Origin of the sequence: Bacillus sp. RC251, from assembly GCF_044908765.1 — a bacterium.
GTDB lineage: Bacteria > Bacillota > Bacilli > Bacillales > Bacillaceae_G > Bacillus_A > Bacillus_A wiedmannii.
On sequence record NZ_JBIYDP010000009.1, the window covers coordinates 115,343 to 167,224 of the forward strand.

Annotated in this window: 42 protein-coding genes and 7 pseudogenes; 15 read left to right on the forward strand and 34 right to left on the reverse strand. The window is 32.6% G+C overall.

Going from position 1 to position 51,882, the window contains the following annotated elements:
- Positions 1-18: 18 nt before the first annotated feature.
- Complete coding sequence (locus ABH961_RS22470) at positions 19-1,122, forward strand: hypothetical protein (protein WP_098090878.1); 1,104 nt, start codon at positions 19-21, stop codon at positions 1,120-1,122.
- Between the two features lie 108 nt (positions 1,123-1,230).
- Here the strand turns inward: ABH961_RS22470 and ABH961_RS22475 are convergent, their stop codons facing one another.
- Positions 1,231-2,871, reverse strand: coding sequence for a S8 family peptidase (locus tag ABH961_RS22475; protein ID WP_404520055.1), 1,641 nt, complete (start codon positions 2,869-2,871; stop codon positions 1,231-1,233).
- 360 nt (positions 2,872-3,231) lie between these two features.
- Between ABH961_RS22475 and ABH961_RS22480 the strand changes: the two genes are divergently transcribed.
- Positions 3,232-3,699, forward strand: coding sequence for an RsfA family transcriptional regulator (locus ABH961_RS22480; protein ID WP_404520057.1), 468 nt, complete (start codon positions 3,232-3,234; stop codon positions 3,697-3,699).
- Between the two features lie 292 nt (positions 3,700-3,991).
- Here the strand turns inward: ABH961_RS22480 and ABH961_RS22485 are convergent, their stop codons facing one another.
- From ABH961_RS22485 to ABH961_RS22500, 4 genes and pseudogenes are all read right to left on the reverse strand, one after another.
- Complete coding sequence (locus tag ABH961_RS22485) at positions 3,992-4,675, reverse strand: ABC transporter ATP-binding protein (protein WP_404520059.1); 684 nt, start codon at positions 4,673-4,675, stop codon at positions 3,992-3,994.
- An 11-nt stretch (positions 4,676-4,686) separates the two neighbouring features.
- On the reverse strand, positions 4,687-6,108 hold the full coding sequence (locus ABH961_RS22490) for an ABC transporter permease (RefSeq protein ID WP_404520060.1): 1,422 nt from the start codon (positions 6,106-6,108) through the stop codon (positions 4,687-4,689).
- Between the two features lie 498 nt (positions 6,109-6,606).
- Positions 6,607-7,799, reverse strand: a pseudogene (locus ABH961_RS22495) (S1C family serine protease).
- Positions 7,800-8,395: 596 nt separating this feature from the next.
- Positions 8,396-8,572, reverse strand: a complete 177-nt coding sequence (locus ABH961_RS22500; protein WP_176523396.1) for a hypothetical protein — start codon at positions 8,570-8,572, stop codon at positions 8,396-8,398.
- 163 nt (positions 8,573-8,735) lie between these two features.
- Here ABH961_RS22500 and ABH961_RS22505 point away from each other — a divergent pair, with 163 nt between their 5' ends.
- Together ABH961_RS22505 and ABH961_RS22510 are read left to right on the forward strand one after the other, a co-directional pair.
- Positions 8,736-9,401: a response regulator transcription factor gene (locus ABH961_RS22505; protein WP_098069272.1), complete on the forward strand. Its 666-nt coding sequence runs from the start codon at positions 8,736-8,738 to the stop codon at positions 9,399-9,401.
- A 13-nt stretch (positions 9,402-9,414) separates the two neighbouring features.
- Positions 9,415-10,863, forward strand: a complete 1,449-nt coding sequence (locus ABH961_RS22510; protein ID WP_404520062.1) for a HAMP domain-containing sensor histidine kinase — start codon at positions 9,415-9,417, stop codon at positions 10,861-10,863.
- A gap of 295 nt (positions 10,864-11,158) precedes the next feature.
- Here the strand turns inward: ABH961_RS22510 and ABH961_RS22515 are convergent, their stop codons facing one another.
- A complete protein-coding gene (locus ABH961_RS22515; protein WP_098090885.1) occupies positions 11,159-11,806 on the reverse strand; it encodes a lysozyme family protein in 648 nt (215 codons plus the stop codon).
- Between the two features lie 229 nt (positions 11,807-12,035).
- Between ABH961_RS22515 and ABH961_RS22520 the strand changes: the two are divergent.
- Positions 12,036-12,158: pseudogene (locus tag ABH961_RS22520) on the forward strand (vancomycin resistance histidine kinase VanS); the annotation flags it as partial.
- Positions 12,159-12,242: 84 nt separating this feature from the next.
- On the opposite strand, the pseudogene ABH961_RS22525 reads toward ABH961_RS22520, so the two are convergent.
- Positions 12,243-12,347: pseudogene (locus tag ABH961_RS22525) on the reverse strand (DUF1093 domain-containing protein); the annotation flags it as partial.
- Between ABH961_RS22525 and ABH961_RS22530 the strand changes: the two are divergent.
- Positions 12,338-12,518: pseudogene (locus ABH961_RS22530) on the forward strand (hypothetical protein); the annotation flags it as partial. The pseudogenes ABH961_RS22525 and ABH961_RS22530 overlap by 10 nt on opposite strands.
- 32 nt (positions 12,519-12,550) lie before the next feature.
- Here the strand turns inward: ABH961_RS22530 and ABH961_RS22535 are convergent.
- A complete protein-coding gene (locus ABH961_RS22535; RefSeq protein ID WP_404520064.1) occupies positions 12,551-14,365 on the reverse strand; it encodes an acyltransferase family protein in 1,815 nt (604 codons plus the stop codon).
- A gap of 463 nt (positions 14,366-14,828) precedes the next feature.
- Here ABH961_RS22535 and ABH961_RS22540 point away from each other — a divergent pair.
- Positions 14,829-15,050 (forward strand): annotated as a pseudogene (locus ABH961_RS22540) (zinc ribbon domain-containing protein); the annotation flags it as partial.
- Between the two features lie 336 nt (positions 15,051-15,386).
- On the opposite strand, the gene ABH961_RS22545 reads toward ABH961_RS22540, so the two are convergent.
- The 3 genes from ABH961_RS22545 to ABH961_RS22555 are packed head-to-tail and all read right to left on the reverse strand — an operon-like array spanning position 15,387 to position 17,487.
- Positions 15,387-15,962: a replication-relaxation family protein gene (locus ABH961_RS22545; RefSeq protein ID WP_098069290.1), complete on the reverse strand. Its 576-nt coding sequence runs from the start codon at positions 15,960-15,962 to the stop codon at positions 15,387-15,389.
- 22 nt (positions 15,963-15,984) lie between these two features.
- The gene (locus tag ABH961_RS22550; protein WP_098122711.1) at positions 15,985-17,151 is read right to left on the reverse strand and encodes an FtsK/SpoIIIE domain-containing protein; all 1,167 of its coding nucleotides are present in this window, start codon (positions 17,149-17,151) and stop codon (positions 15,985-15,987) included.
- Between the two features lie 15 nt (positions 17,152-17,166).
- Positions 17,167-17,487: a hypothetical protein gene (locus ABH961_RS22555; protein ID WP_098090890.1), complete on the reverse strand. Its 321-nt coding sequence runs from the start codon at positions 17,485-17,487 to the stop codon at positions 17,167-17,169.
- Between the two features lie 291 nt (positions 17,488-17,778).
- Between ABH961_RS22555 and ABH961_RS22560 the strand changes: the two genes are divergently transcribed.
- The 3 genes from ABH961_RS22560 to ABH961_RS22570 all read left to right on the forward strand — a co-directional run bounded on the left by ABH961_RS22560 (position 17,779) and on the right by ABH961_RS22570 (position 19,723).
- Positions 17,779-18,009, forward strand: a complete 231-nt coding sequence (locus ABH961_RS22560; RefSeq protein ID WP_000498616.1) for a helix-turn-helix domain-containing protein — start codon at positions 17,779-17,781, stop codon at positions 18,007-18,009.
- 110 nt (positions 18,010-18,119) lie between these two features.
- Positions 18,120-19,385: a Y-family DNA polymerase gene (locus ABH961_RS22565; RefSeq protein WP_404520065.1), complete on the forward strand. Its 1,266-nt coding sequence runs from the start codon at positions 18,120-18,122 to the stop codon at positions 19,383-19,385.
- On the forward strand, positions 19,382-19,723 hold the full coding sequence (locus ABH961_RS22570; RefSeq protein ID WP_098090893.1) for a YolD-like family protein: 342 nt from the start codon (positions 19,382-19,384) through the stop codon (positions 19,721-19,723). The genes ABH961_RS22565 and ABH961_RS22570 overlap by 4 nt, the downstream gene beginning before the upstream one ends.
- A gap of 728 nt (positions 19,724-20,451) precedes the next feature.
- Here the strand turns inward: ABH961_RS22570 and ABH961_RS22575 are convergent.
- The gene (locus ABH961_RS22575; protein ID WP_098122713.1) at positions 20,452-21,249 is read right to left on the reverse strand and encodes a cell wall hydrolase; all 798 of its coding nucleotides are present in this window, start codon (positions 21,247-21,249) and stop codon (positions 20,452-20,454) included.
- A 444-nt stretch (positions 21,250-21,693) separates the two neighbouring features.
- Here ABH961_RS22575 and ABH961_RS22580 point away from each other — a divergent pair, with 444 nt between their 5' ends.
- On the forward strand, positions 21,694-21,822 hold the full coding sequence (locus ABH961_RS22580) for a hypothetical protein (protein ID WP_255299632.1): 129 nt from the start codon (positions 21,694-21,696) through the stop codon (positions 21,820-21,822).
- 159 nt (positions 21,823-21,981) lie between these two features.
- On the opposite strand, the gene ABH961_RS22585 is transcribed toward ABH961_RS22580, so the two are convergent.
- The 5 genes and pseudogenes from ABH961_RS22585 to ABH961_RS22605 form a co-directional block, all read right to left on the reverse strand.
- A complete protein-coding gene (locus ABH961_RS22585) occupies positions 21,982-22,866 on the reverse strand; it encodes an Rpn family recombination-promoting nuclease/putative transposase (protein WP_000104999.1) in 885 nt (294 codons plus the stop codon).
- A gap of 509 nt (positions 22,867-23,375) precedes the next feature.
- Positions 23,376-23,957 (reverse strand): SMI1/KNR4 family protein, encoded by a 582-nt coding sequence (locus ABH961_RS22590; RefSeq protein WP_098122714.1) that lies wholly within the window; start codon positions 23,955-23,957, stop codon positions 23,376-23,378.
- Positions 23,958-24,049: 92 nt separating this feature from the next.
- A complete protein-coding gene (locus ABH961_RS22595) occupies positions 24,050-24,478 on the reverse strand; it encodes a hypothetical protein (RefSeq protein WP_098122715.1) in 429 nt (142 codons plus the stop codon).
- 19 nt (positions 24,479-24,497) lie between these two features.
- Positions 24,498-24,794: a hypothetical protein gene (locus ABH961_RS22600; RefSeq protein ID WP_098122716.1), complete on the reverse strand. Its 297-nt coding sequence runs from the start codon at positions 24,792-24,794 to the stop codon at positions 24,498-24,500.
- 64 nt (positions 24,795-24,858) lie between these two features.
- A pseudogene (locus ABH961_RS22605) lies at positions 24,859-25,191 on the reverse strand (transposase).
- A gap of 406 nt (positions 25,192-25,597) precedes the next feature.
- Here ABH961_RS22605 and ABH961_RS22610 point away from each other — a divergent pair.
- Complete coding sequence (locus ABH961_RS22610) at positions 25,598-25,972, forward strand: hypothetical protein (RefSeq protein WP_098122717.1); 375 nt, start codon at positions 25,598-25,600, stop codon at positions 25,970-25,972.
- Positions 25,973-26,246: 274 nt separating this feature from the next.
- Here the strand turns inward: ABH961_RS22610 and ABH961_RS22615 are convergent, their stop codons facing one another.
- A complete protein-coding gene (locus tag ABH961_RS22615) occupies positions 26,247-26,933 on the reverse strand; it encodes a hypothetical protein (RefSeq protein ID WP_404520068.1) in 687 nt (228 codons plus the stop codon).
- A 758-nt stretch (positions 26,934-27,691) separates the two neighbouring features.
- Here ABH961_RS22615 and ABH961_RS22620 point away from each other — a divergent pair.
- Positions 27,692-27,997: a hypothetical protein gene (locus ABH961_RS22620; protein ID WP_098122719.1), complete on the forward strand. Its 306-nt coding sequence runs from the start codon at positions 27,692-27,694 to the stop codon at positions 27,995-27,997.
- A 48-nt stretch (positions 27,998-28,045) separates the two neighbouring features.
- On the opposite strand, the gene ABH961_RS22625 is transcribed toward ABH961_RS22620, so the two are convergent.
- The 5 genes and pseudogenes from ABH961_RS22625 to ABH961_RS22645 form a co-directional block, all read right to left on the reverse strand.
- Positions 28,046-28,486 (reverse strand): hypothetical protein, encoded by a 441-nt coding sequence (locus ABH961_RS22625; protein WP_098122720.1) that lies wholly within the window; start codon positions 28,484-28,486, stop codon positions 28,046-28,048.
- A gap of 431 nt (positions 28,487-28,917) precedes the next feature.
- The gene (locus ABH961_RS22630) at positions 28,918-29,901 is read right to left on the reverse strand and encodes a hypothetical protein (RefSeq protein WP_098831049.1); all 984 of its coding nucleotides are present in this window, start codon (positions 29,899-29,901) and stop codon (positions 28,918-28,920) included.
- Positions 29,902-30,119: 218 nt separating this feature from the next.
- A pseudogene (locus tag ABH961_RS22635) lies at positions 30,120-30,762 on the reverse strand (DUF2306 domain-containing protein).
- A 243-nt stretch (positions 30,763-31,005) separates the two neighbouring features.
- The gene (locus ABH961_RS22640; protein ID WP_087967582.1) at positions 31,006-31,977 is read right to left on the reverse strand and encodes a hypothetical protein; all 972 of its coding nucleotides are present in this window, start codon (positions 31,975-31,977) and stop codon (positions 31,006-31,008) included.
- Entirely contained in the window at positions 31,977-32,846 is an 870-nt protein-coding gene (locus tag ABH961_RS22645) for an RNA-binding protein (protein ID WP_404520070.1), read from the reverse strand. Before ABH961_RS22645 ends, ABH961_RS22640 begins: the two co-directional genes overlap by 1 nt.
- 259 nt (positions 32,847-33,105) lie before the next feature.
- On the opposite strand from ABH961_RS22645, the gene ABH961_RS22650 reads away from it, so the two are divergent.
- Together ABH961_RS22650 and ABH961_RS22655 are read left to right on the forward strand one after the other, a co-directional pair.
- Positions 33,106-34,161 carry a hypothetical protein gene (locus ABH961_RS22650; RefSeq protein WP_404520072.1) on the forward strand — a complete coding sequence of 352 codons (1,056 nt, stop codon included), beginning with the start codon at positions 33,106-33,108 and terminating at the stop codon, positions 34,159-34,161.
- A gap of 351 nt (positions 34,162-34,512) precedes the next feature.
- Positions 34,513-34,896, forward strand: coding sequence for a GtrA family protein (locus ABH961_RS22655; RefSeq protein WP_086397304.1), 384 nt, complete (start codon positions 34,513-34,515; stop codon positions 34,894-34,896).
- A 495-nt stretch (positions 34,897-35,391) separates the two neighbouring features.
- On the opposite strand, the gene ABH961_RS22660 is transcribed toward ABH961_RS22655, so the two are convergent.
- The 11 genes from ABH961_RS22660 to ABH961_RS22710 all read right to left on the reverse strand — a co-directional run bounded on the left by ABH961_RS22660 (position 35,392) and on the right by ABH961_RS22710 (position 50,405).
- Positions 35,392-36,030 (reverse strand): ABC transporter ATP-binding protein, encoded by a 639-nt coding sequence (locus ABH961_RS22660; protein WP_098058694.1) that lies wholly within the window; start codon positions 36,028-36,030, stop codon positions 35,392-35,394.
- 9 nt (positions 36,031-36,039) lie between these two features.
- Complete coding sequence (locus ABH961_RS22665; RefSeq protein ID WP_404520074.1) at positions 36,040-38,244, reverse strand: bacteriocin-associated integral membrane family protein; 2,205 nt, start codon at positions 38,242-38,244, stop codon at positions 36,040-36,042.
- A gap of 350 nt (positions 38,245-38,594) precedes the next feature.
- Entirely contained in the window at positions 38,595-39,191 is a 597-nt protein-coding gene (locus ABH961_RS22670) for a hypothetical protein (protein WP_404520076.1), read from the reverse strand.
- Between the two features lie 10 nt (positions 39,192-39,201).
- Positions 39,202-40,413: a bifunctional lytic transglycosylase/C40 family peptidase gene (locus tag ABH961_RS22675; RefSeq protein WP_404520078.1), complete on the reverse strand. Its 1,212-nt coding sequence runs from the start codon at positions 40,411-40,413 to the stop codon at positions 39,202-39,204.
- Positions 40,414-40,440: 27 nt separating this feature from the next.
- Positions 40,441-42,735 (reverse strand): CD3337/EF1877 family mobilome membrane protein, encoded by a 2,295-nt coding sequence (locus ABH961_RS22680; protein ID WP_404520079.1) that lies wholly within the window; start codon positions 42,733-42,735, stop codon positions 40,441-40,443.
- A 30-nt stretch (positions 42,736-42,765) separates the two neighbouring features.
- Complete coding sequence (locus tag ABH961_RS22685) at positions 42,766-43,248, reverse strand: hypothetical protein (protein WP_404520080.1); 483 nt, start codon at positions 43,246-43,248, stop codon at positions 42,766-42,768.
- Position 43,249: 1 nt separating this feature from the next.
- The gene (locus ABH961_RS22690; protein WP_404520081.1) at positions 43,250-45,790 is read right to left on the reverse strand and encodes an ATP-binding protein; all 2,541 of its coding nucleotides are present in this window, start codon (positions 45,788-45,790) and stop codon (positions 43,250-43,252) included.
- 59 nt (positions 45,791-45,849) lie between these two features.
- The gene (locus tag ABH961_RS22695; RefSeq protein WP_000192353.1) at positions 45,850-46,254 is read right to left on the reverse strand and encodes a TcpE family conjugal transfer membrane protein; all 405 of its coding nucleotides are present in this window, start codon (positions 46,252-46,254) and stop codon (positions 45,850-45,852) included.
- Positions 46,255-46,293: 39 nt separating this feature from the next.
- Positions 46,294-46,584 carry a hypothetical protein gene (locus tag ABH961_RS22700; RefSeq protein WP_000421394.1) on the reverse strand — a complete coding sequence of 97 codons (291 nt, stop codon included), beginning with the start codon at positions 46,582-46,584 and terminating at the stop codon, positions 46,294-46,296.
- A gap of 2 nt (positions 46,585-46,586) precedes the next feature.
- Positions 46,587-47,693 (reverse strand): conjugal transfer protein, encoded by a 1,107-nt coding sequence (locus ABH961_RS22705; protein WP_404520083.1) that lies wholly within the window; start codon positions 47,691-47,693, stop codon positions 46,587-46,589.
- A 1,002-nt stretch (positions 47,694-48,695) separates the two neighbouring features.
- A complete protein-coding gene (locus ABH961_RS22710) occupies positions 48,696-50,405 on the reverse strand; it encodes a hypothetical protein (RefSeq protein WP_404520085.1) in 1,710 nt (569 codons plus the stop codon).
- Between the last annotated feature and the right edge of the window lie 1,477 nt (positions 50,406-51,882).

The window sequence follows — 51,882 nt, forward strand, 5'->3', positions numbered from 1 at the left end:
TAGGGGATGATGCTACTTATGAAAAAGGGAGCAGCAATAATATTAATAATGTTTTTATTAACAGCATGCGATTCTAAAAATGTTGTGACTAAAGAACAAGTCGAAGGAATTGATGTAAAAGAGTACCTACCACAAACAGTAGGAACTACAATTACAACCAGCAGTTATAAACCTGAAAATGGTAAAGAGGGTATCAAACAAGTTGATAAGGTGACTAAGATTGAAACGAGTGGGGAACGGAAAAAGTTTTACATAGACCGATGTACTTATTTTGTTGATACATCCATCGATCCTGTATGTATTAATTTCGGAGATGAAGCTACAAATAAAGTGTTAATGTCATCACCCGGAGAGATGGAAATTAACACCGATTATATACAATGGCAACTAAAATCTAAAGAATTTTCATATTGGATTTCAGGTACAAAAAAGAAAGTTTCAACACCAGCTGGAGATTTTGAAGATTGTATAGAAGTCACACAAAAAAATAACGAATCAGGTATTAAATTTCTATTTTATTATGCAAAAGGGATAGGAAAAATCCAAACATATATGTTAGATGGTTCGAAAAAGACGCTGTTTTCCGAGCTTACAAAAATAGAAGCACCTAAAAATGGTAATACCTCCCACACATCAGCACCAAATAACAATGTAAATAATAAAGAAGACAATGAAACCGCAAATACCCAATCCGAGAGCACAACAAAACAACCTTCTTCTCAAGATGAACCATATTCTAATGGGAAATACGGATTTGAAATTGACTTACCGGAACAATGGAAACAGCATATTAGTGTCCGAAAAGGGCAATCTGAACAAAACAAGGAAGAGTCAATAACTCTTGTATACGATCTTGGTAAAGGATTGAGTTCACCTATTGTTACGATTCTAAAAGAAAAGAATGAAGGCGATATAACTGAAACGATTAACAAAAATAAAGAGTTAGGGATGTATTTCTTGGACCAATCACCAGAGTATCTTTACTTTTTCATAACACCAATGGATCCGTCCGCAGAATTAACGCAACCGGAAAACGCAAAACAATTGAGTGATTTGCAAAAAGTAATTACTGAAGAAGTACCAAATGTTATGCAATCTTTTAAACTAAAAAAGACAAAGTGATAATGTATTATCGCTTTGTCTTTTTTGAATCTTAAATAGTTGGGTAATAACAAATTGAACAATAAGTTGGTGATTACATATTATTTTATCAAAAAGGTATCTCTACAATTATTCTGGGAAAATGAAGCTAGAGTTCCCTTCACTATTAGCGGAATCCTCTTTCGGGAATGTAATAGTAGATCCTTCATTTCCTTTATTTATTTCTTGTTCCTCAGGAAATACAATGGAAGAATCGTTATTTAAGTTTGGTGAAAAACCAAGTTTAGATAAAATGGCTTTTAAGTCAGGTAACACACCAATTTTATCAGAAGTTGGATCATTAGATTTCGTTCCAGTACTAGAATCACTTAAAATATCCCTTAGCTGGATTGGTGTATATACTTTCCCCTGATTATTTTTTGCGATTCCTTGAATTGATGCAGCAGCACCCGCAATAATAGGTGATGCACTAGACGTTCCGCTAAAGCTAGATGTATATAGCTTTGTCATAAATTCACTTGGTTTTGCATCTGTTGTGTCCACTGCATTTCCCCATCCATAAACATCTACTCTACTACCGTAATTAGAGAAATATGAACGTTTATGAGGAACCCTTGCAGAAGCTGCCCCAACCATAATTGCTCCTGAATCTTTAAAATCAGGACTATTACGATTTAAAACTTGTTTACCATTACGGTCTCTAAATTGATCCAAATCATTTCCGCCGTTTGCACCTGCTTCAATAATAATAATTCCCTTATTTGCTCCTATACGAATTGCATCAAATATATCCGGTTTTACTTCTACAGGAAGATAGTTCTTATCTCCATATCCATCGTAAGTTGCTTGGGCTTCTAATAAAAGGATATCTCCAGCTTGCATATTGTTAACTGCACTTAATATAGCATCTGCTGTATTATATCTACCGTTATCTCTAATCTGAGATACAACTTTCACCTTAGCTTTTGGTGCAATCCCAATTCCACCTATGTTATTATCTTCTGCAGAAACAATTCCTAAGACCGAAGTACCATGATCATGATGTTCACTCTTATTCTGACCGGATATCAATTCGATATTCTGATTCACTAAATCTTCATGACTAAATAACCAGCCATACTCCATATCTACAAAAGTTGTTCCTTTTCCATCTCCACCTTTTATACCCCAGGCATAAGGTGCATTGATTCCTAATGGTGCTGGTTCAAGGTAACCTTGCCTTGTAAGTCTAGGCTCATCATATGGATTAACAGATAAATTTGGTAAACGCTCTTCTGGTGGAGCTTCTTCTTCCTGTAAATATGCCATTTCAACAAGAGATGATTTCTCAAATTTTACAAGTAATGCTTGTACATCAATATTACCTTGGGTTTCTACAATATAATAGTTTAGCAAATTAGAAGAAATATGATCAGAGTCTTTTATTTCTTCACCTAAATTTTTAATTTCTGTAGGGTTTAAAGAACTAAAAAGTCGATTTATAGTTATATTTGGGTATTCGGCTAAAATTTCAATTAATTCAGGGTCTTGTTTTTCTTCTTTAATAAATTTTTCTATCCCATCCTGATATGGTAAATTTGCTTCATTTTTAAATTTCAAAATTAATTGTTTAGTAACTTGCTTATGTATAGTAGAATTCAATTGCTTATTTGAATAATTGTAAGTAGCTGCGTAGGCAACTTCTGATTTTTCACTTGCAAGTATACCACCTACCCCATTAAATGCTGTTAACGCAATTGAAGAAACTAGAATTCCCTTAAAAATTTTCAAAACGTGCACCTCTTTTAATTTATATATAATTATAATAAAATTTAAATTACCTAACTTCTTTTCTTATACAAACTTCTTATATGTAGGCTTATATTTTCAACTCCATTCATTTTTAATAATTGCTAATACATCACTAATACAACTAATTCATGTCATCAAATCTATTAATTCAGTTGTTAAGATGTAACCATTATAGTTACAGTCGTAGTAAATAGTCAACCTTATTTTTTATGCAATTTCGCATTTTTAAAAATACATACTTCTATTAATTTACTCCTAATTATCTAAAGAGAAGTTGAGCTTCTATCATTTTAAGTAATTGCATATATGTAATAAAAAACATATATGGGGGATTGAAAAGTGGTAATTTCAAGACAAGATTCCTGGACTAACGATAACGATTTACTTCTTGCAACAATAGTACTTCAATATATTCAGAACGGTGGAACACAGTTAGCTGCATTTAAAGAAGTAGCTAAACAATTGGCCAGAACTCCTGCTGTTTGCGGATTTCGTTGGAACTCTTACTTGCGAAAACAATACGAAGAAGAAATACAACAAGCAAAACAAAATCGAAAAGCGGAAAATAACATTTCTCCCTCCCACCCCCAAAAAGCAACAAACTCTTTATCTATTACATTAGATGACATTATTACGTTTCTAAAAAATTATAAAGAAATAAATGAATTAACAACTTTACAGAATCAAATTGCATATTTAGAAGCAGAGAATTCCTCCCTTTCACAACGTGTAACTATGTATGAAGAAGAGTATCATATGTTACTTAATCATATCGATAAAACAAGAAATTTAATTATAGCCGATTAAAAAAGAAGCCAATTAACTTTTTTATTTCTATAAACATTTGCTTTTCCTCCTCAAAAAATCGCAACTATATTTTATCTCTACATTTAATCCTTAAAACAAAAAGAACTTGTAGGAATCTCTACAAGTTCTTTTTAGTTTCAGATGAATATACGGGACAAACAAACTTTCTTACAGATTCATCACAGAAACTACAGGGGTAATGCTTTGACAAATATATTATATAACAAATATTAACATCCATAGATTTGATTTTTGAAAATTTTGTTAATTAATAATGAAAGTAGCTTTTTTCTTAGCTATTAATTTCGTTTACTACTAACTTCTTTTTACTTAAATAAACTGCTCGATCCGATTTTTTTGCAACTTCTTGTGAATGTGTAACTACAATTACACATTTATCCTCTTGATGAGCGAGCTCCTGAAACAACTCAATAATTTCATTTGCTGTTTCTCCATCAAGGTTTCCTGTTGGTTCATCAGCAATAAGTAAATCGACATTGCAAGATAGTGCTCGAGCAATTGCTACACGTTGTTGTTGTCCACCACTTAGTTGCAAGACATTTCGTTTCGCTTCTACTTCTGTGAGTCCTACCTTCTCTAATAATTCTAATGCTCTTGCTTTTTTATTATGTACCTTCACACCTGTAATTTCCATTGCCGTTAGTACATTCTGAAGAGCAGTCATATAGGTAATCAAATTATACGATTGGAAAATTACGGATACATTTTGATTACGGTATCGATCCAAACCAATTTTTCGAATATCCTTGCCATTATATAGTACATAACCGTTTTTAGGTATGTCCAGCCCACAACCTAAGCTAAGAGTTGTGGTTTTGCCAGATCCAGAGGGCCCTAAAATCGTGTAAAAATGCCCTTTTTGAAAAGAAAAATTAACATTATCTAGTATCGTTACTTTTTTCCCGTTACTTTCATAATAATAATCTAAGTTTTTAAATTGTAAAATCGTCTCCATATCGAGCCTCCTTATTCATCTTTTAAAAGAATTTGTTTTGGATTTAAGCGTAGAATAGATAATGCTGGAAGAAGCGTTGCTAATATAGCAATAGTCAGTCCAATCCCCCCCATTTTCCCTAAATCCTCTCCTGTTACACTTACATCAATTTTATCAATTGGATCTTCATTTTGGTTTTGTGGAGTACCACCAGCTCCAACCATCATTACACTACCATTTTGTGAATTGTCTTTTTCTTCGCTTGCTGTAGCAATTTCACTCGAAAGTAAGTTATCCCCTACGAATTGAGAAACTTTAGCTCCTGTTGTTAAGGATAATCCAAATGCTAAAATAGCAATACATACTACTTCTACTACGAACTGCGCCATCAGTTTCCATTTTTTCTCTCCAATAGATAATAAAATCCCCATTTCCTTACGACGTGCTTTAATCGATAACATAATGATTAACCCTAAGATAATCGCACCTGCAATAGATACCATATAGATAATCACTTGAGACGTAGAAGAGATATTTTCGATAGGACCAATCATTTGTTTGTACAATGAATCATGTGCATCTAATTTATAAAAATTAAAATCAATATCAGATTTTTTTGCTTCTTTTTTAAATACATCAATGTATTCTGGATCGTTCAAGAAGTACACGACCTGAATGCTACTAATACCTTCACCTGTTTCTAATTTTTTTAAAGTAGAGTGAGGCATATATAGTTTATTAGCTGGATTCATCATAGGAGGGGGATTTTGACCCATTGGTTGCTCATTCGTTTCGTAAATACCGATAATTTCAATTTCAAGAGTTTCCTTCTTATCCCCTGATTGAACTTTAACTTTATCTCCTACTTTCAAATTGTTTTGTTCCGCTAATCGTTTTTCCATTAAAGCTACATTCTGATCTTGCATCTGTTCTGTAATTGGTTTTCCATCAACGATTTTATTTTTTCCATTTTTAAAGCTTTCTTGTAATAAAGCCTTGCGAACTCCTTCTATCATAAGAGAAGAATTCATATCTATTTCTGTACCTGAACCTGATCCTCCCACCATTGCCACGCTACCTTTTCCTTTTCCTTCTCCTTCTGAAACTCCTACTAATTTAAATCCATCTGCAATTCCGAAATTATGGGTTATATAATTATAGTCTTTTACATGCTTTGACTTCGCTAATTGATCTGTTTCTTTTGTATTGAGATGCGGCGGATTAGGCGCTTCTCCAGTTTCCCTTGCTTGTTTTCCTAATTTATCAAAATCAAGACTTAAAGTAACATCAGCACCCAGTTTTTTTCTTGCTGAATCAGCAGCTTTTTTTGATGCATTTTGGATTGCGAATCCTGCCAGCACTAAGTTTGTAACAATCAGAAAGACTGCCATCAAAATTAATGATGTTCCTATTCTTTTTTTCATACTGAGAATTGCACGTTTTATAAAATTCATTTTTCCTAACCTCCTTGATAGTTGTTATTCTAAATACACTATCTGGAGTTTATATGAAGATATTCAGTAGATTATCTAAAGATATTAGGGCTTATCTGGAGTGCATATGTAGTGATTCGTTAATATAGTCAAGAAAAACTGGAACACAAATTAAAATACGTAATCGATTTTGAACATTGGTAAGGAGTCAGTCCATTTAATGTGGAAGGAGGAAAAACGGAATAATAATAATAATAATAATAATAATAGATATAAAATATCAGTCACCAACTGATTAACTTGAGGAAGGAATACAAACACGGGATACCCCCTTTATTTATGACCCATACAGTACAGGATGGGATACTATAGCTGGAAAATTAGCCTCCTGCATGGAATAACAATGTGGGCATTCTTTTTGCTTCATCACATTTACCACCTCTGATATATCTAGTACCCACACAAAAAGTACATATAAAAAACCACCGAAAGGTGGCTATATTTTTAAGCAGCACTTGTTTAATCCGTTAATTTCACGTTTTTTGTTAGTTTTTCACCATTTCGATAAACTGTTACTTTAATTGTATCCCCCAATTTTTTCTTTTCATATAAATATTTACGGAATTGAACGACATTTTCTATTTTTTGTCCATCTAATGCAATCACAACATCATATTGTTGCAATCCACCTTTTTCTGCTGGTGATTGATTTGAGATATTCCCCAATACTGCACCATTTGATATCTCTTTTGGTAATTTTAATTGATTACGTGCAGAATCTGTCATTTCCTCCACATCTAATAACTGTACACCCATCATTGGACGTTTAACTGTTCCGTCTTTCTCAAGAGACTCTAGGGTCGTTTTGGCTATATGAATCGGAATTGCAAATCCAATTCCTTCAACAGCCTGTTGTGCAATTTTACTCGAATTAATTCCAATGACTTCACCCTGTTCATTAAATAAAGCTCCTCCACTATTCCCAGGATTAATAGCTGCATCTGTTTGAATTACCTGTGCTTGCCAATCCACTTGTTGATTTCCAAGTGTACTAACAGGTATTTCTCGTTCCTTGCTACTAATAATCCCCTTTGTTACACTGCCTTCTAGCCCCAATGGATTCCCAATGGCTATTACAGTTTCTCCTGTCCGAATTTTTTCTGAGTCTCCTAGTGTTGCCACTCTTTTTACATCTGCCCCTTCAATTTCTAATACCGCTAAATCCAATAATGGATCTGTCCCTACTACTTTAGCAGGAACCTTTTTACCATTATTCAATTTCACTTCTACATTATTCGCGCCGTCTATCACATGATTATTTGTAACAATAAAAGCCTTATTGCCATTTTTTTATATATGACCCCTGATCCCGAACCAGCTTCTTCTGATTGCTCTTGCGTATTAAATGAATCTGTATTTTGTTTATAGTTAATGACACCTACGACAACTTCTTTTGCAGATTCAATCATATTTTGAAGATTGCTCACAGCTTCTGGCTTGTAAGTGGTCGGCGTAACCTGATTTACTTCATTATGTTGAGGAGATCGGCCTGTATTTCCTTTGATTTCATTTATATAAGGGGTGGTCAATCCAATGGTCAGTGCACCAATCATTGCACCAATTAATCCTGTGAAAAAATACCCTGTTTTTTTATAGGCTTTATTCCTATAGTTTTCTGTTTGATTTGTATCATAATGTCCCATTGTGAACATCCCTTTCTCCTTTAATTTTAATTAAATTTTCTTACCTTTATATTTGAATTACGATGTATTAATGCGATATTTAGGAATCACCATTTCAAAAAGAAAAAATTTCACCTTTAGGCTTGGTTTAGACATAAATCAACTGTTTTTTCGTAAGGGTAACATTACATTTGGATTTACATGAATATATTTATAACGATATTCAAATTCGTTTCAAGCTTTTTTCTAAAAAAAAAAAACTATTTGTCTCTCATCAAATAAGGAATTCAATGTGCATAGTAGCATGCATGTTTATAAAGGTATTTTGCAAAAAAGTGAAAACAAGTGACACTAAACATCCACTGGCTTATTTATTCTTTTGTTAAAAACTTAGGGCCTAGCATTCCTGTGAGGATGGATGATAATAATTTTATTTGTAAAAAAGAAGGGAGGGATAAAATTTGATAGATTGTGTAAGCCGTCAACATCATGTATCATTCCTTTCTATTTGGTACATGTATCATACAAACTTAATCTGTATTCTATATGGAGCTAATCTAGAGTTATAGTAAAGATTTTCAGTACCTAGTTATTGAATCCAAAAAAAAGAATCGATTTGATTCTCTCTATTTTTGTTCACTAGACTTATATAGTTTTCTTTTATTTACACTTGTGTATTTATTTAAGTACGATGCTGATTTCAATTTTTGTTTTTTCTCTTTTATGCGTCTATTATTCGAATAAGGGGCCATCCACAGTTGTACATCTAATAAAGAAAGAATGATGTCTGCTTCCAGTGACATCTTAATTACCTCCCTCTGTCTTGTTATGTATATAACCTATCTCATGCATCTGGAGCTGATTTGAAATACATGTAGTTTTCTTGTGAAGTTTTTATATTATTTCTAATACGTCTCCACATCAACTCCAGATTGGAAGGTTATAATGACTACAAGAGGTGATATTATGAAGAACTATCACATTCTGGTGGTAGAAGATGATCAAGAAATACAAGAATTAATCAAACAATTTTTAATGACACAACAGTATAAAGTTATAGTTGCATCAGATGGATTAGAGGGCATGAAACAATTTAATAAGCAATCCTTCGATTTAATTCTTCTAGATGTGATGATGCCAAACCTGAATGGATTTGAAGTTGCCAAAATGATTCGAAGTCATTCAAATATACCAATTATTATGCTAACTGCGCTAGAAGAGGAACAAGATCAAATGAAAGGATTTGATCTTGGAATCGATGATTATATTACGAAACCTTTTTCTTTTCATGTTTTGATGAGACGAGTCGAAGCAGTACTGAGAAGAAGTAATAATCAAGGTACGGATAATCATTTTGTATTTAGAGAACTACATGTTGATGGCGATGCATATAAAGTATATGTAAATAAAGTTGAAGTTCCCTTAACGACAAAAGAATTTGAAATTTTGCAACTACTACTTCAAAATGAAAAAAAGGTACTCACAAGAGAAAATATCGTAGAAAAAATTTGGGGATATGAGTATGCCGGAGACACACGAATGATTGATACGCATATGAAAAACATACGAAAAAAATTAGATATACCCTATATTAAAACAGTAAAGGGCATTGGTTATAAAATCGATGAATAGGATTGTAAAAATCATGAAGATGAAGAAAATTACCTATAAACTCTTTATGACTACATCCCTCATTTTGTTAGCCTTTGCAACCTTGATTTATGTAACTTTATACTTCTTTCTCCCTAAATTTTATGAGCAATACAAAACAGATCAGCTTCAAACGGGAATCGAAGAAATAATTGATAAATCTAAAGATCTTACGCTTCAAAATGCAACACCACTTGTTGATGAATACGCACAAAAAAATAATGCAATGATATACCTTCAAGATAATGAGGGAAGGCTTATTTATTATCCTTTTCTTCAAAGTACTATTCAAGGGAGTACTACTCAGGGGGCTACTCCAGCAAAAGGTTTTGTTACAACAGTACCAATAAAGGGTTTGAATCAATCTCGTAATTCATATGAGGTTACCAAGCCAATACAATTCCAAGATGTTAACTTAACGCTTGTAGTGTTCGCAACATTTCAACCGATCGATGAAGCTTCACAGGTCTTGATACTTTTTCTACCCTATATTAGTATCATTGTACTGGTCATTGGTTTAGGAAGTGCTTATCTCTATTCAAGGTTTATTACTAAACCACTTATTTATATTAATGAAGGTGCACAAAAGATGGCAAACTTGGATTTCTCCGAAAAAATTGAGGTTCGTTCTATGGATGAATTAGGGGAATTATCTAATAGCTTGAATGATATGTCCATAAATTTACAACAGGCAATTTTTGATTTACAAAAAGCGAATCAGCAATTGAAAAGTGATATTGAAAAAGAAAGAGAAATAGAAACAAAGCGAAGGGAATTCTTTGCTATTGTAGCACATGAATTAAAAACTCCTCTTACTGTTATGAAAGGATACTCAGAAGGAATGATCTATAATATCGGCCCTTATCAAAATCGTGACCAATATTTAAAGAAAAATTATCAAATAATTGAAAGTCTAGAACAATTGGTTCGCGAGATTTTAAGTATGTCAAAATTAGAACAACATACCTTTAAACTTCAATTGGCAGAAGTAAATCTTTCAAAATCAATAGATAAAATTACAAAAAATCTCGAATTTTTTGCTTCTCAAAAAAGCATTCAGATAAAAAAAGAGGTCGACTCTGACATTTTTGTTTATACGGATTGTGTTCTTTTAGAAAAAGCTTGTAAAAACATCATTCATAATGCGATTATGTATTCACCATATAACGAAAAAGTCTATATACAGTTAACAAAGAATTCTAAACACAACAACATCCAAATGCGAGTTATCAATACAGGTGTCAAAATAAAAGAAGAAGATATACAACATATTTTCAAACCATTTTATCGAATCGAAAAGTCAAGAAATCGAAATACGGGAGGGAGTGGATTAGGGTTATATATTGTAAAACAAATTTTCGAATCCCTTTTTATCACGTATTCTATGAGTAATACAAAGCAAGGCGTGCAATTTTTGATTACCATTCCATTGTCCATAAAATAAATAACAAAAAAGTCTCAATCTTATTTCCCCTTATAGAAATAAGATTGAGATTTTTCATATAGGATATCGTCACACCGATAAAAAAATGTTATCTTTTCCAATGATTTCTCAGAAAAAATAAAGTTCTTTTATTTTAGGGGATATTTTGTATTGTTAGCCTAATAGCTATATTGCGGTCCCTTATTATAAGAATCCTGCAACTGAACATAACAAAAATATAAACAAAAAAATTATTTAAAGTATAATTTACATTGAAATATTTTATTGTTGATGACTGACAGTATCATTATACAGCTTATTTAGAAGGGGCTTGTACATTTCGAAGAAGTTCTTCAATAAGTTTTGTTTTTTCATTCACCTTTTTGGCATATGTGAAATCACCATAGCAATATGGATACCTAAAATTATTTTTATTTCCACCACAAGTGTACATCTCTGGATTTTGATCAACTTTCATCTTAGAAAACTTTTTGGCCGAATCTTCCGAGTGTTGTTTAACTTCTTGACTAGCAATAAAATCAATATACCCTGGCCCCATATTATAACTTTGAATAATTGTATCCATGCTAACATCTTTTTCCGTTCCATATTTGTACATTTTAGCAAAGTGTTTTACCCCTTGTTTAATGCTTAAGCTTGTCTCTTGAATTTCATTTGGCTTTAATCCAAGTGACTCAGAAGACTGCATAGGGTCGTTGCCCTCACCTCTACTCTCTTGGTACATAATTCCTAACAAAACTGCAGTTTTCCCTCCTAAATCATATTTTTCTAATTCTTTTTTCAAGGTGGGCTCATATTGCAATAAACGTTTTTCGGTCGCAAGCGCTTTATTTTGTTGAATATTGGTTTTATGATTAAGGTATAATATTCCAAGCATTATTCCTAAACCTAAAATACTAATAAAGGATAATATAATAATTTGTATTTTACTCGTATTCTTCATATATTCCTCCTCGTATAAGAAATTCTATTTTTCAAAGGTAATTGGTTATTCACAAAATATGTAATGTTCATCTATCTCCCGCCCCTTTTTAGACTCAAACCTCAATACTTTAAGGTTTAAAGTTTATTATAAAAATTTAAAGATAAAGTAAAGATAAGATAAAGATAAGATAAAGATAAGATAAAGGGCATTTTTTAGCGTACTTTAAAAAGGTATTGGTACAAACAAATATGTGGGACAACTTGTTGATATGAATGGATATAGTGATAATCGAGAGGTTATCTTACAAGTCATTAATTATGGAGATATTATTCCAGAAGAAGATTTCCCCTGTCTTTTTAATATACTTTATATAAAAAACTACAGAATAAAATATAAGAAAAAACGGCGAACCCTTCACGCAGGGGAATCCGCCGTCACAAATAACTGATTATTTCACACCTTTTTTATCTGAGTGATATACACGTAGGAATGCTTCTTTACGAAGATTCTTTTGTACAATAAATTCGAACTCCTTTTCTTTACCTTCCTTATCAAAACCTTCGTTATGCCTCATGTATAGTAAAAGGCATCGAAACCATTCATGTCCCATATAAAAAAGCGAAGTCTTCGACCAATCTTCGCTTTTTCAACGTATAATGAATTACAGGAATTATTGATAAACGCAAAAAATTTAATTTCCCCAAACATAAATCTTTTATATTTTAGCTAACTTTGCAAAAGAATTTTAAAAAATATAACTAATTATTGATTCACCGCTTTGGCTACAAGTGCTGCGTATGCTTCTGCACCTACTTTGGTTAAATGCACACCGTCAGGTGCAAAGTAGTCTTTCTTTCCAGCACTTGCTGCATACCAATCAACTAGAGTTACATTCGGATATTCAGATGCCGTTACTTTCAGTCTCTCATTCACGATTGATTCCCACGGACGTGGTACTCTCGTATTAATAAATATGATTTTACGTTCGTTTCCAATTACTTTTATTAATGAAACAAGTTGCTCAGTAGTAAAGGCTCCATTTGTACCTAATCCAATAATGACATAGTTTCCTAAATTCCCTTCATATTTTAACTGTTCAACTACCGGAATCGCTTTTGACAGCTGGCGACCAATTTGCGCATCAATCCTAATATCAGAAAAAGTATTTTTTAAATACGGAGTAATATCAATCATAACGGAATCGCCTATCGCAGTAACTGTGAGTGAACTTTTAGGTTGCGCAGAATTTACTTCTCTTGATTCCCCTTGTTTTTGAGGCGTCTCTTGATTTGGATTTTCCCAAACTGCAACTGGATGTGGCGCCGGTTGTGTTTGTGCTACTTCCACCTTATCTTGTTGAGAATTCTCCTTAGCCTTACTAGCTTTTGATAATCCTACGACTGCTATTGACGAAAAGAATAATGAACAAACTAAAGCTAACTTAACACCTAAAGTGACATTTTGAAGTCTTAAGTTCTTAAACTGAATGTTCCGGAGCGCACCTTGTCGGATTGGTTTTTCGATAAACTTCCATGAAATTTGCGCGATCAATATTATTAAAAGAAATTGAAGGATTGCTCTTATTATTGAAAAATCCCCCGTATTTACTTTTGGAGTCGTTAATGTGAGAATTGGATAATGCCAGAGATATATGCCATACGATATTACCCCTACCCAACGTAAAGGTCTAAATCGTAAAAATTGAGCAATGCGACTAGCTGGATGAGCTAGATTTGCCACTAACAATGCTGTTGCAATTGATAAGAGAACCATTCCTCCCTTGTATAGAAATGGATCATATTGATTGGTCTTCCAAAACATAACCAAAATAATAATAAGAGCAATGCCCCCCACTATATCAAGGATGAAACGCGCCTTCGGGATAATTTTATTAGCAAGCCTATTGCTTGGCCAAACTAAAGCAAGTACCGCTCCGATAAGTAAGGAAAAGGCCCTCGTATCTGTACCATAATATATTCTGCTCGGATCAACTCCAGGTTCATACAAAATTGCCATTGCCAAAGCTGAAGCAAATGCTCCTAGACAAATCAATAAAATCATACGAGATTGTTTTTTTATGTAGTAAAGTCCTAAACTAATAATAAACGGCCAGACAACATAGAATTGTTCCTCGACTGCTAACGACCAAAAATGATTTAATGGAGAAATCTGGTTAAAATTATCAAAGTACGATAATTTATGATAAATATACCACCAGTTACTAACATAAAATAATGCCGCTAATGAATCTCCACGCATTTTTTCAAGTAAAGAGCTATGAAAAATCGTAATCCATGCCAATGTTATAACGAGCATAACAAGCATTCCTGGAAGCAATCTTCTTGCCCTACTAAGCCAGAACTTTTTCAAATCAATTCTCTTATTTCTCTTCCACTCCATGGCTAGAATATCTGTAATTAAATAACCTGAAAGTACAAAAAATACTGTAACTCCTAAAAACCCTCCAGGCATCCAATTAAAATTAATATGATACAAAATAACACCTAGTATAGCTAGACCCCTTAGACTGTCCAACCCTACCATATAACGACTATTTTTTTTAAAAGGTTTAGTCATCCTACATTCACCTCTATTTCTTGGAAACTAGGTAAATAATAACGTCATAAAATGCTATTAATTTCCTAAAATCGTATAAGCTAAACCATTACAAACATCATTCTGTAAGGCTTTTTTTGATATTTACATGCACAGCAATACATACTTTATCACGTTATCTGGCTCTGTTGTGCAAATTTTTATAGTAGGTGTTTTTCCTCTTCCTAAAAAAGAGGAATTTGCCCAATCAAAAATTTATATACCGTGTGTCTTAAAGTAAAATTTTGATACGTTTTTACAGACATATCAAGGACTGTGACATTTTGAATATAATCGATAATGCACATGTAAAGGATTTTATATATAAAAACATTATAAAAAAAGGGATATGTATAATTACATATTTCTCTTACTGATAAAGCGTCTCCATTTTAAAAAAATCCTCATTAATATTTTAAATTTCTTTGTTAGCTTGATAGCGTAATGGTATAGCAAACAAACCATTATCGTATCGGAAACATTTCCTTCAAATCAATTATGTTTTTGTTATGGATATCAAAACCAAGACGTTACTAATCTAAACATACGAAAATGGGATTACTCTTCTTGTTGTACACACCATAATCGGGAGATTTCCGCAAGTATCAATTGGAAGAATGAAGCGATAAGGCTTCTAACCACAATAACTATGGTGATAACCTACTAATAAGTGAGAATTCGATTGAGCCCCTTACTTATTAATTGTCCTCGTCTATACGAGATAACAGTGGGAGTAGTTCAATAAGGGGATAATCTTGATAAAGTAAAATTACTGGGAGTAAAGAAGGGGATTTTCGTGTTTATAAGAACAACAAAAAGAACTTGTAGGAATCTCTACAAGTTCTTTTCGTTTAAGGTGAATATACGAGATACACAAACTATCTTGAAAATTTATCATAAATACTACAGGGGTAATGCTTTGACAAGTATATTATATAACAAATATTAACATCCAAAGGTTTTAATTTCGAAAATTATGTGAATTAAGAAAAAGTATCTTGTTTTATGATTTTACCGCTAAATTATTTATAAAACTTTCTATAGAATTTGCTTGGAATATACGGAAATACGGAGATTGAATATCGTAATGTTTGTCAGTAATGATAAGGATTGAAGGGAAAAATTTAGAAGCTTTCGGTTGCCAATATTCATTATGCCATTCTTGGCTATGGAAGTATAATTCATATCTATTTATCTTATCTTGCATTATCTTTTTACTGTACACTGACCTTTGAACTTCAATAAAGAATGGCGACCTACGCCATATAGTAAAAGCATCCGGCTCCATATATTCCTTCCCATACTTTGGTTCCACTTTAAATAACTTAGGATTTTCATAATGAACAAGTTGTTTGTATACGTCCACAATACCAAGGAAATGAGGAATTTTTTGACTCGTCTTTCTGATAGAACTAGGTTGCGGAAAATAAATGTATGGGTGTTGCAATACGTTAGCATCAACATGACCGTCTCTTCTTAATCGTTTCATAACGGTATTACAGCAGGTTATCGCATTCTTTAAGCCTTGAAAATGCAAGTCAATAATATCGTCTCGGGACATACATCTAAATTGCTTCAAATCATTCAGAATTCCTTTATCTCTACTCTTCATCATCTAACACCCCGAATAAAGGCATTTCTTTTTGCAGAGAGTTTTTAGATATTTTCTCCTCTTTAGCCATACGATATGATTCAACAATTTGTTTCGCTTTACTTAATGCCAAGTAAGGTGCTTGCACTTTCTTTAATCCATTTCTTTTAAAAATCATTTGGCCAGATTGCTCTAAATACTCTGAACCAGGAGTACCCATAATATTACTATTAATTACACTATCACATTTAAAGCCCATTCTTACAGTCATATTAAGTTTTAACTTACCATCTAACACCTTGGCATCTGGCCTCTGCATGCTAAGCAAAAGAAAAACTCCAAGTGATCGCCCGACTGCCGAAATCTTTTCAATCGTAGACATACACTCTTTTTCATCTTTAAGCATAGCCACTTCATCAATAGCAAGTAGGATATATGGCTTTTGATGATTTGGATTTAATTTGTTGTACGCATCAATATGATCAACTTCATATTCTTCCATAAGTTTTCTTCGTTCCCTAATTTCCTTCCATAACTTTTGAAGCATTATTTTCATTTCGATTTCTTCCATACAAACTTCTTTTACATGCTTCACTCTACGTAAAAAATGAAATTCAGAGTTTTTTAAATCACCAAGATACAAATGCAACGTATTAGGAGACATATATTGAATGAGTGTGGATAGTACAACACGTACCATACTACTTTTCCCACTTCCCGTTTCTCCTGCGATTAATAAGTGCGGTGAATTGGAACCAATCATGTCGTACGCAATCATTTTTCCGTATTGGTCCCTGCCGACCACAACAGGTAAACCGTAACCTTCTAATTGTGTCTGCCATTCTCTAAAACAATAAATATACGGCTTTAGCCCAGCATTCGAATGAAATACATGTAGGACAAACTTTTTCACATCCCCTTCAATTGTAATATTCCGTCCTAATATTTGCTGGAAACAAAACCACTTCTTTTCAATCTTCTGTGGATCTAATCCGTTTGGTATGGTGAATACATATCTCACGCTTTCTTTTGAAGAAGAAATATTATGTACCTTTGGATAAATAGGCACTTTTCCCCCGCGTGTTTGATGTTCCGTATATAAACCTGCTTTTCCGAACACCTCCATAAGCTGATTCCTTAACCTTTGCGTACGAAGCCACTCCTTTATAATCCTCATTACTCCCTTCCCTCCTTAAAACATGATTAAGATGCGAATAAATACATATCCAATCAGACATACTCCACCAATTCGCATACCGTGATAAATTCCTTCACTCACAAATTTAGCTGCGGATATATAGTCATTTCGCACCAAATACTTTTCTAACATGACTGCTCCGATTGAAATCGTTCCCATAACTCCTAATGCAATGTAAGTATGTAATACCTGATCCGACATATGAAGGAATGCGAAAGAACTTAATGAATTGTATTTACGTATTTTTTTTTCTTTATCTTTGTATGACCGATCCATAAACTCGCGAAAAGGAATTGTTTCTTTACTAGCACGCATTTAAATGCCCCCTTTATAAACAGAATTTAGAATGTAGATATTACATAGCTTCATCTACTTAATACCGTGGTAGTTTTACCTTGGTAGATATCTTGATAAATACTGTGGTAATCATTCGTAACTTACTTTGGTAACCTCGTATTCTTCTACCTTAATAAATAACGTGGTAGCTGCTTTGATACATCATATTGTAGACAGCTTGTACATTATGTAAAAAACTTTTTCCGTCTATGCGAATAGTTTTTTACATTTATGTCCACAATGTTGAAAATAGGTTCAGGAGGGATTTAAGTGTTTTGGAAATTCGGAGGTAAAAACCGAACGAAATTAGGTAATTTTTTAGATCGGAATGGCTTCACCCAAAATGATTTAGAAAAGACCGCGAAATTAAGTCGTCCTACAGTTTCAAAGGCGTGCAATGATAAAGAATACATACCTAGTCCAACTGTAATGAAAAAGATTTTAAAAGTTATTAGGCAAATAAAACCCAACGTTAAATCCACCGACTTTTGGGATATGTAAAAACTGGCTAACTAGAGTCAGTTTTATTTTTTTATAAAAAACCCTTTATAAAAGAACGTATATTCGCATATAATAAGAACGTACGTTCCTTTATTTAAGGGGGAATAAAGGTGTATGACTACTCAATATTGCCAAATCGAATTGTTTTATGTGTAGATCTTCGTAGCTTTTATGCAAGTGTGTCCTGTATCAAGATGGGCTTAAACCCACTTCATACCAAATTAGCTGTAGTAGGAGATGTAAACAGGAGTGGCTCCATTGTTTTAGCTGCAACACCACCACTAAAGGCATTAGGTGTTAAGAAAATGGCAAGATTGTACGAAATACAACGACGTAAAGACATTCTTGTGGTAAACCCAATTATGGGAACTTATATCAAATGCTCAAATTACATAACAAAATTAGCTTTACAATACGTTCCTATTGAAGATTTCCACCAATACAGCATCGATGAATTCTTCATGGATATTACAAATAGTATCCATCTATTTGCGAATGAGCCATATGAATTCGCGTTAAAATTCAAACGTGAAATATATGAGAAAACAAGAATTGAATGCACGATTGGGATTGGGCCTAATCCTTTAATGAGTAAGATCGCTTTAGATGTGGAAGCGAAGAAGACACAAGACTGCATCGCATATTGGAAGTACGAAGATGTACCCATAAAATTATGGCCGATACGACCACTTAGTAAGTTTTGGGGGATTTCAGGTAAAACAGAAGCAAAGTTAAATCGAAAAGGAATATATTCAATCGAAGATTTAGCGCAATACCCGCTCAAATACTTAAAACAAAGTTTTGGGGTTATTGGTGAGGAATTACACTTACATAGCAACGGCATTGATTTTAGCCGCATTGCAGAAAAATACATACCAGCAACAACTTCAATTGGTAAATGCCAAATACTCATGCGTGATTACACAATAGAAGAATTTCCGATTATCCTTCTGGAACATATCGAGGAAGTTTGTTATCGGATGAGAAGACAAAACAAACTAGCTCAAACAATCCATTTTTCCATTGGTTACAGTAAAAATTCCGCTGGTGGTTTCAGAAAAACTCACACTATGAACCGACCAACTAATTTAACAATGGATATCTATCATATTTGTACATATTTTTTACATAAGTTTTATACCGGGGAACCAATTAGATCTATCAATGTTTCTTTAATCAACTTAATCAATGAAGGTGAAGAACAAATATCTCTTTTTGACAATGTAATACAACGAGAAAAAGAAATGAAATTAACGAAGGTAATGGATGAAATACGCACTAAGTTTGGTAAGAACAGCACATTAAGAGGAATTTCTTATACAAATAGTGCTACAGCAAGATACAGAAACACATTGTTAGGAGGACACAAATCATGAACAACGCTAATATGCCAAAGGGAAGAGGAATGGTGAAATGGACGCCATTTGCTGCAATGACAGAACAATTTGATGGTATACGTGAGATTATAAAGGAACAGAATAAAGTAGCACGTCCAATCTTAACTTCTGAAGAAAAAGAACTTATCGAGAACATGTTATTATGCTCATTACTATCTGAAGAAGAGGTGTTGATTACATATTACGAAGATGGCTATTTGCTTACTAACTATATGACCGTAACTGATATTGATCCATTGAATTGTTCTATACTATGTACAGATGCTTTTTATAACAGAATTAATCTTAAATTCATGGATATTATTGATGTAAAATAAAAGAATTCCATGCTAAGTATAAATGTTAAATGTGATGATTGCGCTCCCCCTTTGAAATAAATGAATTCGAAGCTAAGAATATGAAACTATATTTTAAAGATATAATAATTGAAACTTGAGTCAAAAATATCTTATAGTAAAAGAGACCCCATTATAGAGTCTCTTTTGCTAGTATACTCATATGGAAGTATCTACTGTAGCATGAAAATAAAGTTGTTTGAAAATCTAAGTTTTATAGAAAACTAACTGTACAATAAGCAAAAGAATCCAATCCAAACGCATTTAAAATTCTTTGATCAAAGAGATAAAGCATCGCAACTTTGTTCAAAGCTTCGCTTCTTTCTTACAAACATCGTGGATTTATTTCAAACCCACAGAAAGAACATTATCAGAGAGGTTTTGATATAGATGTAAAACTACTATATTTCCAAAGAACGTGTATAAACTGTGACAAACAAAAGATATAGTGTTAATAGCAATAATATTAATACACAAGTAAAATACACGATAGAAATACGCTTTCTATTTTCTTTCCAATTACGTATACTGGAAATTATAAAACTTACTATCACCATGTAACAAACCCCTACCAAAAACACCAATACATACTCGTGAATAATAACACCACAAATTAAAAATATAACTGCTAATATTGCTAATAGAGAATGAACTACACGCAAAAATAACCTCTCCTTATCTCATTGGAAACATATTAATGTACTGTTAGTTTATTTAGCAAACAGATGGTTTCCAATTTGTGCAACGGTTTGACGTGTTGTAATCCATTTATCAGTCGATGTTTTGGGATTGTAGAAATAAAGCCAATCAGAATTTGTTCCTTTTGAAGTGAGAGCCTCTTCTACTGCCATTCTTGCTTCCTGTGTAGCAGGCTGATTAATTCTACCGTCTGTAACAGGAGTAAATGCATAACCATTTTTAATGGGTTCATAAATTACGTCTGTAATTGTATTTGGAAAACCATTTGCATTAGCCCGATTTAATACTACCTTTGCCACTGCAACCTTTCCTGCATGCGGTTCTCCTCCTGCTTCTGCATTTACTAAACGAGCCATTAAGTCCACTTCTTGTAATGAAATACCAGTATCAATCTTTAAGTGCTGACCGACAAAAATTTGACTTCCGTCTACGTTATTGTTTTGTTTAATAGACTGTATTGAAACCTTATATTGTTGTGATATAGAACTTAATGTATCCCCACTTTTCACTTGGTAAATTGCTTGATATGTATTAGTTGAAACTGTTGAATTATTTTTTTGAACATATTCGTTTGCAATTGACGATACCGGAATTATTAAACGTTCTCCAATATTAATTTGGTCATTTGCTTTGCTATTAGCTTGTTTAAGTAATTGTACGGACACCTCATATTGTTTACTTATTGCTTCTAGGGTATCGTTCTTTTGAACCGTATAAACCGTTGAAGCCGCAGCCCCTACTGGATTTGATACTATTGCAATCATTGCAGCAGATAATGGTAACCAGGTTTTCGCCTTACATAACTTCATTCAAAAAAGCCTCCTAAAAATTATTAAGTACCCTTAATATGTTTAAGCTAAAAACAAATCAAGCTATTTATAGCGTAACAAAACATTGAATTCAAGTCATTGAATTTGTATTTCTATATAATAATCGGGTTGCTTATGATATTAAAATTGAATTATTATAATTATGTTTCAAAAGAATCGGACAATCTAATTTTTAAAATAAATATGGTGAAAGTAGAGGTTTATTTCAATTACCTAATAGTTTCTTCCTAAGAACTGTTTCTATATGCTATACTGACTCCTAATTACTTATAGAAGGAATGATAAAAATGAAGGTTTTGTTATCCATTATTTTGTTTAGTTCTCCTTCAATTAAGTATCTTTCTTTATATTATCTTTACTATTGATTCTTATATTTAATATAATAAATATAACGATATAAATAATACCATGGAGGTTTATAACATGAAAAACATAATGGAACGCCTCAACAATCCATTTATTAAATATCCACTAACTGTGATTTCAGCTATAGCTATAATAAAAACAGGTTATGATTTAGGTTCCTTTATTATAAAGTTAAAATATTTTTAAATCGTAAAAAGGCAATTGATTTTTTTTACAAAAGGTCAATTGCCTTAAATAATATAGAAAAAGCACTGCTAAAATCTTCAGCAATGCTTTCCCATTAAACGTACTATGATAATGAACGTCTAATTTTTCTACTCATGAGTTCTGTATACTCACATATATTTATTTTAGATTTAAGATACGTTCTATTTCCTTCACACTCAACTTACTTGCTTTTGCAATAGTTTCAAGTGGTACACCAATTTCATGCATTCCTCGGATCATCTGCATCTTTCCTTGCTCAATCCCTTTTTCCATGCCCTCTTGTTCTGCATGCGCTAACTTAGCTTGTTCATCTAAAAGCAATTTCTCTCGAGCTTCGTACGCTGTTCTAAAAGAAGAATCATGGCTCATATTTTCCCATTTATTTATTGCCTTTTGTAAAATTGGATCTTGATTCATCGCAATCTCCTCCAATGTTTGAGTTAAATGTTCATCTTCATGTGCTGGTAATAATAACATCCAACGAACAAATGTATTTTCCCACGGGTTAACTTTTTCTTCACGCCATTGTTTTACCAATTTCGGTATCTCTACAAAATGGATTTCAATGTCGTCACTTAGGAGTTGCTGCATTTTAGTATTCCATAATTGTCCAATGGTATGAAATGCATCATCCTGAGAAAATAAAATAAAGTCTAGTAAGTTAATGGTAATAGTTTTCCGAAGTGAACGATATGGCATTCCTTCTTGCATTTGGGATGTATAAAGTTTACTCCAGTAATATAAAGATCGTTTTACCATATCATGTGTATTTCGAAGCTGAATTTCAATATTCACTTGCGTTCCATTATCTAGCGTTGCTAATAGGTCTAAAATCGATAACTTATCATCTTCATAAGATTTATGGAGATGTGGATCATCTAATTGTAACGAAGTAATAGGTGCATCTAAAGATTCCTCTAAAATTGCATTTAGGAAACCAGTTAAAATTTCCTCATTACCTTTTGTTCCAAATAACTGTTTAAAAGCAAAATCAATGCGTAAATTCACTAATTTAGTGGACATGGATTTCCTCTCCCTGTCTATATCATATCTTATTACTATTGTACATAAAAAAAGGTAGCACATGCAAACAGGCTCTTATGTTATCAGGGTGTCTAAACTTATAAAAACTTGTGATTCCAATAAAAAGCGGTTGCAAATAACTTCGTTTTGTGCCAAAACCTTTATTATTCGTCTATTCCTTGATCACATTATTATCAAACTAAAACCTACTTTTCTAATTCAAAATAAGTATATTTAACCAACTTATCTCTTAACCTGTTTGTCCAATAATTGTTTAATTCTGATTTAGATTTGCCTCTTGTAATTCCTCTAAATTATTATCTCTAGACATCTCTCGCATCCCACACTCAAAATAAGAGCCTCGTTACAAATCATTTTGTAGTAAGGCTCTTTAAAATTCTTTAATTTTTAAATGTGTTTGTAGACAAAATTCAGTAATAAAGTTATTTAAATCTAGTTCAAATAAAGAACCTGTTAGTTTAAGTATAATTCTTCACCAATTATTAAGATTATTCTTCCTCGCCTAGAAAATTAAAATTACCATCAATAAGATCCTGTAAATACTCATCAAAACTGTTTGCAATCACTTCATATTCATCAGGGTCGTGTAAAAAACGAATTATTTGACCACATACCCCTTCTTCAGAAGGATTAAAATCAATATACAGCTTTGATGTTCCACCGTTGTTCATACAATCTGAAAAGTGAATATACGTGCCAGGGAGAAGTCCTTCTGGATTTATCTTAGGGTCAACAGCATCCTCGTCATCTTGGTATTCTAAAAGATAGGAGACGTCTTCTTCTTCTTTTGAACTTTCGAGCATCTGCTGTGTAGAAAGCAAATAATATGGATACTCTTCAACATCTGAACCTAAAATACATACCGAGACTTCGTTTTCTCCATATTTCCGCCAATATGTACCATCGATATTTTCAAGTAAAGAAATTAATGATTCTGGACAATTTGGATATTTGGTCCTTAATATATCAATATCCTCTTTTGTAGCACCGTATGCTTTATTTAGTGCTTCGAGATCAGCTGTTGATAAGGCTTCTTTCAAACCGTTTAAAAATTTGTTTACCAAATCCATAATATTGTCCTCCCAATAATGAAATATAAAATTTTTCAGTCTATATATCTATCATAAATGAGATTTTACCTTTAACGTTTTTCACATCTAATTTAATTAGTACCATTACGCTCTAGCTCTTCACGATTAAAGTATTGTTCTAGTAGCTCTTTACCTGTTTTGATTGTTGTATAGTACTCGCCACCATACAGTTTCCCTTCTGATGGATTATGAAAATCTTCGTATTTCTTGAAGTCTTCATTTTCTTCAAATGATTTCTTTGCAACTTCCATGTCTTCTGCTTCTATTTTAGCAAACAATCTACCTATATCGAATACACCGTCTTCATCAATACTCTCTTCTACTAAGTAGTGCGCTTCTTCCTCTATAGGAGTTAGCTTCTTCTTTGTAACAGAATATAAATGTTTCGTTTCCTCTTCCTCTACCATAATAAAGAACCAACCCACTCTTACTACTGTACATGGTGCTAATCCTAGTAATGTATAGGCAACTACCTTTTGGCCTTTCACATATTTCCCCATTTTTTCTACCCCTTGTAGTTTATTTTAAACCGTAACCGTAGTCTCTCAGACATCTATCTGCTCTCAGTAATGCATCTCTAGCTGCTTCCTTTTCTGCAGATGTTAATCTATTGTCAATCACGTTCCAATACACCTTACCGTATTTCTCTATCAATTCTACATGAGTCCTGTCAACAAATGCTTCATGACGTTGCAAGACGTCTCTATTGTTTTCTCTGTACCCCATATACTTATACCACGCAGATACTCCTATGTCTTCTCCTGTGCCGCTTACTTTCGTGAAACCTGCTTTTGCATTACCTATGAAAAACGGCATATTTTATCACCTCTTTTATTTCACTACATTTTTTACATATTCTGTTTAAATATCAAAATATTTATTAACGTGGTGATACATATCTATAACCATATAAGACAGTAATTCCCTTAACTACAATTGTATTTTCTTCTATACTTTTCACTATCGCTTTTCCTGTTAAACGGTTCATATATCGAATATAAATAGCAAATTCTATAGGTTCCTTCATTTGTTTTGCTTCTTAAAAATAATGTAATTCTTCTTCACTGACACTTAACTCTAACTCCCAATCTGCAAAGTTAGTTTTATTTATAGATAGTGCCTCAGATCCAGACAATCTTAATTCATATTTTAAGTCTTTAACAAAGACACGGTCTATGTCATGCGAGTTCCTTTTTCTTCTCATTTTGATCATCCTTTTCGTTCCTATTAATAATTTTTTCTACTTATATTAAGCTAATTATTATCTATGAAAATATTGGAATATCCCCATTTTTATCATACAGGATAAAGAACGATTACACCAATTATCACCATGTGTTTCTAAAGTTTTTTGAAATGGTGTTATTACTTTTAGCAGGTTTATTATTCGCGTACAAAAGTGTACATGTAAAGTGATAATACAGTTATTTAATTTAGATATAAAAAATATAAGAGCCTTGCTACATTGTATTGTAGTAAAGCTCTTTAAAGTTGTTTAATTCTTATTGAACTAACGGTGCAGGATAGTTTAATAAGGAATGCTATAATTTATTAAAAGGAAATTGTTATTAAAGTACATGTTTTATAAAAAGAGCGAAAAGATTTTCAAGGAGGCTATTATGAAGTACTTTGAAGAAGCTAAAAACATTTGGAAAAACCAAGTTCCAAAGAATGGTCAATCAGACACTATCGAAGGCGAACTCATAAGAGCAGTAGAAAAGCTTCGATATGAAGCACAAAACAATGGGAATCGTAATTGGGATGAGGGCCTAGAGCGTTTTTGCGAATACATTTGGGATATTTTAAATGACAGTAAAACCTTCGAAAGCCATTCTTTAGAAGAAATTAAATTTGATATTAAAACATTACTCGATTATGAAAATCCTTATCTTGAAGACGATTTATATGATAGAATTACTGACCGAGTTGTTGAATGGAGTATTGCTCATAATGGTCCAATTAGAAGAGAAAAAGATCCAAAACAGTATAGGTAAGTTATTGAACTAACGGGTGCTTTAATTGAACAAGAGTTAAACAACTTTATTATTGATTTTTGAGTGCAGACACATTTAAATGGATAGAAATTAAACAACTTTATTATCTCTTAACAGTACCATGATATTTATTTTTCCATTATTGAAACAGAGTAAGATAGTAGCTAGTTCATCTTAAAGCGAGTTTTTTAATTCAAATTACAAAAAGCTATCATCATTAAACATGATGATAGCTCTTATATTAATCAAAACTTATATCTTCTTTATTCTTTTCTTAATCCCCACCAACTAACACTAGTTGTAGTTGTTCATAAATTTCCTGTGTATCCGGTGTAGTTTCTGCTTGTTTACGTTCACGCTTCACTGCAGAATCATTTTTAACTAGTGATTCTTCTTTAGTTTCTGCGACCATTTCTATGTGCTCCAGTACAGCTACACGCTCTAAGCCTTCCATTTCATCTAAATCTTCTACATCATCTGCATCGTCAATTATTTCTGGTTCTTCTGTTTGTATAATTTCCTTCTGTTCTTTTTTCAATTCAATTACTGGTTGCTCTTGTACTATGTTCTCTTTTTCAATATTAACTTCAGCAGCTTCAATTACCTCTAAAGGTTTGTTTTTAGTATTTGCTATTTTATTTGCTTTTGCTATAGCAATTTTCACTTTCATCGCTCTTAAAGAAGAGGATATATGATTTAGTATTCTGCCTAATCCATAGAAACGAATTGCCTCAACTATAACACCCATTACAATTCCAAAAATCCATGAATTAGAAAAGTATCCAACTAAACCAAATGTTATAACTCCTGGTAAATATAAGCTAGCATAGGCTATTAAATTAGGTAAAGCTTTTTCTACTGTTAATTTAAAGCTATATTTAAGTATTAAATATATGGCGCTCAACCCTACTATTAAACCAGCCAGACTTAATAATAAATTTTTAAAAGTTTCACCTATCATTACAATTTCCTCCCTTAATGTTTTAATTTTAATTTTTTTATTAAATTCCTCTTTACTTTTTACATTTTTTCAAAAATCAAACAAATTCATCGCTAATTGTCCTTCTGCAATTTTCCGTTTCAAATATATACAACTACTTTCATACTTTCTTTTTAGAAATATCTATATAAACGGCATAAGCCTAATTGTTTTTAAACACAAAAAACCCTTTCGGGTATATGAATTTTTGCAAGCAAGGCTGCTTTACAAAGTCATTTCCCCGAAAGGGTTGTAGTATTTATGGATTATAAAAAGAAAAAAGAAAGTCTTACATACATTATATAAATTACTACCATCATATTCAATTTATTTTTAACAGAATATTCAGATCTTTGTTTGTATTTATGTTTTATTTTTTGTTATAATATGGATATATTTTAAAGGGTTAAGCTATAGCTCCTTATTACTATTGATATGATTTCATAGTATATTATCATCTGTTTTGAGTATTATATATTTTAAAATATTGATTGAATTGTGCTATAGTTCCTTATTAACTTCTGATATATATGTAGACTAATTGTTTGCTATAGTTCCTTATCACTTCTTGATATTATATGAAATGTAACCATTGAAGACCTCTAAAATAACATTATTTAGAGGTCTCCATTTATGGATAAAAGCACTAACTTTATATACTTAAAATATAACATGTGTAACTTTTGAGTAAGTTTGATAATTCGCCTTTAACTATTAGTTCTATTTTAGGAGTGGATTCTATGGAAGGAAAAACATTGATAAAGTATATTTTTTACTTTTTTTCTTATTTACTTGTTTACATACCCTCACTTCCAGTTATAGTTGTTCTTGGTATGGCTGGCGCTTCTCCTGATGTAGAACATACTATACTAGAATGGATAATCACGATTTTTGAGTTAACTGTTACAATTTTAGGTGCTTGGTTTTTTAATTTTATTTTCAAAAACATAATGGGAATTAAGAAAAACACAAAATTCACTTGGACTATCTGTATGCTTCATTTAATTCTTATTCCTTTGACATGGAGACTTCTTCTTTATTATTAGGTTATCAAACTTTTTTATGAATAAAACTATATTTCAAATCCCGATTATTTAATCGTGTACTTGCATACTAAAAAAATGAATACCTTTGTTTGTCCTAAACAAATATTCTTCATAACAGCATGCATAATAACCTCCTGGATCTAATTTAATCCAATAAACCTCATCTGGTTCTTGTTTGAATACATTTAATAACTGCTGTATTATAAATTCCTTGGGCGTCAATCCATTTAAATCATATCCGTACGGTATTTTCCCAAACCAAGAAGACTCTCCATTGGGATATTGACAAATTAGGAATTCTTTTTTCCATTCTTTCAAGTGGATGAGTTCTAATATGTCATTACTAGTAGCGTATGTCGCCTTATTGGCAAGTTCAAAAATATTGTCCTTTTTATTTTCTGACATAATACTAAGCTCATAATAATTACTTACGTATTCGTCTGCATTTATATCTGCAAAATCGCTTAAGATTTTATTAATTGTATTCATTTTTTACTCCTTTTAAACGTTACTTTAAAATAAAGCTTTTTCAAAAATCTCTTACCAAATCAGATTCTATGACTTTCAAAAGGAATCAATTTTAAAAAAAAGATTAGTTAAAACCAACTCTTTCCTTAGGATTGCGTGAACAGTTTTTATAAAAAATTTTGTTCATTTTCTGTTTATGTTCCTAGGAAATATAAACTTTTGGTTGATTCATTCTAAAAAGATATTTCATACTATACGACTTTCATTTGAAAATATAGCATTTATAACTAACATAACCATCTATCGTTTAAGAGTTAGATGGTTATGTTAGTTATTAAAAAATTAATACAAACTTTCATTTTCTTTAAAAAGCAGCAAAACCATTTATGCACTTTGTATCGAAAAAACAAAATTATCAATAGAACCTATTACATATTATTTTTGATATACAATTATTTTATAAGTTCATTGATGTTACTACTGTTTTGAATTTTCTCTGACGTTAGCCAGAGTGAATACATTGTTCTATCTTTGTTGGATACAAATATATCAAATTTCTCGTTATGTAGTTCTTCTTTAAGAATCGTGATCACCTTTGTCAGATCCTTTATTACATCGGGATCATTTTTATACTCCATAGAACTGTCATTAAAAACTATCGTAGCTTCATATTTTGGACATTTCCCTTCCGTCGGATGTGCACAAGTAATATCTTTAATTACAAAGCGGTCATTTTGAATTTCTTTTAATCTTTCAACGACTTTTGTTTGTGTTTCAATTAAATATGTCCAATAACCGCTTACTGTGTCTTTCATTGTTAGTAGAAGTTCTTCTTTCGTTATACCCTTTTGCACATTTTCGAAAGGAAGACCAATCGATTTACCATTATGATCCTCAATTTCAAGTTCTGTTATCTTTCTATTACTCTTTTGAATGAGTTGGAATAATGTATGTAAACGATCTAATTCTATAGTTTCAAATTGACTATAATCGATTTCCTTACTCATTTTTAAGGTTAATAACAACTCATCTGTTGGTTTTTCTGCTGCATTGTTATAATCTACTATATATTGAAGAACATTTTTATTTTCAGATTCCTCGTAACCTAACTTTTTCATTTCTTCAAGAATGGGTTTGAATTTCTTATATTCCTCGTATGTGTTTTTCCCATATTCGTATTCATCACCTTGTATTGTGGAATAGAAGATGCCATTTACCTCTACTCGAAATTGAATATTTTTATTATCCTTTTCCTGAACAGTATGGTACGTATGTCCCATATTTCCTTCATGTATCCCGCCCCAATCTGTTACAACAACATCGAAACCATGTTTTTCTTTTATATATTTTTTCACCTGATCTTCATTTTCATAATTGCACCCGCTCAAACATAAGAAACATAACACTAATAACCATACATTTTTCATTCTTTTCATATAACTCCTCATATCCCTTCCTTACATAAGAAAAGTTCTCTGGTTGAATACTGTAAAAATATTAAAAGGTAAAGTAATCTTTTGAATAACGTACTTCATTCGTTCAATTATTTTTTCGCTAGCGTCAAGGTAGGTTACTCCATAATCTCAGCGAAAAAATCACAAAAAAACATTGAATTGCTGAGGAATTCAATCCTTAACATAAAATCAGATTTGCATCATAAATGTACATCCTCATTTACCAGGTATTTTCCTTTATTAAGTCTTTGTTTTATAAATAATTCTGCAATAATTACATTTGGTATCCATGCTAACCAAGCAATAACAGTGTAACTAACTTCAAACTGCTCTAATCCAAATAGCAATACAAACAAAGGTAGCCAAATTCTTAATGTAACTGCCGCAAAGGTTAAAAAATAATTTCTAATCATCCAATTTCGATGGTCTTGAATTTTCTTATTCTTAACTCTATTTAATGCTTGATATGCTGATGTTAGCCAAAATACGGATAACAAATCGAAACCAAGCTTTGTTACCAATCCTCCCATAGCTTAAAAGGATAAGTACAATCCTGAAACGCCGCCTAATAATATACCAATCATATAGATTTTCCCAAATATTTGATGACGGTTGATATTCTTTCCTCTAAATTTTGTGGATAATGTAAACGGACCATTTACTAATGCTACTATACTAGTTGTAATATGTATAAATAACATTATATACCAAAAAACAATTAATTTAGATACAAACATAAGCTTCATTTTAACAAGTCCTGTTTGGAATCCATTCATAATAAAATATTGGCCCACAACATAACTAGCTACTAAAATAGCTAAAAAAAATGAATATAAACCAAATTTTACTGCCCCCTTGTTACATTTAGGGACATTTGATTATACATTACTGTTCATTTTAGGAAGGAATAGTAATGCCTTATTTAATTATCTAATCAACACATTATTTTTTCATTAAAACAACTCTAATTGAAGTCTATAAAAAATGAAATTAGATATATTGCAAACAAAAATTGAGTTGTGAATATCAATTCATCGTTAAAACAACAAAAAACTGCTTCAGCACATTTACCTGAAGCAGCTCTTGTTATCTCAAAAATGGTAATGGTGCTTGCTGAATTCCGTTTTGAGTTGAAATATAAAAAGATTTTGCGAATCCCTCATTGTGAATACATTCGTCTATTACGAGCATTATAGGAATCTTACGTAAGTCTAACATTAGCTCCTTTCTAACATGTTCTGCTAAAGCAAGATTTGATATAGATAAAATAAAAATACCTGGTAAACTCTTCGTATTTTCGAAGTTCAATAAATTATTTGGTCCATTTTGAATTTGATCTTCCCAAATTTTCAATCGCGATTTTAAGTGCTGTGCATATCGCTGCCCCTGTTGCACCCTTTCAAATATGAAGTTTTGATTTCCAATTGGCGTTTTAATTTCTCCAACAGCAATTGGATTATATCCCCTACCAGTACCTTGTAGCTTCGGATACCAGCACCAATTTTTTAATAACTGTTGGCCTACTGCAAACTCATATTTTATCTGATTCATAGTGACAAATCTCTGTACACCCGCCACCCCAAGTTTTAACCACTGCTCTGGCTTTAAAGAATAGTTTGTATTACGGTTATGATAAGCCCACATCATCAAATGACCTGCAGTATTTAGTGTAATTGGAGCAGAGGTTTTAGGTTGATCCGGAAATAGCCCCGATTTTATCTCCCATCTACTAACAAATCCATACAGTACTAGCTTTTTCAGCGATTCGGAAACCTGAGACCTACTAATTTTAGACTCCACAAAATTTTTAATTTGAGCTTCAGTAATTGCTAATGAATCCCAAATAAGCTTTAGTATTAAATTGTCTTTTTCATTTATAAAACCTGAATTAATTCTGTCATAAATACTACGTAAGTCTGTGAGTGGTTTGAATTTATCTGGAAGAATTGGTCCCCCCTGTAAAGAGGGGTCATCCCAAAGTGATAAAGATTGGTCCCTATTAAGCCAATATTGAACCGCCTTTCCATTCTCTTGTACGGAAACCTGCGGCGCACTCATTAGTTATATAAAAACGCCGTTGGGTCGTTAACTTTTTTGCGTCCAAAAGGAAACTTGAAGATAACCCCCGACCCTCTCTCTTTTTCTACATCCACATTCACAATTCTCATACTTACTACTTCATCCAATACTGGCTGTTCGATTGTTTTAGGGACAATTCCTTTAATTGTGCAGCCTTGGTCCAATTCAACAAAAACTCCAAAACGCGGGTCAACATTTACAACTCGCCCTACAATTGTGTCCCCTTCAGCTAATTCAGATAATAACTGATAAGGATTTTCCACTGCCGCTTTCCTAGAAACGTGAATTAGTCGTTGCTCCGGATTAAATTGTAGAACCTTAACTGGGATGCGTTCACCAATAGGCGCATAGCGATCCACAGCGTTTTTATATACTCTTCCATAGTTTAGTTTATGTAATTTCATGAAGCATTCCGCACCATTAATGCGTAAAAATATAGTAGGAACCTGAGCATTCATGTTATACCCAGTTACCTCTGCTTCGTAGGTTGGTTCTTGCAATTTTTCATCCTGCTCCAATTCTATTAATTCACGAATTAAAGCGTCTGCCGATCTCCTACTTGCTTCTTTTACTGATACCTGAACTTTATTTACATCCAGTTCATCAGACATTTGAGTAATTACTACATTAAAAATATTACCTGTGAATTGTGTAATACTTCTAAAAGAATAATCAGAGAAGTCTTCTTTTTTACAAATACCTATAATCTTACCGTTTTCAAGGGCAAACTCAGCGTATTCAGTATCTGGATCTTCTTTATCATGTCTTTTAACCGTTCTCAATACTGCTTGAATTGGCTCTTTATATCTACGTAGTGCCTGTAGCTTTTCATAAGTTTTTGAATCCATAAAAATATCTCCTCTCCCTCGCTCAATATTTATAAAATTCAAAAATAATACTTCTACTTGAATTATTGATACTTTTAACTGAGAAACTAAGTGTTTTAGAAATATTTTCTAAAATTTTTAAAACTAGCTCTGATCCTTATCTTATTTATAAAAGTTAATGTTAAAATAGTTGTATATTTAATCAATTAAATTTTCATCAAAAACTAATTCTATATAAACTATTTTTTTATTTTCAATTTTGATTGCGAGGGGAAAAAGGATGCGTAAACTATTTAATGAAAAAAGGATATTAGAAAAAGAAACCGAGGAAGGTTCGCTTTATTTCATATTACCTACAGAGGCATTTCAGAAATACGTAGGACTTTGGGGGTATCTAATACGACCTGGAGAATTTCATAAACCTGTGAAGTGGGTAAATACATATAAAATGCACTCTTTGGATTCCTACGTATTACTAAATGAATTTAACCCTAACGAATACGAATACATGATTTTTGAAGAGTTTGGTTTAGCAAAAAAGCTAAATCAAATATTGGCTTCTCATGGAATAAATATAAACAATAGCTTTGAGGAATTTTTAAATATAACAGAAATACCAGCAGCAGCTATAGAAGAAGTAAGAGATTGTTTAATTAAAAATGAGTGTATGAACGTTTATCCAGAGGATTTCCCTATTGTAGATGGGTATGAATATGTATTTGCAGGAGAAAAGAAAAAATTCATTGTTGAAACTGAAGATCATTATGATGATGTTACTTTGTATGATCAAACCCATTACTTTTCCGATCATTACATTGTGGAATCATACAAAAAAACAATTAACGGGCAACATACATACTTATACAAAACACATTACGATGAATGGTATCAACTTTATTCTTTAGATACAAGTGATAAGTGCTGGGTTTTTAAAGAAGTCTTTGAAGATGAATTGGATAACCTACCACTCTCCTCATATGAAAAAATGATAACTGAAAAAAGAGAGATTCCACAAGAAGAAATAAATTATCAATTAAATTTAAAGAAATTACATGACCCTAATACTGAATGTGATTTTTATTACTCTGACAAGATGTTTGCTTTAGGCTTCTTAAATAATGGGGGAAGAATTAATGTAGTAAACATTGATGGAGAATTAAAGCGGTATAGCGAGATGGTTTTTAAAGGGGAACAGCCATTCTCAAAATGGGACGATTTAGTATATGTAGGTACAGCAGCGCAAAAGGAAATACAAGAAGATATTCTAACAGAGCAAGAAATGATGCAATTTGCTGTTTATATGAGAGAAAAAAAGGGTAAGTCTTCATTACATTAATTTCTTACGGGGGTCCCGCCACATCGCTATCAAGCTAAAGATTTATTACAACCCCCAGAACGAAATTTTTAGACTGTCCTGTAATAAAAAAGTTGGCTGTCTGTGTGTAACTTCTCAATGATTTATAAAACCCACCTACGAAACCGCCTTCTATTGTAGAGTTTTTCCTGTATATTGGAAAATTAAATTTGGAATGTACCTAATTTAACCATTTAGTATATACTAGTATCTAGAAAATAAAGGGAAATAAAAAAGTTTGTTTTTAATTATAGCTCTGGATATTTCTCAGTGTGTATTAGTATATTGAGTTTATAAAGGACTAATTAAATTGTAGATTGGGAGAAGATTAAATTGAAAGTGTTTAATAAACAAGTGCTTCGTTTTATTTTAGTGGGATGCACAAATACCCTGAATTATTACATATTCTATCTTTTATTAAGTCAATTAATAGGGTTAAATTACTTATCAGCACATATTATTGCTACTGTAATAGGCATAATAGGTTCTTTTTTTCTGAATACGTACTTTACTTACAAAACAAAACCAACTTTAAAGAAATTTTTACAATTCCCATTAACATATGCTGTTAATATTGCAGTTACAACTATCGGCATTTATATTTTAGTTGACTTAGTAGGTTTAAATGAAATAATTTCTCCTTTCCTAGCATCACTGACTGCGATACCTTTTACATATTTATTATCGAAAAAAATATTAGTTACGAAAATTGCATAGGAAGCAACATTTTATACCTAATGAAACTTGTAATGGATGAAATGGCTGCATAATTGGAGTGAAATAATAGTGAAGGCTGGTCTCTTAGAAACCAGCTTTTAAAATACTAACTAAAAATGTGTTTTTAAGGGTCAATCAAAATAAACAATACAAATACCCTCTAAAATGAAAAAATGCGCTATTCTTTCTGTAGAATCCTAGGAAAGGATGGCGTATTTTTGTAACGGTGACATAAAGTTTGGTAAATTAATATAGATAAACTTAATAAATTTTCATCTATCAACTATACCGAAGTCATATTCGCTATAATCAATAGTTAGAGAAAAATTTATACTTGTTTCTGTTGTTAGGTTTCCTTAGCGTGACAAAATTCACATTAGTTTATGCTGGAATTTGTTTAATAGTAAATGTTCTCCAAATAGTTCTTCAATGTGTTGCTTGAATTGTTCGATATGTATATTTTCCTCTCCCTTTATAATCTCATTCCCGCAAAAATTATAATTCTATGACTCTATCGCATACTTGTGCTACATATGGATCATGCGTGACAATAACAATTGTCTTTCCCTCTTTATTTAGATTTTTTAAAATTTGTATGATTTCATTTCTATTGTTATCATCTAAAGAGCCTGTTGGTTCATCGGCCAATATTAACTCGCAAGGCTTTAGAAGTATCCTTGCTATGGCAACCCTTTGTTGTTCACCACCTGAAAGCTCGTGTATTTTTTGCTGTAATGATACGCTCAGTCCAACTTTTTCTAAGGCGGCTGCTTTTAATTCTTTCTTTTCCGTCTTTGTTTTTTTTGCATAAATCAAGGGAATTTCTAAATTTTTATTTACAGTATCATTGTCGATGAGTGCATAATTTTGAAAGAGATACGACATTCTTGTCCTCAGAATCTTATTTGCTTTACTAGAACCCATATTAGGACTCTCTGCACCAAATAATTTAGCGACTCCGCTATCTGGGTTCTCTAGCATTCCTATAATATTTAGAATCGTTGTTTTACCAGATCCGCTTTTTCCAGTAATCGCAACCATTTCCCCTTCATAAATTTTTAAATTGAACTCATCTAAAACTGCATGATTTCCATAACTTTTACAAACATCTATTAGTTCACATATATATTGCATGCGTTTATATTAACCTCCCTTTATCACCGTTTTTTTATTTCTTCGTTCCATCGTGATTAATGCAATAATTGAGGCGGTAAATTCAATTAAAATAAGCATTGCCACCACTGTAAGTAATTTCAAATCAAACTCTTTCTTTACGATGAAGCAAATTGATAGTTGTACAATCCACATTAATACAAATTGCAACATGTATCCCTTATATGTTCTAAAAAAATCTACGCCAAATAAGCGATGTACCACTATTTTCTGCTGATTTTTATTGAAATACACAATAATATTCTGTGTTACCAAAAATAATATGCCTACAATTAGTCCACTAGTAACCGTTAATAGTATTTTCATTGTTTTTTGCAGATTATATATATCTTTTGAAATATATTGGTCAACTGTTACAAGATATCTTAAATTATCATCTAATCCTAATCTTTTAAGTTCTGGCTCTAGTGTCTTATACGTTAATCCTGCATCTCGCTTTATCAACTTAATTTTTAAAGGATCCTTCGCCCCTCCGCCTAATATAAGATCTCTTTCTCCAACAAAACTATTCTTCTCTGTCATTACTTCAATAATTTCATCTCTAATTTTGTTATTGTCAGATTTATATACATCTGGATTGAAACTAAAGATTTCCTGATTATTCTTTATCCAAATAATGTCTATTTTCCGATTGCGTAAATGATTCGGGACTTCTCTGTACATTCTTTTTTCTTCATATTCTATTGCTGGCTTTCTCCATTCTTCAAAAAAGCGAAGAATTTCTTTTTCCCTGTTCTGATATTTTTCAGGTACTAATAAAATCCAGTTTTCCGTATCTTCTGAAACTTGCACGCGCTGATTATGTATGTCATATAGCGGAAATTCGCGAAGGTAATTATTATTTACGGTAACTGACCAAATTCCTTTATAATCTTTATTTCTAGACAATTCTATTTCTTCATACTCCTTGGAATCAATTAATACCGCTCCCATTTTATTTAAAATAGGATACAAATCACCATTTATACTTGACTCCGTTTTATGCATCCCTTGTTGTTCTTCATCATTCCCTACAGAAAGCGGATAAAAGACACCATAATCTTTGTTTTTCTCCCAGTTTTTTAAATTCACTTGTTTTTCTTTCACTGTAATATATTGTTCTAAAATAGACGTCCCTAATAAAACAAATATAATAGAACAAGTAACTTTCAACAGCGTATTGAATACAAATATACCTTTTGTATCTTTTCTATTTTTAATCATTTGATTGACTTTAATTTTAGAAATATAAAAATATGAAACGAGAGATAATATTGTAATAATGAGATACGTTTTACATTGATCGAACATAATGGTGTAGATAAACCCTGAAGTTACATTTTTTACGAAAGCAGTTGCAAGTACGGAAATACCTATCGATAAAACAAACATACTAGCAATGGTTCTACCTATAACGATAAACCATAAACGCACATTCGATACGCCGTGCATTTTTATTACGCCAATCCTTTTCGCTTCGTTAAATACATAATAAATGAGAAAACATAGGAGCACAATAAACACCATATACTGAATATAGGATAAAGAATTAATTGGTGAATCGAGAGCTTCTTCGTTATTACTAAGATTCCGTTTAAAATCGTCAGCAACAATATACTGTTTCGGCTTAAAATGCTGATTTAACTTTTTAGAGAAAAGCTTTAAAAATACATCGTATGATTTATCATCTACTCCTTCTACAACATATCTTCCTGCCATAGGTAAATGTTCGTACGACGTTTGAAGCGGTTTAATTGTAATCACATGATTATCTCCAAAATCTTTTATTATTCCCTTTTGTTTTGTATCTTTCGTATGTACTGTCGATAAAAAAGCATTACCTTGGAATGTGTCTATTGGCTTTAACACATCCCCCCCACTTAACTGAAACTGTTTAAAATATATCGTTTCAGTTGTTAGTAACACATACTTCAAAATTTCTACCTGTTCATCTTCATGATACGCAACATTTGTACGAAAAATATTTGTATGTGACTCCTTTGCTGCCTCGAGTAATATAGGATAAATTTCACTAGGATTCGCAAAACCCAGTACATTTGGGATAACAAACTCTTTACCTATCCTCTGTTCTACCTTTTCCATTTTTTCAAATTCTTTATGATCCGTTTGTTGAAATGCAATAAAACCTGACAATATAGACGCTACAATAAGAAAAAACACAACTACTTTTTTCATAACACCCTCCCCTGTAATATTTTAGTATATTTCAATAAAAATGGAAACATCAGGGTGAATGTTGTCTATATGACTTTATTTTCAAACATTATTTTTCATTTCAAAATGGCGCACCGCCCCATGCCTATCAACTTAAGAAAAATAAATTTTCCAAAACGAAAAAAATAAGCTGACTCCTCAAAGTAACTACCTGTAGAGAAATAAAATTTTCGTTTAGGGGGTACTTCAAAACCTTAGCTTGATAGCGATGTGGTGAGACCCCTTACGTATCTAAAATTACTACTAAAAGCAAAAGAGCCCTCTCTATTCAAGAATAATAGAAAAGGCTCTTTTATTATTAAATTTTTAGCTTATGGCATCTGGTCTCGTAAATCTGCTAACGGGATAACCTTGTCAACGAGCCATAATTTCTTATTTCCATCATAAATTAAATTGATTTGCATTAATGACATGTTTTCTGATGATACACCATTGATAATCATTTTACTTTTAACTTTAGCAAGTACGTTTGCTTTGGTGGTATCGATGAAAGCATAGTACAATTCGCCATCAATGTACTCTGATTTAAAAGCTAACTTTTTCTTATCTTTTTCTTCTGCAGTACTTGAAGCAGGTGGGTTTGGTGCACCAGGAGGCGTCAATTCCTTCTTCGCATTTGGAGTTATATATGCTTCAACATTTGTAAGATATGATTCTCCTTTGCCAGTATCATATGTTCGGAATGCCTTCAAAAACCTCTCAGCTGCTTCCTTTACCTGTTGTTGATTATTACTCTTTAAAGCTAGTAATTCCTTCTCAGTATCCTTATATCGTGATTCTATTTTTAGTATTTTCTTAGACAACTTTTCCTTTTCATCTTTGATTTGGGCATTATCTGCGTTTATTTTAAAATTTAATCCTATGCTACCTATAAGCAATACGATTAATAAAATTATTGTTTTTTTCATTTCACCCCTCCTATCTTGCCACCCTACCATAACCTGCAAAATGCTGTTGCCAATACGGTGTATTTAAATCTGCATAACCTATTGGATCTCCTGCATGGAACATACGATTGTTACCAACATAAATTCCAATATGTGAAATGCCTGGTTTATACGTACCTTGGAAAAATATTAAATCCCCTGGTTGTGGATCATTGGTTCGCTGTGTCATTTTAAATTGTGTTTCTGCAGTACCAACTAAATTAATACCTGCTTGCCCATATACCCACTGAATGAGTCCACTACAATCAAATGATGATTGCGGTGTTCTTCCTCCCCAAACGTAAGGCCACCCCTGATATTTAATGGCTTCATCCATTACTTTTTTAAATAATTCATCTCCGCCGGCTACTGGTCCACCACCACTACCACCTTGATAATATTTTAGTACATGCGGGACATAGTCTGGATCACCATAGCACCAATTATTAGCTACTGCTTCAGCACTTCGCCACGAAGCACATTTATAACCAGTTTTCGCTGTCTGTTCTGCAGAAAACGCTCTTGCATTATCGTGAGAATATCCACCATTGGAAAGTGCATAGTTTGCATAACCAGTTCCATAGTTATAACACTGTAATGTAATATTTTGATCACCATTAGATTTTTTATGACAATCGGCGAAATGTATTAAACCATATTTAATACTTTCCTCAGGATCTGTAAAATATCCAGGACCATACCCTTGTGATTCGGAACTCTGCATCACATCCAACTGGGTTCCAGAACTTTCTTGCTGAATAAGAGCTAATATTAATGGGGTCATCGCTTCTATGCCGTGTTGAGCTGCATATTTCCTTACTAACGGCTCCCATCTCATTACTTCAGGACTAACACTTGCAGTACCTGGTGTAAAAGGGCCATCAATTCCCCCAGGACTGACTTCATCCTCACCCATTGTAGCAGTTAATAAAAATATCACTATACCTAAACCCGCAACAGCAGCCAGAATCACACCGGCTATTATTAATAATGGTTTTGCAACAGCAACCGTAGCTGCCTTTTGAGCTACTTTAACTGCTACTTTCTTCCCTACTAGTGCAACTGCTTTACCCGCTACTTTTGTACCTTTACCAGCCGCCTTCCCTAAAGAATGGCCTGCCTTTTTCAAGGCAGGCTTAGCATTCCCTAGTTCAGCTTCAGGATGATGTTCATTTTCAAAGTCGCGATTTGGTTCCGCACTCAATGTATAAACCCTCCCTCACAAGCTGAATTATTTTGGTTTTATTGTTTCTTTCGCTTTTACATTTTTTAAAGCTTCTTGTTGTGTTTGTGCTTTCTTTTCAACTTTTTTAATTGCTGCCCCTTCTTTTACCTGTTGTTGATTATTTTCTTTAGGGACATTTTTAGTTGGTTGTGGATTTACCGGTTTTACCTCTACTTGTTTTTGCGGTGTGCTTACTTGTGAAGTAGTGACTGGTTTACTCTCAATCGGGTTCGGTTGTGATGGTGTCGTCCCCGCCTGTGGTGGTGTGATCGGTTTACTCTCCACCGGATTTGCCGGCGATGATGGTGTGACTGACTGTGGTGGTGTGATCGGTTTACTCTCCACCGGATTTGCCGGCGATGATGGTGTGACTGACTGTGGTGGTGTGATCGGTTGTGTTTGACCAGTTGGTGTTTTAATTGTTGCTGCTGCTTTTACATCTTCTTGCTTATTCTCAAGTCCACCATTATTTTGACTTGCTACTGGTCTAACTTGAGCTTTTACATCTTCTTCTTTATTATTTAATTCCTCATTTGATTGCGCTACTGGTTTAACATCCGCTTTTACATCCTCTTCTTTACCTTTTAGTTCTGCCTGTTGCATTTCAGTGTCATTACCTTCATGATTCCCTCGTACTGCTAATTCTGGATTCTCTTTAGTCGCGGCTACTTCTTCCTTAACCCGTTCTTGCTCTTGATTACCTTTTCTATCGCGAACACCTAAATTTTCTTCTTTTTTCATTTGATTTATATTTTTTTCTTTTTCTGCTTGCATTTGTTCTTTTCCCTTGCGTTTACCATCTGCTACCTTTTCTTTTCTATCTGCATAGTTTTCTTTCAACTGTTTAAACTTACTGTAGCCTGATTTACCCACTTTTCCTGCCACCGCAGCACTTGCAAGACCCGCGGCGCCAGCTACTGCTACACCTCTTCCAACTGTCTTAGATCCACGTCGAACATCACGATATTTTTGCCTAATATTACTCATAGCATCTGATGCGCGTGCTGCTCCTGCACTTGCTGGTACTGTAGTAATAGCATCGAAAATTGTTTTACGGTATAACCACACACCCAAGAATGAAAGTATTTGTAGTATAGCTACAACTAAGTATCCATACTTATCAGTAGCACTGAACAAAATTGACGATACCCAGAACATTAAAGTTACCAGGAAACCAATTGCAACTTTCATAAGCAGCGTTCGGAACAATTCAGATAAAAATTTCTTAGCTGTACCAGTCCACGCAGGTACTAAAGCCATCAATAACATTACAGGTGACATTAGCGCTACGATGATAAACATTAATTGATAAAATAACATCGCCATACTGCATAATCCCAATACAATCCATAAAGGAGCATTGATAACACCTAGTAGTAATACGAGTGCCCCTCGCTCAAAAGTAGCATCTAACGAGATTGTTTGGTTTTTCTGAACCTCAACTTCATCCTTTAAAAGAGCTTTTCTTTCATCAGGATCTGTCGTTGTTAACATTTTCTTTATTCTTTCATCTCCGATTTTCTTCATATCTGTTGTACCAAATTGTAATAATGTATAAGGTTGCTTTATTAATAGAGTGTGTGTTAAATCAGTAATGGAATTGACACCGCTTGAATGTCCTTCATTTGCTCCACTAATACTTTGAGTTGTATCAAGAACAGTTTTATTTACTTGCTCTGAAAAATTGTTTAATCCTTTGATGATATAACTTGAATTCGCAAAAAAACCTAGAGTAAAAACTAAAATACCTAATGCTTTTAACAATCCACCTAGCATCTCTGACTGGCGTCGTTGTACAAAGCCTACCCAGATAACCCAGCAAGCTAATAAAGCTAGCATGAGTCCAATTAGTTCACTATATATTCCATTACCCCAAGAACCATTGAACCCTGCTGCTTTAGATATTACCTCACCCAACTTATCTCCAATATCAGCAACTATATTTAAACTCATTGATTGGCCTACCAAACTTGTGACTAAACTACTAATTGCAAGGTTTACTGTCCATGCAATACTAATCAATATAAAAATAGTTGCTACAATTTGTTCTTTAATATTATCTTTCCATTTCCAAAATTTAAGAGATTCTCCAAATCCACCTTCTGGAGTATAAACATCGATGCCATAACTACTTGGTGGATATTCCTCAAATTTCAATTTTTCTTTACTTTTAGGAATAATGTCGTCAATAAGGGAGGGTCTGGGTTCTTCCTCTGCATAGACTGGTGTAGTTTTAAAAAGTAAATTAAATACTAAAAGCAAAGTACACATTAATAACAATAAGGTAATAAACTTTTTCATTACATGCTACTCCCCCTTTAGGGAAACCTATTAATCTTTTGAACTAAACTCATTAGTCGGTTTAGTATTTTCTAATTCATCAATTTCATTTCGTTCAGGGCCGGTATAACTTCGAACTTTGAACCCATCTTCTGTACGAACTACTCTTACCCATTTCACCGCTTTATCGATATTCTTAGGAGGCTTCTTTGAAATAAAGTTATACATAATTGTGTCCTTATCTACCACATATTCTTTTACAGTATAATCTTTGTAAGATAAATTATTTTGAGGTCCTTTATTAGGGTCTAATATTTTATTTTTCTCCCCATCGACAACTAATTTACGTATTGTTTTATAATCATGTTGTAAGTCGGCCTTTACAAAGTCCAACATCATTTCTCTAGGAGTGTGCCCCTGTTTATCTTTTTCTTCTCCTACATTTGTTTCGCTATTTCCACATGCTGCGCTCAAAATTAGAGCGCCAGCACATAGGCTAGATAGCATTAATTTTTTTATTTTAGTTTTTACCATGTTAACTCACTCCTACATTTATTTTTTCTCCCCCTTCTTCGACAAAGGTTGCATTACCTTCCTGCTTTTCATCTTCATTTGATTTTCTATAATTCTTTCTTGCATTTGGTCTTGTATCGAATGCATCGTATAAATCCTTAAACACTACATCCATTGTGACAACACCTGTTCTTCCTTGGATATCTTGGAATAAACATTGTCCTGTTTCTAAATTAGTAATAATCGCATGATTTTCTTCATTATCAGGTAATCCAAAGAAATCTAAGATTGAAGAAATTTCTTTACTGTCGGTATTACGGAATGAGAACTTCATACCGATATTATTCTTAAATGTCTCATCTCCAAGGTCACTTGCACTTTGAGTAGCAAAGTATACTGCAGAGTTTAGGGCACGACCTTCACGAACTAGCTTACGAGCTAACTCTCGCCCTTGAGAAGTTCCCATGATTGCCCATGCTTCATCTAATAGAACAATTTTGAATTTAGTAGGGTCCTTTTGAAAGAATTTTCTTGCAAAGGAAGATAGAGACATCAGCATACTAACTGATAAATTTTCTTGTAAGGTATAATCTTTCGGATCTTTTTGAATATCTGGCATGTCAAGATGTTGAATTTGTATGATATTTACTGCTGTATCAAGTTCAATATCTCTATTTGTTCCATCACCAAAGATTAAGTGTGCAAATGATAAATTCTCAAATGCTTGAATATGAGCAGCTAATTGTTGATCCACTTTATCCTCACTATCTTCAAGGTATTGAGACACAGCTGTTAAGCACGGCTCTTCCATTCCTGCTACGAATTCTACAGCTGAAGCCAAGCGCGGGAATTTCTCCGAGTTATCAGGTTTAATACCTGTAATGAAAGTAAGAATTGTCATAGCTAACTCAATTGCATCTTTTCGGCTATGTTTATGAATGATAAATGGGTCTAATTTTCCTTCATCTCGCCTATCAGTCCCCAGTGTAATTACGTTTACCTTACCTTCTAATCCGTGTAAATCTCCTGTCCAGTTTCCCCTCTCACCTTTCGGATCGACTATCAGTGTTTGAGCTCCTCCTAGCACCGCTAGGTAAACAATTAAGTTCGTTCCAAATGATTTACCAGAACCAGTACTTCCTGTTACTGCAACTGAAAGTGCGCTCGTTTTTTGATTTGCAACGGTATTTGTCGCTGCGAGAGAAGGTGTCATATAAACTGCTTTGTTTAAAATACCAGTTGTACCTATATAAAATCCGATATTATCACCTAAATCTTGTGTTGCACCAAACATACCGGCCGCCAGAACTCCAGGCTCCATAAAGTGTATATAATCATTTACATATCTTTTAGCACCAGGGATAAATTCATTAAACAGCAAGAACTGGTCTCCATATGGTCTTACTAGTTCAATCATCATCTCTCTATAAATAGAAATAAGTGAATTGGTATTTCGACGCATTGTATCCAAATCTTCAGCACATATACAGAAAGATACCGATGTCTTAACTAATGGCATACGCGTCTTTTGTATAAGGGCTTGTAATTCAGTAGCTTCTTGAACACCCTCATACACATTTAGTCCAACAGTTTGTGAATTTTCCCTTGCATGTGCCTCTTGATCTTCTAAATCTTTTTTCTTTTTATTTAGTTTAGATAGAGCTTTACGATGGTTAATATTTTCTGTGCGTACACTCAGTTCAATTGGAAAATCGATATTTTGAATCATATACATCCACTCTTGGTCTGGAAACTCCATTGTATATGGAATCTTCGATGCTGATAAGAAACTCATATATGCTGGATAATCTAATCCATCAGAACCAATTTGGTTCATTTCTATATGTCTTCCTTTAACCTCTACTTCTGATTCCGTTAAACGTAGTAAACTCTCTTGATTCGGAAAGATTGCAGAATCGTCATCAACTACCGGTGGCGTCCATCCTGCTGTAACAGGTGCTTCCAATGTACGATAGAAGTTGCGTAATACAATCCATTGTGTTTCATTTGTTTCTAAACTTCTTACGGCTAAATGTTTTCTTATTTTGTTTCTAAATGCGCTAGCTTCTCGTTTAAACATCGCCAAATCAGTTTTTAGTATTTTGGTATCACCAAGCAATCCAAACTGCTCTGCAGTGTTTTTAAACGTATGAAATGCAGTGTAAAGCATTTCCTTAAGTCCCTCTTGTACGTGACGTACTTTTAATTTCACACCAATAAAGTAACGATACTCTACAGCGTTTTTACCAAATTTTCTTTCTAACTCATGGACAACGTCATCAGTATGATCGATTGCCAGCTCTTTTAATTCTCCACTGATTGTTTCTTTAAACTCATCGGCTTTCTCTTTAAAATTCTGATAAACAGGTATCATTAAGAGGTGTTTTTCTTCTTCATAATTCCAAAATAATCCGAGTTGGCGCATAAACAACGTATTTTTATCATCGTCTCCTTTAAATTCATAAGGAATCCCGTATGCCTCATAATACGCCCAGCAAGAACCGTCTTGGTTAAAAATCAAATTTTCATCAAAGTATTTGACTGGAAATTCAACCTGATTCATTTGTGCCTCCTTAGAGAAGAATATGAGACTAAACTAATTCTTCCGTATAGATTAATTAATTACTTTTTCTTAATTGAATCATCCTTAAATCGAACTACTGTCTTATATTGATAGCTTCCAATATTGCCAGTTGTATCTTTATAACGACTCAACTTCTTTTTTTCAAATGTAAATACAAAGAATCGATATATAAATTTGTGTGGACTTTTTCCATCCAATTCTACATTTCCAAAGAAGTACGCTATACCACCAGGTAATATTAGATATTTAAAAAAGACGTTGTTTCCTAATGGTAAAATCTGTTCTAAGAATATTATTATTAATAGTGTTCCAACAAAAATCCCCAGCTGTCTGTAAGGTACAGGGAAAGGGAGTGTTATATCCCTTATCCCATATAAACTCTTAGGGATATCCCATATAGAGTTGTAAGTCCTTACTTCCTTGCGAGTCGGTTTCTGAGTCACTTATACCAACTCCTTAAAATTTCTATTTTTTACTAATGATTATTTAAATAATAAATTATATAATTTTGTTCCAAGATCTTTGAATACATCTGGAGTAAATACAAACACAGATACAATCGCACAAAGTACTAACCAACCAATTAGACCAGCCATTTGTCTTTTTACAAGTAAAACTATTACACCGATGATTGCTACAACTAAAAAAATGGGACCTAACTGAGCTACTAACCAGTTTTTTGCATTCACTCCAAAATTAATGTTGCCTAAGACCGCTGCATCCGTAATAGCAGGTAATTGCTGAGCAACCATATCTAATCCCAAAAGCTCCATAATTATTTACCCTCCACTTTCTCTAATGTGTTTTCAAATTTCTTCATAGAGCTAATTGAAAACTTGTTATCTTTATTTACAAGATTTAAATCATATGTGTATGTGTACTCTAAGCTGCTATCATTGTCTTTTAACTTAGCATCAACTAAGACTCTGTATCCTTTATCCTTATCTTCATAAATTCGTAGGTTTTCTAATTTGCTAAGTGTCATAATACCTTTTAGTCCATTTGTTATATTACTTTTTTCAAAGTAGTAAGCAATTTCTTCTGGTGTTCCTTCTGTATACACTTTAAATACAGATTGTAAAAATTGTTCTACTTTTTTTATTTCTGCATCTGTATTAATTTCTCGTCCTTCTGATTTGAAAGTGGCTACTTTATAAGATGCCTTTTCTCTCTCTCCATGAACGATTGTAGGATTGTTAGGGACTACCATCTTCCCTTTCTCCATTAAAATTGGTATAGAGAAGTACCTTATAACTTCTTTTGGTTCTTTTGGTGTGTCTGGAGCTTGTATCGTTCCAGGAGCAGGATTATTTACAGGTTCTAGTTTCTGAATGATTTTCAATGTAACTTCTGCTTCATTTCCTTTTTGTCGGACCTCTACTGCTTCCGATTTAACTAAAGTACTAGAAGCGTTTTTTAAAGTATCTCTATTTAATCCACCTTGCTCATCGGATCCTTCAACTAGAAATTTCTCTAATCGTTTTTTTCGTTCTTCAGCTACATTCATATCAACTTTCCAATTAAAATAATTAGTGGCAAAACTATTCGCATATGCAATTAATTCTGCTTCTGACATTTTAATTTTTACGGGGTCCTCTTTCTTTTCCTGAACAGCTACTGCTCTAGGAGGACCGGCAAGTTGGATAAATGAAAGGGAGCTTCCTACAACCACAAATCCCATTACAAACCAAAATGTAACCTTTCCTACTTTTCTTCCTGTTATCGCTGGAACTTTCTCCCTTGTTTTACGTTTCTTCTTTTCTTTAAGTGCCTCTGAGTTTTCTTGTTGCATATCTAATATTTCAGTTGTTTTATTCTTTGCTTGTTTAAAGAATGTAAATTTCTTTTTTTCGGAGTTTTTCTGGGATTTCTTTTTTACCATGTCTTCACCTCTCTTTTTAAATGGTTAGGAGATTACAAATTTCATTGTAATTTCCACTAATCAACTATCTACTTTAAGTATGATTTACTTTTTTCGGAAATCTAAGAGAAATAAAAAAAAATTATGTTTTATATCAAAATTTTTTTAGAATGATTAAAACTAAATATAATGTTTATTAAAGTACATAAAAAACCAATTCCATTAAGAAATGAAATTGGTTTTACACAGGATCTATTCTCTATAGTAAGTATTACACAATATAAAAACCTAATATAATATATATCTTTAATATATATAAAGAAAAAAGATAAAACTTTTATACAGAGAAAAAATCGTCTTAAAACACTGCTGTGCTAAGGGTTCATCATTACTCTAGCCGTAAAAAATCATAAAAAGTAAATACTGGGAATGTACTTAATGAGCTGGATGATGATTAAAAACTACAAAATATCGTAAAGTAGGTATATAAAAACTACATATAATCATCGTTAATTTGATGCGAGTGAATGAATAAATAATAAATGCAAATTTTGCTGATTTATGAACAAGCTTTCCACATTTCTTAAAAACTACACACAATTTATTAACAAATAGGTCAAAGTTAGGAACAGAATCCACTTTTTAAACATAACTAACAGAAATTTTTCTGATTTTAAGTAGATTTAGAGATAGAACATGATAAGAACAGTACTTAAGGGTTTATATTATACACATCAGGTCAAAATTATTAAGATATCAACAGAATACTAAAAAATATTTCTGCTTTTTTGTAGATAAAATGACGCAATAAGATTGATGATTCAGAATAAATAACTTAGAAATTGTGAATATCTTATTTTGTTTCACATGCACTGTATGTAATTGCATAAAAAATAGAGAGTTGTGATCATTAAAATTGAAAACTGACTCTCTATTTTGCTTGAAGTAATACACTCTACATGTTATTTCCAACACGAATAGCCCTCCACTTTTGTTATTTTTCAAAAATAGAGAGCTGTATCATTACATTGCTGGAAGCAGCTGATCAACCGTATGTGGTACTTCACTTGTTGAACGGTAATATGCTTCTAAGGACTGTAGAAACTGAATTAAATTAAAGTCTTCAGGGACCTCAATTACACGAATCTTTTCCTTCGGCAATTTATCAATTTTTTCAATGAACAGTTCACGAATATCGCTAGGGATTTGATTTCCTTTATGGCCACTAGACTTTAAGAGTTCGCGAACTTCAATTTCTAATGCTGTATATGCGTTAATATTTACTCCTTGCTCATAAGCATATTTTCTAAATAGTGATTCCTCTTGATACTGCATGTAGTTACGATGGTAAGCATCTACGGTTACAGGTACAGCATATTTCGCATGAAGCAGGTCATGCGCTTTACGGAATAGCTTTTGAACATTGCGTAAAGAGTATATAGCAAAATGAGTACCAAATTTAAAAATGGCCTCTTCTTGATCATGTTTAGGTATATTGTGTGTAATTAAAGGATAAATTCCAGTTTTAGCAGCTGTGTCTAATACACGATATTGAGAAGATTGCTTTAATAATTTACTTAGCGTATAAACAAGCTTTTTCGGATATCCTTCTTGTTGATCAATCATTTCTCGTAAACCACGAACTACTTGGCGAATTTGACGGTGACAAGAGTGTTTTAAAACATTAATGAATTGGTTCATATCCTTGGCAAATTCAGCAATATTCATTTCAACTAACAAGTTTTCTATAAATTTAGCTTTACGCTTATATGTATCTCGTGGTGTAAATGGATCACGGTATTCTGCTCCTTCTTCTTTCGCGCATAAGAAATCAGGATGTACAGATAAATGCAATGTTGTGTATTGCTTTTTATTCTTCTTCCCTTTTTCTAACTTGCAAATTTTAAATAAAGGAGATCCGGTAGCAGATAGCTTTGTTTCTAGTTCCTCAAGTACAGCACGAATCTGATGCGGGTATTTCTTATGTAAGTAACGATACATTCCACCAAAGTGTGTTGAGTTTCCTTGTTCGTCAACTTTGAATAAAGAACGTTTCAGGGTAGTTTCGCGTTTCTGCTGCATTGCTACATCCATGAATAGTTTCTTAGCTGCAATGGATAACTCAAAGAATTCTTTGGTAAATACGATCGGGCTAATAAATGTATAGGCATTTGCTTTATTTGTTTCCTTATTCATAAAATCATTTAAGATGATTTTATATTTACCACTGTACTCATTTTCAATTGTAATGATGTTATGGAAGCTTAATTTCTTCAAAGCCACATAAAATTGTGAGTGGTGAATATGTGCAAATGCTTCTTTATAATTTTTATAATCTTCCCAAAGCATATGAATCGATACATGTGAAAGCTCACCATATGTATTACATTTTTTATGAAGAAATAGAAATACTTCTAAATCAGCATTTGTAATTCCATATAGCTTATGTTTTCTGCCTTCGTGTTTATCAAATTCACTTACTTTATCTACAATCTTTTTCATTTTCAGTGAAAAAGATGGCTTTGCTTTAGCAACAAATCCCTCTTCATCTGCAATTCGTTCTTCATAAGACATTGAATTCACAATGTCTTCTAAATAAGTATCTTTAAAACTGTAATATTTACCTTCTAAAGCTTCTACTAACTTTTGCCATGATTTAATTGTTACAATTACCGGTGTTGTTGTTTCACCATTCAAACTACGTTTGTTCTTTATAACGAAAGGTTTTGCCATCTTTTTCACCTCCTTATATATTAAGTTGCAGTTTTCCCCACAATTAGATACAAATTATCATTTTTGATTATATCAAATCGAATACTGGTGAAATCTGTCCCTTTAAGAGAAAAAACAAAAAAATGAAACGTGCCTCTATCCCTTGTGCGACAAGGGGTTTGACGTTTCATGAAAAAAAGTTTGTTGCCACCATAGGGCTATGAAGTTTTTTGAATATGAAACGTAGTATGTAGTGGGAGAAATCCTCCGAAACCATTGATTTTATAGGGTTTTCATCCAATTTTGTTTGAACGATGTAGCCATCATATAGCTATAACGTTTCATGTTTTTAAAACAAGTAATATTTTATTGAAAATTGCTGTAACCCTTGGTACATATAGGTTGTTGTAGGTTTTAAAGTGAAAGTTGTAGCCATCATACCGCTATAAACGTTTCAGTTCGTTTCATGTTTACTGCCATCATATAGCTATAACGTTTCATGTTTTTAAAACAAGTTATATTTTAATGAAAACTGCTGTAACCCTTGGTATATATAGATTTGTTTGAAGTTTTAAAGTGAAAGTTGTAGCCATCATATAGCTATAATGATTTTAGCGTGTTTTCTTTCATATTAAATGAAATGGCTTTATATCAACGTTTATTACTAAATTACATAGAATAAAAATTTTTTTAGTCGAATGATTTTCAGGATATTCTCGTTTCATTTTTTTAAAGTTGTAGCCATCATATAGCTATAACGTTTCATAAATTACGAAATTGTAACCACAATATAGCTATTCATTATTAAAAGTGAGCAGTAATAGCCACGATAAGGCTATATAGTTTCAAATAAGAGCTTATAGCCATGATAAAGCTATGCAGTTTCAAATAAGAGTTTATAGCCATGATAAGGCTATGTAGTTCCAAATAGAAGTAATAGCCATGATAAGGCTATATAGTTTCAAATAAGAGCCTATAGCCATGATAAAGCTATGCAGTTTCAAATAAGAGTTTATAGCCATGATAAGGCTATGTAGTTCCAAATAGAAGTAATAGCCATGATAAAGCTATGCAGTTTCAAATAAGAAGTAATAGCCATGATAAGGCTATATAGTTTCAAATAAGAAGTAATAGCCATGATAAGGCTATATAGTTTCAAATAAGAGTCTATAGCCATGATAAAGCTATGCAGTTTCAAATAAGAAGTAATAGCCATGATAAGGCTATGTGGTTTCAAGTAAGAGTTTATAGCCATGATAAGGCTATGTAGTTTCAAATAAGAAGTAATAGCCATGATAAGGCTATGTGGTTTCAAGTAAGAGTTTATAGCCATGATAAGGCTATGTAGTTTCAAATAAGAAGTAATAGCCATGATAAGGCTATGTGGTTTCAAGTAAGAGTTTATAGCCATGATAAGGCTATGTGGTTTCAAGTAAGAGTTTATAGCCATGATAAGGCTATGTGGTTTCAAGTAAGAGTTTATAGCCATGATAAGGCT

Bases quoted from the DNA above. Each gene is read 5' to 3' on its own strand.
- ABH961_RS22590 (WP_098122714.1), bottom strand. From the start codon at position 23,957: ATGGATTTGGTAAACAAATTTTTAAACGGTTTGAAAGAAGCCTTATCA.
- ABH961_RS22680 (WP_404520079.1), bottom strand. From the start codon at position 42,735: ATGAAAAAGTTTATTACCTTATTGTTATTAATGTGTACTTTGCTTTTA.
- ABH961_RS22610 (WP_098122717.1), top strand. From the start codon at position 25,598: ATGAAGTACTTTGAAGAAGCTAAAAACATTTGGAAAAACCAAGTTCCA.
- ABH961_RS22550 (WP_098122711.1), bottom strand. From the start codon at position 17,151: ATGAGGATTATAAAGGAGTGGCTTCGTACGCAAAGGTTAAGGAATCAG.
- ABH961_RS22470 (WP_098090878.1), top strand. From the start codon at position 19: ATGAAAAAGGGAGCAGCAATAATATTAATAATGTTTTTATTAACAGCA.
- ABH961_RS22615 (WP_404520068.1), bottom strand. From the start codon at position 26,933: ATGATAGGTGAAACTTTTAAAAATTTATTATTAAGTCTGGCTGGTTTA.
- ABH961_RS22700 (WP_000421394.1), bottom strand. From the start codon at position 46,584: ATGGAGCTTTTGGGATTAGATATGGTTGCTCAGCAATTACCTGCTATT.
- ABH961_RS22490 (WP_404520060.1), bottom strand. From the start codon at position 6,108: ATGAATTTTATAAAACGTGCAATTCTCAGTATGAAAAAAAGAATAGGA.
- ABH961_RS22670 (WP_404520076.1), bottom strand. From the start codon at position 39,191: ATGAAAAAAACAATAATTTTATTAATCGTATTGCTTATAGGTAGCATA.
- ABH961_RS22535 (WP_404520064.1), bottom strand. From the start codon at position 14,365: ATGACTAAACCTTTTAAAAAAAATAGTCGTTATATGGTAGGGTTGGAC.
- ABH961_RS22585 (WP_000104999.1), bottom strand. From the start codon at position 22,866: ATGTCCACTAAATTAGTGAATTTACGCATTGATTTTGCTTTTAAACAG.
- ABH961_RS22645 (WP_404520070.1), bottom strand. From the start codon at position 32,846: ATGGATTCAAAAACTTATGAAAAGCTACAGGCACTACGTAGATATAAA.
- ABH961_RS22515 (WP_098090885.1), bottom strand. From the start codon at position 11,806: ATGAAGAATACGAGTAAAATACAAATTATTATATTATCCTTTATTAGT.
- ABH961_RS22510 (WP_404520062.1), top strand. From the start codon at position 9,415: ATGAAGATGAAGAAAATTACCTATAAACTCTTTATGACTACATCCCTC.
- ABH961_RS22580 (WP_255299632.1), top strand. From the start codon at position 21,694: ATGAAAAACATAATGGAACGCCTCAACAATCCATTTATTAAATATCCA.
- ABH961_RS22600 (WP_098122716.1), bottom strand. From the start codon at position 24,794: ATGCCGTTTTTCATAGGTAATGCAAAAGCAGGTTTCACGAAAGTAAGC.
- ABH961_RS22710 (WP_404520085.1), bottom strand. From the start codon at position 50,405: ATGGCAAAACCTTTCGTTATAAAGAACAAACGTAGTTTGAATGGTGAA.
- ABH961_RS22690 (WP_404520081.1), bottom strand. From the start codon at position 45,790: ATGAATCAGGTTGAATTTCCAGTCAAATACTTTGATGAAAATTTGATT.
- ABH961_RS22620 (WP_098122719.1), top strand. From the start codon at position 27,692: ATGGAAGGAAAAACATTGATAAAGTATATTTTTTACTTTTTTTCTTAT.
- ABH961_RS22570 (WP_098090893.1), top strand. From the start codon at position 19,382: ATGAACAACGCTAATATGCCAAAGGGAAGAGGAATGGTGAAATGGACG.
- ABH961_RS22555 (WP_098090890.1), bottom strand. From the start codon at position 17,487: ATGCGTGCTAGTAAAGAAACAATTCCTTTTCGCGAGTTTATGGATCGG.
- ABH961_RS22685 (WP_404520080.1), bottom strand. From the start codon at position 43,248: ATGGTAAAAACTAAAATAAAAAAATTAATGCTATCTAGCCTATGTGCT.
- ABH961_RS22630 (WP_098831049.1), bottom strand. From the start codon at position 29,901: ATGAAAAGAATGAAAAATGTATGGTTATTAGTGTTATGTTTCTTATGT.
- ABH961_RS22625 (WP_098122720.1), bottom strand. From the start codon at position 28,486: ATGAATACAATTAATAAAATCTTAAGCGATTTTGCAGATATAAATGCA.
- ABH961_RS22665 (WP_404520074.1), bottom strand. From the start codon at position 38,244: ATGAAAAAAGTAGTTGTGTTTTTTCTTATTGTAGCGTCTATATTGTCA.
- ABH961_RS22500 (WP_176523396.1), bottom strand. From the start codon at position 8,572: ATGTCACTGGAAGCAGACATCATTCTTTCTTTATTAGATGTACAACTG.
- ABH961_RS22705 (WP_404520083.1), bottom strand. From the start codon at position 47,693: ATGGTAAAAAAGAAATCCCAGAAAAACTCCGAAAAAAAGAAATTTACA.
- ABH961_RS22595 (WP_098122715.1), bottom strand. From the start codon at position 24,478: ATGGGGAAATATGTGAAAGGCCAAAAGGTAGTTGCCTATACATTACTA.
- ABH961_RS22660 (WP_098058694.1), bottom strand. From the start codon at position 36,030: ATGCAATATATATGTGAACTAATAGATGTTTGTAAAAGTTATGGAAAT.
- ABH961_RS22650 (WP_404520072.1), top strand. From the start codon at position 33,106: ATGCGTAAACTATTTAATGAAAAAAGGATATTAGAAAAAGAAACCGAG.
- ABH961_RS22505 (WP_098069272.1), top strand. From the start codon at position 8,736: ATGAAGAACTATCACATTCTGGTGGTAGAAGATGATCAAGAAATACAA.
- ABH961_RS22485 (WP_404520059.1), bottom strand. From the start codon at position 4,675: ATGGAGACGATTTTACAATTTAAAAACTTAGATTATTATTATGAAAGT.
- ABH961_RS22575 (WP_098122713.1), bottom strand. From the start codon at position 21,249: ATGAAGTTATGTAAGGCGAAAACCTGGTTACCATTATCTGCTGCAATG.
- ABH961_RS22640 (WP_087967582.1), bottom strand. From the start codon at position 31,977: ATGAGTGCGCCGCAGGTTTCCGTACAAGAGAATGGAAAGGCGGTTCAA.